General features: G+C 72.3%; 59 protein-coding genes. 27 read left to right on the forward strand and 32 right to left on the reverse strand.

From position 1 onward, the window contains the following. Positions 1 to 85: 85 nt before the first annotated feature. On the reverse strand, positions 86 to 391 hold the full coding sequence (locus ACIA3K_RS05750; protein WP_396799393.1) for a hypothetical protein: 306 nt from the start codon (positions 389 to 391) through the stop codon (positions 86 to 88). Positions 392 to 548: 157 nt separating this feature from the next. Between ACIA3K_RS05750 and ACIA3K_RS05755 the strand changes: the two genes are divergently transcribed. Next, positions 549 to 1,322: a DUF72 domain-containing protein gene (locus ACIA3K_RS05755; protein ID WP_396799394.1), complete on the forward strand. Its 774-nt coding sequence runs from the start codon at positions 549 to 551 to the stop codon at positions 1,320 to 1,322. 7 nt (positions 1,323 to 1,329) lie between these two features. On the opposite strand, the gene ACIA3K_RS05760 is transcribed toward ACIA3K_RS05755, so the two are convergent. The 3 genes from ACIA3K_RS05760 to ACIA3K_RS05770 form a co-directional block, all read right to left on the reverse strand. Further along, the gene (locus ACIA3K_RS05760; RefSeq protein WP_396799395.1) at positions 1,330 to 1,758 is read right to left on the reverse strand and encodes a DUF2267 domain-containing protein; all 429 of its coding nucleotides are present in this window, start codon (positions 1,756 to 1,758) and stop codon (positions 1,330 to 1,332) included. Then, complete coding sequence (locus tag ACIA3K_RS05765; protein ID WP_396799396.1) at positions 1,751 to 1,936, reverse strand: hypothetical protein; 186 nt, start codon at positions 1,934 to 1,936, stop codon at positions 1,751 to 1,753. The genes ACIA3K_RS05760 and ACIA3K_RS05765 overlap by 8 nt, the downstream gene beginning before the upstream one ends. 138 nt (positions 1,937 to 2,074) lie before the next feature. Further along, positions 2,075 to 2,281: a hypothetical protein gene (locus ACIA3K_RS05770; RefSeq protein ID WP_396799397.1), complete on the reverse strand. Its 207-nt coding sequence runs from the start codon at positions 2,279 to 2,281 to the stop codon at positions 2,075 to 2,077. A 304-nt stretch (positions 2,282 to 2,585) separates the two neighbouring features. Here ACIA3K_RS05770 and ACIA3K_RS05775 point away from each other — a divergent pair, with 304 nt between their 5' ends. After that, the gene (locus ACIA3K_RS05775) at positions 2,586 to 2,786 is read left to right on the forward strand and encodes a helix-turn-helix transcriptional regulator (protein ID WP_396799398.1); all 201 of its coding nucleotides are present in this window, start codon (positions 2,586 to 2,588) and stop codon (positions 2,784 to 2,786) included. A gap of 91 nt (positions 2,787 to 2,877) precedes the next feature. On the opposite strand, the gene ACIA3K_RS05780 is transcribed toward ACIA3K_RS05775, so the two are convergent. The 7 genes from ACIA3K_RS05780 to ACIA3K_RS05810 all read right to left on the reverse strand — a co-directional run bounded on the left by ACIA3K_RS05780 (position 2,878) and on the right by ACIA3K_RS05810 (position 7,499). Then, positions 2,878 to 3,747: a DUF72 domain-containing protein gene (locus ACIA3K_RS05780; RefSeq protein WP_396799399.1), complete on the reverse strand. Its 870-nt coding sequence runs from the start codon at positions 3,745 to 3,747 to the stop codon at positions 2,878 to 2,880. Between the two features lie 48 nt (positions 3,748 to 3,795). Then, positions 3,796 to 4,194 (reverse strand): TraR/DksA C4-type zinc finger protein, encoded by a 399-nt coding sequence (locus ACIA3K_RS05785; protein ID WP_355052436.1) that lies wholly within the window; start codon positions 4,192 to 4,194, stop codon positions 3,796 to 3,798. Positions 4,195 to 4,345: 151 nt separating this feature from the next. Then, positions 4,346 to 4,993, reverse strand: a complete 648-nt coding sequence (locus ACIA3K_RS05790) for a uridine kinase (RefSeq protein ID WP_396799400.1) — start codon at positions 4,991 to 4,993, stop codon at positions 4,346 to 4,348. A gap of 44 nt (positions 4,994 to 5,037) precedes the next feature. Further along, positions 5,038 to 5,643 (reverse strand): winged helix-turn-helix domain-containing protein, encoded by a 606-nt coding sequence (locus ACIA3K_RS05795; protein WP_396799401.1) that lies wholly within the window; start codon positions 5,641 to 5,643, stop codon positions 5,038 to 5,040. 258 nt (positions 5,644 to 5,901) lie between these two features. Then, the gene (locus ACIA3K_RS05800) at positions 5,902 to 6,468 is read right to left on the reverse strand and encodes a winged helix-turn-helix domain-containing protein (protein ID WP_396799402.1); all 567 of its coding nucleotides are present in this window, start codon (positions 6,466 to 6,468) and stop codon (positions 5,902 to 5,904) included. Positions 6,469 to 6,517: 49 nt separating this feature from the next. Continuing rightward, positions 6,518 to 7,006, reverse strand: coding sequence for a rhodanese-like domain-containing protein (locus ACIA3K_RS05805; RefSeq protein ID WP_396799403.1), 489 nt, complete (start codon positions 7,004 to 7,006; stop codon positions 6,518 to 6,520). Positions 7,007 to 7,043: 37 nt separating this feature from the next. After that, a complete protein-coding gene (locus ACIA3K_RS05810; RefSeq protein ID WP_396799404.1) occupies positions 7,044 to 7,499 on the reverse strand; it encodes a cysteine dioxygenase in 456 nt (151 codons plus the stop codon). 137 nt (positions 7,500 to 7,636) lie between these two features. Between ACIA3K_RS05810 and ACIA3K_RS05815 the strand changes: the two genes are divergently transcribed. Together ACIA3K_RS05815 and ACIA3K_RS05820 are read left to right on the forward strand one after the other, a co-directional pair. After that, on the forward strand, positions 7,637 to 8,029 hold the full coding sequence (locus ACIA3K_RS05815; RefSeq protein WP_355052430.1) for an ankyrin repeat domain-containing protein: 393 nt from the start codon (positions 7,637 to 7,639) through the stop codon (positions 8,027 to 8,029). Between the two features lie 15 nt (positions 8,030 to 8,044). Then, positions 8,045 to 8,995, forward strand: a complete 951-nt coding sequence (locus ACIA3K_RS05820) for a DUF3500 domain-containing protein (RefSeq protein ID WP_396799405.1) — start codon at positions 8,045 to 8,047, stop codon at positions 8,993 to 8,995. A gap of 173 nt (positions 8,996 to 9,168) precedes the next feature. Here the strand turns inward: ACIA3K_RS05820 and ACIA3K_RS05825 are convergent, their stop codons facing one another. From ACIA3K_RS05825 to ACIA3K_RS05855, 7 genes are all read right to left on the reverse strand, one after another. Beyond that, the gene (locus ACIA3K_RS05825; protein WP_396799406.1) at positions 9,169 to 9,927 is read right to left on the reverse strand and encodes a methyltransferase domain-containing protein; all 759 of its coding nucleotides are present in this window, start codon (positions 9,925 to 9,927) and stop codon (positions 9,169 to 9,171) included. Positions 9,928 to 10,075: 148 nt separating this feature from the next. Further along, positions 10,076 to 10,567 (reverse strand): DUF2231 domain-containing protein, encoded by a 492-nt coding sequence (locus ACIA3K_RS05830; RefSeq protein WP_396799407.1) that lies wholly within the window; start codon positions 10,565 to 10,567, stop codon positions 10,076 to 10,078. A 128-nt stretch (positions 10,568 to 10,695) separates the two neighbouring features. Then, positions 10,696 to 11,436, reverse strand: a complete 741-nt coding sequence (locus tag ACIA3K_RS05835; RefSeq protein WP_396799408.1) for a GAF and ANTAR domain-containing protein — start codon at positions 11,434 to 11,436, stop codon at positions 10,696 to 10,698. A gap of 178 nt (positions 11,437 to 11,614) precedes the next feature. After that, positions 11,615 to 13,906 (reverse strand): accessory Sec system translocase SecA2, encoded by a 2,292-nt coding sequence (gene secA2, locus ACIA3K_RS05840; protein WP_396799409.1) that lies wholly within the window; start codon positions 13,904 to 13,906, stop codon positions 11,615 to 11,617. Positions 13,907 to 13,972: 66 nt separating this feature from the next. Beyond that, positions 13,973 to 15,739, reverse strand: a complete 1,767-nt coding sequence (locus ACIA3K_RS05845) for an ABC transporter ATP-binding protein (protein WP_396799410.1) — start codon at positions 15,737 to 15,739, stop codon at positions 13,973 to 13,975. Positions 15,740 to 15,780: 41 nt separating this feature from the next. Continuing rightward, positions 15,781 to 16,869: a zinc-binding dehydrogenase gene (locus tag ACIA3K_RS05850; RefSeq protein WP_396799411.1), complete on the reverse strand. Its 1,089-nt coding sequence runs from the start codon at positions 16,867 to 16,869 to the stop codon at positions 15,781 to 15,783. After that, positions 16,862 to 17,872, reverse strand: a complete 1,011-nt coding sequence (locus ACIA3K_RS05855) for a Gfo/Idh/MocA family protein (RefSeq protein ID WP_396799412.1) — start codon at positions 17,870 to 17,872, stop codon at positions 16,862 to 16,864. Before ACIA3K_RS05855 ends, ACIA3K_RS05850 begins: the two co-directional genes overlap by 8 nt. Positions 17,873 to 18,092: 220 nt before the next feature. On the opposite strand from ACIA3K_RS05855, the gene ACIA3K_RS05860 reads away from it, so the two are divergent. The 5 genes from ACIA3K_RS05860 to ctaD all read left to right on the forward strand — a co-directional run bounded on the left by ACIA3K_RS05860 (position 18,093) and on the right by ctaD (position 23,771). Next, positions 18,093 to 19,076, forward strand: coding sequence for a glucosyl-3-phosphoglycerate synthase (locus ACIA3K_RS05860; RefSeq protein WP_396799767.1), 984 nt, complete (start codon positions 18,093 to 18,095; stop codon positions 19,074 to 19,076). Between the two features lie 49 nt (positions 19,077 to 19,125). After that, the gene (locus ACIA3K_RS05865; protein ID WP_396799413.1) at positions 19,126 to 20,283 is read left to right on the forward strand and encodes a glycosyltransferase; all 1,158 of its coding nucleotides are present in this window, start codon (positions 19,126 to 19,128) and stop codon (positions 20,281 to 20,283) included. 85 nt (positions 20,284 to 20,368) lie between these two features. Then, positions 20,369 to 20,830 (forward strand): DUF4383 domain-containing protein, encoded by a 462-nt coding sequence (locus tag ACIA3K_RS05870; RefSeq protein WP_396799414.1) that lies wholly within the window; start codon positions 20,369 to 20,371, stop codon positions 20,828 to 20,830. Between the two features lie 93 nt (positions 20,831 to 20,923). Beyond that, positions 20,924 to 21,652: an ATP-binding protein gene (locus tag ACIA3K_RS05875; RefSeq protein WP_396799415.1), complete on the forward strand. Its 729-nt coding sequence runs from the start codon at positions 20,924 to 20,926 to the stop codon at positions 21,650 to 21,652. Between the two features lie 124 nt (positions 21,653 to 21,776). Continuing rightward, positions 21,777 to 23,771 carry a cytochrome c oxidase subunit I gene (gene ctaD / locus ACIA3K_RS05880; protein ID WP_396799416.1) on the forward strand — a complete coding sequence of 665 codons (1,995 nt, stop codon included), beginning with the start codon at positions 21,777 to 21,779 and terminating at the stop codon, positions 23,769 to 23,771. Positions 23,772 to 23,837: 66 nt separating this feature from the next. Here ctaD and ACIA3K_RS05885 read toward each other — a convergent pair whose 3' ends face one another. Together ACIA3K_RS05885 and ACIA3K_RS05890 are read right to left on the reverse strand one after the other, a co-directional pair. Continuing rightward, the gene (locus ACIA3K_RS05885) at positions 23,838 to 24,980 is read right to left on the reverse strand and encodes a SigB/SigF/SigG family RNA polymerase sigma factor (protein ID WP_355052419.1); all 1,143 of its coding nucleotides are present in this window, start codon (positions 24,978 to 24,980) and stop codon (positions 23,838 to 23,840) included. A 222-nt stretch (positions 24,981 to 25,202) separates the two neighbouring features. Continuing rightward, positions 25,203 to 26,615: a hypothetical protein gene (locus tag ACIA3K_RS05890; protein WP_396799417.1), complete on the reverse strand. Its 1,413-nt coding sequence runs from the start codon at positions 26,613 to 26,615 to the stop codon at positions 25,203 to 25,205. A 176-nt stretch (positions 26,616 to 26,791) separates the two neighbouring features. On the opposite strand from ACIA3K_RS05890, the gene ACIA3K_RS05895 reads away from it, so the two are divergent. Then, entirely contained in the window at positions 26,792 to 27,022 is a 231-nt protein-coding gene (locus tag ACIA3K_RS05895; protein WP_396799418.1) for a CDGSH iron-sulfur domain-containing protein, read from the forward strand. A 30-nt stretch (positions 27,023 to 27,052) separates the two neighbouring features. On the opposite strand, the gene ACIA3K_RS05900 is transcribed toward ACIA3K_RS05895, so the two are convergent. From ACIA3K_RS05900 to ACIA3K_RS05910, 3 genes are read right to left on the reverse strand one after another with little or no spacing between them, the layout of a single operon-like run. Then, positions 27,053 to 28,168 (reverse strand): iron-containing redox enzyme family protein, encoded by a 1,116-nt coding sequence (locus tag ACIA3K_RS05900; RefSeq protein ID WP_396799419.1) that lies wholly within the window; start codon positions 28,166 to 28,168, stop codon positions 27,053 to 27,055. 49 nt (positions 28,169 to 28,217) lie between these two features. Further along, the gene (locus ACIA3K_RS05905; RefSeq protein ID WP_396799420.1) at positions 28,218 to 29,972 is read right to left on the reverse strand and encodes a thiamine pyrophosphate-binding protein; all 1,755 of its coding nucleotides are present in this window, start codon (positions 29,970 to 29,972) and stop codon (positions 28,218 to 28,220) included. Then, a complete protein-coding gene (locus ACIA3K_RS05910; RefSeq protein ID WP_357122008.1) occupies positions 29,965 to 31,089 on the reverse strand; it encodes a Vms1/Ankzf1 family peptidyl-tRNA hydrolase in 1,125 nt (374 codons plus the stop codon). The genes ACIA3K_RS05905 and ACIA3K_RS05910 overlap by 8 nt, the downstream gene beginning before the upstream one ends. A 142-nt stretch (positions 31,090 to 31,231) precedes the next feature. Between ACIA3K_RS05910 and ACIA3K_RS05915 the strand changes: the two genes are divergently transcribed. Then, complete coding sequence (locus ACIA3K_RS05915) at positions 31,232 to 31,780, forward strand: hypothetical protein (RefSeq protein WP_396799768.1); 549 nt, start codon at positions 31,232 to 31,234, stop codon at positions 31,778 to 31,780. 18 nt (positions 31,781 to 31,798) lie between these two features. On the opposite strand, the gene ACIA3K_RS05920 is transcribed toward ACIA3K_RS05915, so the two are convergent. After that, positions 31,799 to 32,137: a DUF3817 domain-containing protein gene (locus ACIA3K_RS05920; RefSeq protein ID WP_396799421.1), complete on the reverse strand. Its 339-nt coding sequence runs from the start codon at positions 32,135 to 32,137 to the stop codon at positions 31,799 to 31,801. A gap of 184 nt (positions 32,138 to 32,321) precedes the next feature. Here ACIA3K_RS05920 and ACIA3K_RS05925 point away from each other — a divergent pair, with 184 nt between their 5' ends. Beyond that, the gene (locus ACIA3K_RS05925; protein ID WP_396799422.1) at positions 32,322 to 33,800 is read left to right on the forward strand and encodes a glutamate--cysteine ligase; all 1,479 of its coding nucleotides are present in this window, start codon (positions 32,322 to 32,324) and stop codon (positions 33,798 to 33,800) included. A gap of 174 nt (positions 33,801 to 33,974) precedes the next feature. After that, the gene (locus ACIA3K_RS05930) at positions 33,975 to 34,988 is read left to right on the forward strand and encodes an LD-carboxypeptidase (RefSeq protein ID WP_396799423.1); all 1,014 of its coding nucleotides are present in this window, start codon (positions 33,975 to 33,977) and stop codon (positions 34,986 to 34,988) included. A 14-nt stretch (positions 34,989 to 35,002) separates the two neighbouring features. On the opposite strand, the gene ACIA3K_RS05935 is transcribed toward ACIA3K_RS05930, so the two are convergent. The 3 genes from ACIA3K_RS05935 to ACIA3K_RS05945 form a co-directional block, all read right to left on the reverse strand. Beyond that, a complete protein-coding gene (locus tag ACIA3K_RS05935) occupies positions 35,003 to 35,389 on the reverse strand; it encodes a DUF2267 domain-containing protein (protein WP_396799424.1) in 387 nt (128 codons plus the stop codon). A 167-nt stretch (positions 35,390 to 35,556) separates the two neighbouring features. Then, positions 35,557 to 36,729 carry a zinc-dependent alcohol dehydrogenase gene (locus tag ACIA3K_RS05940; RefSeq protein WP_396799425.1) on the reverse strand — a complete coding sequence of 391 codons (1,173 nt, stop codon included), beginning with the start codon at positions 36,727 to 36,729 and terminating at the stop codon, positions 35,557 to 35,559. Between the two features lie 25 nt (positions 36,730 to 36,754). Continuing rightward, positions 36,755 to 37,705, reverse strand: coding sequence for an SRPBCC family protein (locus ACIA3K_RS05945; RefSeq protein WP_396799426.1), 951 nt, complete (start codon positions 37,703 to 37,705; stop codon positions 36,755 to 36,757). Positions 37,706 to 37,863: 158 nt separating this feature from the next. Here ACIA3K_RS05945 and ACIA3K_RS05950 point away from each other — a divergent pair, with 158 nt between their 5' ends. Next, positions 37,864 to 38,457, forward strand: a complete 594-nt coding sequence (locus ACIA3K_RS05950; protein ID WP_396799427.1) for a hypothetical protein — start codon at positions 37,864 to 37,866, stop codon at positions 38,455 to 38,457. A 113-nt stretch (positions 38,458 to 38,570) separates the two neighbouring features. Next, on the forward strand, positions 38,571 to 39,587 hold the full coding sequence (locus ACIA3K_RS05955) for a collagen binding domain-containing protein (RefSeq protein WP_396799428.1): 1,017 nt from the start codon (positions 38,571 to 38,573) through the stop codon (positions 39,585 to 39,587). Here ACIA3K_RS05955 and ACIA3K_RS05960 read toward each other — a convergent pair. Further along, a complete protein-coding gene (locus tag ACIA3K_RS05960) occupies positions 39,584 to 40,084 on the reverse strand; it encodes a DUF6584 family protein (protein ID WP_396799429.1) in 501 nt (166 codons plus the stop codon). The genes ACIA3K_RS05955 and ACIA3K_RS05960 overlap by 4 nt on opposite strands. 118 nt (positions 40,085 to 40,202) lie before the next feature. On the opposite strand from ACIA3K_RS05960, the gene ACIA3K_RS05965 reads away from it, so the two are divergent. Beyond that, on the forward strand, positions 40,203 to 40,577 hold the full coding sequence (locus ACIA3K_RS05965) for an SCP2 sterol-binding domain-containing protein (RefSeq protein ID WP_396799430.1): 375 nt from the start codon (positions 40,203 to 40,205) through the stop codon (positions 40,575 to 40,577). Between the two features lie 5 nt (positions 40,578 to 40,582). After that, on the forward strand, positions 40,583 to 42,625 hold the full coding sequence (locus tag ACIA3K_RS05970; protein ID WP_396799769.1) for a glycogen debranching N-terminal domain-containing protein: 2,043 nt from the start codon (positions 40,583 to 40,585) through the stop codon (positions 42,623 to 42,625). Here the strand turns inward: ACIA3K_RS05970 and ACIA3K_RS05975 are convergent. After that, complete coding sequence (locus ACIA3K_RS05975) at positions 42,622 to 43,338, reverse strand: helix-turn-helix domain-containing protein (RefSeq protein WP_396799770.1); 717 nt, start codon at positions 43,336 to 43,338, stop codon at positions 42,622 to 42,624. The genes ACIA3K_RS05970 and ACIA3K_RS05975 overlap by 4 nt on opposite strands. A 232-nt stretch (positions 43,339 to 43,570) precedes the next feature. On the opposite strand from ACIA3K_RS05975, the gene ACIA3K_RS05980 reads away from it, so the two are divergent. The 3 genes from ACIA3K_RS05980 (at position 43,571) to ACIA3K_RS05990 (ending at position 45,933) form a co-directional block, all read left to right on the forward strand. Continuing rightward, positions 43,571 to 44,236 carry a DUF4097 family beta strand repeat-containing protein gene (locus ACIA3K_RS05980; RefSeq protein WP_396799431.1) on the forward strand — a complete coding sequence of 222 codons (666 nt, stop codon included), beginning with the start codon at positions 43,571 to 43,573 and terminating at the stop codon, positions 44,234 to 44,236. Positions 44,237 to 44,264: 28 nt separating this feature from the next. After that, the gene (locus tag ACIA3K_RS05985) at positions 44,265 to 45,083 is read left to right on the forward strand and encodes an alpha/beta fold hydrolase (RefSeq protein WP_396799432.1); all 819 of its coding nucleotides are present in this window, start codon (positions 44,265 to 44,267) and stop codon (positions 45,081 to 45,083) included. Between the two features lie 130 nt (positions 45,084 to 45,213). Continuing rightward, positions 45,214 to 45,933: a carbonic anhydrase gene (locus ACIA3K_RS05990; protein WP_396799433.1), complete on the forward strand. Its 720-nt coding sequence runs from the start codon at positions 45,214 to 45,216 to the stop codon at positions 45,931 to 45,933. A gap of 44 nt (positions 45,934 to 45,977) precedes the next feature. Here ACIA3K_RS05990 and ACIA3K_RS05995 read toward each other — a convergent pair whose 3' ends face one another. Next, positions 45,978 to 46,421: a DUF5990 family protein gene (locus ACIA3K_RS05995; protein WP_396799434.1), complete on the reverse strand. Its 444-nt coding sequence runs from the start codon at positions 46,419 to 46,421 to the stop codon at positions 45,978 to 45,980. A gap of 76 nt (positions 46,422 to 46,497) precedes the next feature. Here ACIA3K_RS05995 and ACIA3K_RS06000 point away from each other — a divergent pair, with 76 nt between their 5' ends. Next, positions 46,498 to 47,589: a winged helix DNA-binding domain-containing protein gene (locus ACIA3K_RS06000; RefSeq protein ID WP_396799435.1), complete on the forward strand. Its 1,092-nt coding sequence runs from the start codon at positions 46,498 to 46,500 to the stop codon at positions 47,587 to 47,589. Positions 47,590 to 47,949: 360 nt separating this feature from the next. After that, positions 47,950 to 48,621, forward strand: a complete 672-nt coding sequence (locus ACIA3K_RS06005) for a DUF4396 domain-containing protein (RefSeq protein WP_396799436.1) — start codon at positions 47,950 to 47,952, stop codon at positions 48,619 to 48,621. A 117-nt stretch (positions 48,622 to 48,738) separates the two neighbouring features. On the opposite strand, the gene ACIA3K_RS06010 is transcribed toward ACIA3K_RS06005, so the two are convergent. After that, the gene (locus ACIA3K_RS06010; protein WP_396799437.1) at positions 48,739 to 49,653 is read right to left on the reverse strand and encodes an SDR family NAD(P)-dependent oxidoreductase; all 915 of its coding nucleotides are present in this window, start codon (positions 49,651 to 49,653) and stop codon (positions 48,739 to 48,741) included. A 100-nt stretch (positions 49,654 to 49,753) separates the two neighbouring features. On the opposite strand from ACIA3K_RS06010, the gene ACIA3K_RS06015 reads away from it, so the two are divergent. Continuing rightward, the gene (locus ACIA3K_RS06015) at positions 49,754 to 50,419 is read left to right on the forward strand and encodes a TetR family transcriptional regulator (RefSeq protein WP_396799438.1); all 666 of its coding nucleotides are present in this window, start codon (positions 49,754 to 49,756) and stop codon (positions 50,417 to 50,419) included. A 71-nt stretch (positions 50,420 to 50,490) separates the two neighbouring features. Beyond that, complete coding sequence (locus tag ACIA3K_RS06020; protein WP_396799439.1) at positions 50,491 to 51,375, forward strand: S41 family peptidase; 885 nt, start codon at positions 50,491 to 50,493, stop codon at positions 51,373 to 51,375. A gap of 60 nt (positions 51,376 to 51,435) precedes the next feature. Here ACIA3K_RS06020 and ACIA3K_RS06025 read toward each other — a convergent pair whose 3' ends face one another. Continuing rightward, positions 51,436 to 52,437, reverse strand: coding sequence for a hypothetical protein (locus tag ACIA3K_RS06025; RefSeq protein WP_396799440.1), 1,002 nt, complete (start codon positions 52,435 to 52,437; stop codon positions 51,436 to 51,438). Positions 52,438 to 52,731: 294 nt separating this feature from the next. On the opposite strand from ACIA3K_RS06025, the gene ACIA3K_RS06030 reads away from it, so the two are divergent. Genes ACIA3K_RS06030 through ACIA3K_RS06040 form a run of 3 tightly spaced genes read left to right on the forward strand, consistent with a single transcriptional unit; the run spans position 52,732 to position 53,800 of the window. Next, complete coding sequence (locus ACIA3K_RS06030; RefSeq protein ID WP_396799441.1) at positions 52,732 to 53,109, forward strand: DUF2089 domain-containing protein; 378 nt, start codon at positions 52,732 to 52,734, stop codon at positions 53,107 to 53,109. 11 nt (positions 53,110 to 53,120) lie between these two features. Next, positions 53,121 to 53,366: a hypothetical protein gene (locus tag ACIA3K_RS06035; protein ID WP_396799442.1), complete on the forward strand. Its 246-nt coding sequence runs from the start codon at positions 53,121 to 53,123 to the stop codon at positions 53,364 to 53,366. Between the two features lie 11 nt (positions 53,367 to 53,377). Further along, positions 53,378 to 53,800 carry an SHOCT-like domain-containing protein gene (locus tag ACIA3K_RS06040; RefSeq protein WP_396799443.1) on the forward strand — a complete coding sequence of 141 codons (423 nt, stop codon included), beginning with the start codon at positions 53,378 to 53,380 and terminating at the stop codon, positions 53,798 to 53,800. Positions 53,801 to 53,887 lie beyond the last annotated feature (87 nt).

The following is a 53,887-nucleotide window of genomic DNA, read 5'->3' on the forward strand; positions in this document are numbered from 1 at the left end:
CGACGGCCGCGCCGTGGGGGGCCAGGGAGGTACCCGCCGGGCGGCCGCGGCCGCCCGGCGGGTCGAGGTACGTCATGACGTGCCGCTACCGGGCGCTGCCGTCAGCGCCACCGTCCTGGTGACCCGGGGTCGCGCCACCATCGGCCGGACCCTCCGCGCCACCATCGGCGCCACCGTCCTGGTGACCCGGGGTCGCGCCACCGTCGGCCGGACCCTCCGCGCCACCATCGGCGCCACCGTCCTGGTGACCCGGGGTCGCGCCACCATCGGCCGGACCCTCCGCGCCACCGTCAGCGCCACCGTCCTGGTGACCCGGGGTCGCGCCACCGTCGGCCGGACCCTCCAGGCCGCTGCCGCCCGTGGTCTGCATGTCATCGTCGTTGAGTGCCATCGGTACTCCCTCGGGTGTGCCGCCCCGCCGTACGCCGGGGTCCGTCGTGCTGCGGGTGGTACCCCACGCGCGATCTTCTCTAACCCACACCGTAGACGTCGAACCGGGACGACACGGTCGGTTCGCGGGCGGCGGCGGAGAGTGCCAGGATGGGGCGGTGATCCTGGTGGGCACGTCGGGCTGGCAGTACCGGGACTGGCGGGGCCGCTACTACCCGCAGGGGATGCCGCAGCGTCTCTGGTTGGAGCACTTCGCGTCGGGCTTCGCCACCGTCGAGGTCAACAACGCGTTCTACCGGCTGCCCGAACGCGAGACGTTCGCGGCGTGGCGGGAACGCACCCCGCCCGACTTCTGCGTGGCGGTCAAGATGAGCCGCTACCTCACCCACATCAAACGTCTGCGGGAGCCGGCCGAGCCGGTGGCGCGGTTCCTCGGCCGGGCCACCGCCCTCGGCGACCGACTCGGCCCGGTGCTGCTGCAACTGCCACCGAACCTGCGGGCGGACGTCGACGCGCTCGACGCGACGCTGCGGCTGTTCCCGCAGGACGTGCGGGTGGCGGTGGAGCCCCGGCACCCGTCGTGGTGGACCGACGCCACCCGGGTGGTCCTGGAACGGCGGCGGGCGGCGCTGGTCTGGGCGGATCGCCTCGGTCGACCGGTGGCCCCGCGTTGGCGGACCACCGACTTCGGCTACCTACGGCTGCACGAGGGGCGGGCCCGGCCGTGGCCGCACTACGGGCGTACGGCGCTCGGCTCGTGGGTCCGCCGGCTCACCGACGCGTTCGACGCGGACGAGCCGGCGTACGTCTATTTCAACAACGACCCCGGCGGGGCGGCGGTCACCGACGCCGTCACGTTCGCGGCGCTGGCCCGCGGGGCCGGCCACCCGGTGTCCCGGGTGCCTTCCCCGCCGGACAGCGCCGCTCGATAGGCCCGTCTCAGGGCAGCATCATGGCGATGTCCTTGGGCATGGTGTCCTTCACGTCCTGCCACTCGCCCTGGGTGACGTGCCGGCGCAGGGTGTCGAGCACCACCTGCGTCACCCGCTCGGCACCGCCCTCGGCGTCGTACGGGAAGCCCTGGCGGACCTCGTAGAGGAAGTCGTCGCGGTTGAGCTTGATCGGCACGTCGGACGGGTTCCAGCCGTCGAAGTAGATCCCCCGGACCAGCACGGGCAACTGCTGGGCGAACTCGACGCTCTCGTTGACCGCCAACCGGTCCCGCAGCAGGTGCAGCACCGTGCGCAGGGCGGCGTACGACTGGTTGCGCCGCTCCTTCGGCCACCCGTAGGCGTTCTCGATGTCCTTGAGGATCAGGTTGGTCTTGTCCAGCGAACTCTCGAACGCGGAGATCATCGAGTCAGGCATCGGTCGACCCCCGTTCCGTGGCCTCCCAGCGTCGCTCGTCGGTACGTCGCGGCGGTCCCACGGGACCGCGCCGGGCGCGTACCGGGCTGCCCTGCGGGGCACGTCGGGCGTTGTCCGCCGTGCCGACCACGTGCAGGACGGCACCGCGCCGTCGATCCGTCACCAGTCGAACCGTCATCCCCGTCACCTCCGTGTCGTCTCCGGCCGTCGGGCGGCCGTCACCACCGTGCCCACCATGCCGGGCGAGCGGGTGAGCCAGCCCCACCCGGATCGGGTGAGACGGACGCGGGGTCGTCGCGGGCCGCAGGCGCAGGGGCTACACCAGGCTGTCAGGTACGCGATCGGGGGCCTTCGGGTAGTGCTCCTCCTCGGGCGCACCCAGCTTGATCAGTAGGTCGCGGATCACCTGCGCGCGGGCATCCGCCCAGCGGCCGACCTCCCGCTCAGTGGGTGACGCCGACGCCGCACCGTGATCGCCCGTCTCGGCGTACGCGTCGAGGGCGCCCAACAGCGCGTCGATCATCGCCCATCGTTCCTCTGCCGTCAGCACGCCTACACCGGCAGACGGGGTGCCAGCCTCCTCACCTGCGGGCATCGCCGGACCTCCCGCCCCAGTTGGGCGGCCGGATGCGCCCGATCTCGGACCGCTTCACTTCCTTCACTGGGTCGCCTCCTCGCGGCGATCGAGGCCCGGGGCGGCGGTGCAACAACGCCCCGGGCCAACTTCGTACGCCCATCGTTTGTCGGCATCCCCGCCTTGTCAAGATGCAGGGTGCAGTTTGGCAGGGCTGCGGTTTGACAGCCTGCGGTGTGGCTAGCCTGCGCCCATGCCACGGCACCTGTACGGACGCGGAGAGATCTCTCGCCGCCTCGGGGTGTCCCGCCAGCGGGCGGCGGAGATCATCGACCGTCCAGACTTTCCAGCCCCGTTCGACGTACTCGGGATGGGCGCGGTGTGGCGGATCGACGATGTGGAGCGCTGGATCGCAGAGCACCGCCCGCACCTGGGGGCACCGGAGGGCGACTAGCCGTCACCCTCCCAGGGCGGGCCGCTGCCGCACCAGAAGCTCTCGGCACTATCTGCGCCCGCACGAACCCGACCCTGGCCGGCTCGCCGCGTTACCCGGCCAGCAGGGCCTGCAACTGCTGGCCGTTCTGTTGCGCGTAGTCGCGGTAACAGTTGTTCATGAGCACGTGGGTCTGGCTGGCGGAGTCGGCCAGCTCGCGCAGCTTGGGCGCCCAGTCCTTGAGCTCCCGCTTGGAGTAGTGGTAGCCGAACTTCTCGTGGATGTCCTTACTGGTCCACTTGTCACTGTGGCCGTGAAAGCGCACCACGGCCAGGTCACCCGTGGCGGCCAGCACCGGGGGCACCGACGAGCGGTGACCCTGCGGCATGTCCACGCAGACGTACGACAGGTCGTGCTCGCGCAGGAACGTCAGCGTCTCGTCGGCGTTGTCGCCGTCGAACCAGGACGCGTGCCGGAACTCGTAGACCGGTAGCAGGGGGGCGCAGCGCTTCGCCACCTCCAGCAGGTACTGCTTGTTGGCCCGCTTGATCGTGAACCAGGGCGGGAACTGGAACAGCAGCGCGCCCAGCTTGCCCGCCTCCACGAGGGGGTCCAGCGCGGACAGGAAGCGCGTCCACACCTCCTCGTACGCCTGCGCGGGCAGGTCGTCGGGGTAGACGTTCTTCTTGTCGGTCTCCGGTCGCAGGTCCTTGTAGAGCGCGTTGACCCGGGTGGGATGGCCGGTCAGCAGGCTGAACGCCTTGATGTTGAACGTGAAGCCGGCGGGCGTGCGGTCGACCCAGAGCCGTGCGGTCGACTCGGCCGGCGGCGAGTAGTAGGTGGCGTCCACCTCGACCAGCGGGAACTGCCGGGCGTAGTACGCGAGGCGTTTCTCGGGGTTGTCCGCCGTCTGGGGATACCAGCCCGAGTCGAGCAGCGTGCGGTCGGTCCAGGACGCGGTGCCCACCAGAATGTCACCCATGGGTGGAGTCCATCGTGTCGCGGACCGACCGGCAACCGCTGCCGTCGCTCAGGCCGCCCGCCTTTCGCGGGTCTGCTTGCAGGTGACACAAGTGGTGGCGGCCGGGAAGATCTCCAGCCGCTCGACCGGGATCGCCGCCTTGCAGCCCTCGCACCAGCCGTACGTGCCCTCGGCGAGGCGGCCCAGGGCGTGCTCGTACTGGGCGCGTCGGTCGAGGATCGTGCGCAGGAGGGACTGGGCGGTGTCCCGCTCGGCCGTCTTGGTGCCGCTGTCGGCCTGGTCGTCGCCGGCGGTGTCGCCGACCTCCACCAGACGCAGCACCTGACTCTGCAGGACAGCCTGGTCGTACTCCGCCGTCAGGTCGTCGTAGCGCGCCTGCAGGGACTGCCGGATCTGGTCGATCTCCGTCTGGGAGCGGCCGGTGTCGACCGTGTCGTGGACGAGCATCGCTGCCTGCCTTTCCTGGCCTAAGGTTCCCGTGAACCGGGTCCGGCGGCGTGGCGCCCCGGGTAGCGGTCGCATGCGGTACGCGGGCGATCACCCACGCTCTGTGAGCCGGGCGAGTACCCGCCGGACCCGGCCCGCAAACGAGCCAATTTCAGCCCTCGTCGGGCGCCTCGACGAGCGCGGGATGGCGGGGGTCGTCGGCGCGTACGACCACGTCGGCGAAGCTGGCGGGAACCACCTCGTCGGCGTAACGGTCGAAGGCCGGCAGGGTCCACCCCCGGCCCGGATCGGTGCGGCGGCGCAGGGCCGCCGTGGACACCTGAAGGTGGACGGTCACGTCGAACGGCAGCGCGCCGCCGAGCAGGAGCGCGCCGCTGACCAGGACCACGCCGCCCGGCGGCAGGTCGAGGTACGCGGCGCGGCTGGCCCGGTCGGCGACCGGGTCCCACAGCGACGGCAGCACCCGCCCGTCGCCGCCGGGGCCGGCCGGGTCGAGCACCTCACGGCGCAGGCCGGCCTCGTCGAGCCAGCCCTCGTAGTAGGCGTCCGGGTTGGTGCGGCCGAGTTCGAAGCGTAGCGACGCGGGCCGGAGGAAGTCGTCGGCGCGTACGTGCAGGACCGGACGGCCCCGCGCGCGCAGCGGGTCGATCAGCGCGGCGGCCAGCTCGTCCGGGCCGGCGGCGGGAGCGCCGTCGACGGCGACGCGCAGCCGGGCGGGCTCGACGGTAGCCGAGGCGTCGGCGAGGCGGCCGGTCAGTTCGGCGACGAGCAGGTCGGGCGAGATGGGACGGATGCGCACCGGTCCATCCTGCCCCGCCTGGGAGCGGCGAGCGGTGGTGGCGGTCAGCCGGTCCGGTCGACGGTGACGAGCGCGTCGTCGGCCAACCGATAGCCCACGCCGTAGACCGTGGTGACCAGGGGCACGTCGACGCCGACCTTGCCGCGCAGCCGGCGTACGTGCACGTCGACGGTGCGAACCCCGGCGTGCTCGTAGCCCCACACGGCGTTGAGCAGTTGCAGCCGGGTGAAGACACGGCGGGGGTGTGCGACGAGGTGCAGCAGCAGGTCGAACTCCAACCGGGTCAGGGGCAGCGGCTCGTCGTCGCGCAGCACCGACCGGGACGACGCCAGGATGTGCAGGGCGGGGATCGTCGGGGTGAGGGCCCGCACGGGTGACCGGTTGGCCGGCACACCGTCGGCGCGGCGCTCGGCCGGAACGGAGCTGGTGACCACGCCTTCGCCCCGTTCGAGCAGCTCACGCGCGGCTTCGAGCAGCCGCTGGGCCGGCGGCGTCAGCGACTCCTCGCAGGTCAGCGGGATGGACAACGTCACGGTGAGCACGGGCGCGGCGGTGTTCGCCGGGCGGCGTTGACCGCCGGGAGGTCGACCGGGCACCGCGGGTTGGGACGTATGCCATCCGGCGCGCGACGAGGCGGGGCTGACCGACATGGTCCTCCTTGGGCTGGTCCGGGTATCTCCCCACGGCCCGGGACGCCGCTTCATCGATGCTTCCCGGCGTCCGGGCGAGGGTCAAGAGGCGGCTGCGTTGCATGAATGTGACAATTGGCGAACGCATCGGAGCCAGACGCTCGCTCTGCGTACGAAGCCAGATGATTACAGCAGAGCCACCCGGATGCCCCGTTACGGGGGTCCCCGTCCTGTTCACCATGCGGATGCCGCCGCGCCCCGGCCGGCCGCCCGGCCCGCTCAGCGGGTGTGGTCCACGCTGATCCGCGCCTCGTCGCCGAGGCGGTAACCCACCCCGTAGACGGTGGTGACCACCTCCGCGCCGTCGAGCTTGGCGCGTAGCCGCCGGACGTGCACGTCCACGGTCCGGGCCACCGCGTGCTCGTAGCCCCAGACGTTCGACAGCAGCTGCAGGCGGGTGAAGACGCGGTGCGGGCGCTCGGCGAGAAAGAGCAGCAGGTCGTACTCGATGCGGGTGAGGGCGACCACCCGGTCGCCGTGCCGGACGGTCCGCGAGCCGGCCAGGATGCGGACATCGGCGGCGTCGGCCACCGCGGACGCCTCGACGACGGTGGGGCGCGCGAGCGGTCGCGGCGTCTGCGGTACGTCGTCGGCGGGACCCAGCCGACCCTCGCCGGCCTCGGCCAGCTCGCCGAGCAGCTGCACCAGCCGGGCCAGCCGGGGGCTCATCGGCCCGGGGGCCAGGTCGAGGGTGATGGTCAGGGTGGGGCCGGTGCGCGGGCGGCCGACGGCCCGTCCCGGGTGACCCGGCGAGTAGGGACGGGTGGGGATCGCGACGACGGACATCGTGCCTCCTGATGGCGGTACGCCCGCCACGCCCGGTGCGGCGTGGGGGTCAGCGGCGCGCCCAACCGGCGGTGACCGGGGGCGCGAGGGGGGTTGCGCGGTGCAGGGGGGTCGGACCGAGCGCCGGCAGGCCGGCGATGCGCCAGGCGGCGAACCCGCCGTCGACGTCGGTGGCCCGGTGCAGGCCGATGTCCTGCAACGCGGCGGCGGCCAGTGACGAGGTGTAACCCTCCTGGCAGAGGATCACCACCGGCACGTCGTAGTCGACGGCTTCGGGCAGCCGGGCCGGACAGCGCGGGTCGAAGCGCCACTCCAGCACGTTGCGCTCGATCGTGAGCGAGCCGGGCACGACGCCGTGCGCGGCGCGCTGGGCCGCCGGCCGGATGTCGACCAGCAGGGCCCCCGCCCGGTACGCCAGGTGCGCCCGCTCCGGGTCCAGCCGGTCGAGCCGGGCACGCGCGGCCGCCAGGATCTCGTCGATGCCGCGGGAGCCCGGCGGTGGTACGGGCGCCGGACAGTGCTCGGCGGTGAGCTGCATTATCGATTCCTTCCGGGAAAGAGAGGGTCGGGGCGGTTCACCAGGATCGGCCGGCCTCGGCGACCTCGGCGGCGCGCAGTCGGCCGTCCAGAAGGTCGTAGCGGGTCATCCGGCGCAGCGCCGGCCGGTAGACGTGCACGCTGACCGCCGGGTCCGCGCCGCGATTGGTGACCTGGTGGACGTGGTGAGCGCCGAAACGACGGCCGGCGCCGGCGGGCAGCACGCGGGGCAGCAGCCGCCCCCGGCTGACCGTCTCCTCGGTGAGGGCGCCGGCCACCACCCGGAACGCTCCGGCGGAGCCGCCGTGATCGTGCAGGTCGGTGCCCTGGCCGGGTAGCCAGCTCAGCGCCCACACCTCGTGGTCGTCGGCGGTGGCGAGCCGGGCGTACCAGCGCTCGCTGGGATCGAAGCGCAGCGTCACCGGCCAGCCGGCCGGGTCGGCCCAGCGGGCGGCGACAGCGAGCAGGTCGGTGGCCGGGCGATCGTGGGTCATCGGTGGTTCCTCGCGGGTCGGTGCGTGGGGTGCCCTCGTACTCTAGACGGCAAAGCCTATAGGTTTAGTAGGTAATTCCACATGCCGAGATGTCCCGCGCGGGTGCGGAGTCCTCCGTCGCGCCCTAGCCTGGACCGGTGACCGACGACCTCGACGCCGAGACCCTGGCGTTCGCACACCGGATGTTCGACCTGGCCCGCGCGGGCGCCGCCGACGAACTGGCCGCCCAGGTCGACGCCGGCCTGCCGGTCAACCTGACCAACGACAAGGGCGACACCCTGCTGATCCTGGCCGCCTACCACTCCCACCCCGACACGGTGGCCGCGTTGCTGGCCCGGGGCGCGGACCACACGCGTACCAACGACCGAGGTCAGAGCGCCCTGGCCGCCGCGGTCTTTCGCAGCAGCGCCGACGCCGTCCGCGCGCTCCTGGCCGCCGGCGCCGATCCGGCGTACGGCAACCCCTCGGCGTTGGAGACCGCGCAGTTCTTCGACCTGCCGGACATGGTGCGGCTGCTGCGGGCCGACTGACGGTATACAGGGGCGGTGGAAGATCCCCTGCCCGAACAGATGCGTGCCGCCGGCAGCGCCCTGCTGACCGCGCTCGCCCCCGCGACCCGCGACGACGCCGTGTACCCCTTCGACGACGAGCCGGCCCGGCGCTGGCTGGAGTACCGGCCGCGCCCGCGCCCCGGCGTCTGCCTCGCCGCGCTGGACATCGCCGGGCGCAAGGCCGCGCACCGGCTACTGGCCACCGCCCTCAGCCCATCGGCGTACGCCCAGGCCATGGCGATCATCGCGCTGGAGGAGGTCCTGGACCGGGCCGAGGGGTGGCGTCGCGGGCGGCACAGCGGCGACTACTGGATCGCCGTGTTCGGAGACCCGGCGCGCGACGACCGCTGGGCGTGGCGGCTCGAAGGGCACCACCTGTCGGTGACCATGACCGTCGTGGACGACCAGGTCTCCCCCGCGCCGGTCTTCTTCGGCGCCAATCCGGCCGCGGTGCGGTACGCCGGGCGGCCCGTCTCCCGACCGCTCGGCGTGGAGGAGGATCTGGGCCGCGCCCTGCTGGACGCCCTGGGCCCCGCCGGGCGGGCCGCCGCGATCATCGCCGACGAGGCCCCGACGGACATCATCAGCGCCACCCGCCCCCGCGTCGACGGGCCACTCGAACCCCTCGGCGTACCGGCCGACCGACTCGGCCCCACCGGCCGGGCGCTGCTCGACCAGATCGTCGCGCTCTACCTGGACCGGCTACCGCCCGAGCTGGCCGTCCGCGAGGCCGCCCGGCTCGCCGGCGGGCCGCTGCACTTCGCCTGGGCCGGTCCGACCAACCCGGGGCAGCGCCACTACTACCGGGTGCAGGGCGACGACCTGCTGATCGAGTACGACAACACCAGCGACGACGGCAACCACGCACACACCGTGCTCCGCCGCCCGGCCAGCGACTTCGGCGCCGACGTCCTGGCCGCCCACCACAACTCCCACCCCCACTAACCCGCCCCCGCCCCGCCCCGCCCTCGCCCTCGCCCTCGCCCTCGCCCTCGCCCTCGCCCTCGCCCGTCGATCTTGCGGTTTCTGTGGCGACTAAAGGTATATATGGGGCAAAACGCCAACAGTAAGTGCAAGATCGGCGCGGGGTCGGCGGGAGGGCGGGGTCGGGGGCGGGGTTAGGGGTGGGTTGCTTCGATCAGGAAGCGTTGGGCGTGGGCTACGAAGGGGCCCTGCTCGGTGATGCGGCGGTGTAGGGCGAGTAGCGGCGCGCGGTGGCGGTCCACACTGAAGCCCGGCACGGTCCAGACGACCTTGCGCAGGAACCAGACCACCGCGCCGATGTCGTGGAACGTCGCGCGCAGCGTGGCCCGGCGCAGGTCGACCACGCGCAGGCCCGCCGACTCGGCGGAAGCGACCGCCTCCTCGGGGTGCCGGCCGTCCGGGGGTGGCAGCGGGCCGAGGATCGCCTCGCTCAGCTCCCGCATGGTGCCCGGCCCGATCTGCTGCGACAGGTACGTCCCCCCGGGGCGCAGCACCCGGGCCGTGTCCGCCCAGTCGGTGCGCACCGGGTGCCGGCTCACCACCAGGTCGAAGGAGCCGTTCCGGAACGGCAGCGCCGAGTCCGGCGCGACGGCCACCACCGTCGCGTCGAGCGGGCGCAGGTTCCGTCGTGCCACCAGGACGTTCGGCGGCCACGCCTCGGTGGCGACGAGCACCTTCGGCGGGCGCGGCACCTCCGCCAGCACCTCGCCCCCGCCGGTGTCCACGTCCAGCGCGGCGGCGGCGCGACCCATCCGGTCGGCGACGAGGCGGGCGTACCCCCAGGGTGGACGCTCCTCGGTGGCCCGGCCGGACAGCCAGTCGAAACCCCAGCCGTCGACGGGCGCGGCGGCGGCCTCCGCGATCAGGTCCTCGGCGGTACGCGCATCAGTCACGGCGATCAGCCTCGCCGGCACGCCACCCGAGCGGCAATCCAATTACCCGGCGCTTGATCGACTCGCGTTCCTGGAAGCCGTTCTGTCACCGAGTCGCCGACGCCCCGTCTTTCCGGAAACCGAGTCGATCATGCAAAGACCGAGTCGGTCACGGGCGGGGGCGGACGACCTCGACCGTGCCACCGGCGAGGGTGTCCAGGCTGCCGGTCTCGACGCGACCCCCGTCGAACTGGCGCATGAGCCGCGCGCCCAGGTACACGCCAACCCCGCCGGCCGTCAGCGCCACCAGTTCGGTGAACAGGATCGCGGCCGTCGCGCCACGATCGGGCGAGTGGGCGCGGACCAGGCTGGTGATCAGGAACAGCCCCGCCATGGCGGCGTTCACGAGGTTGAAGGCGATGGCGGTACGGCGGGTGCCGTCGACCGGCACGTCCCACAGGTCGACCATGCCCGCGACGGCCGTCATGGCGGCGGCGAAGAGGGCGGCGACGCCGGTCCAGTAGCCGACCTCACCGAGGAAGACCGGCCCGCCGGCGACGTCGGTGAGGTCGAAGACCGTGGCGCTGACGAAGAGCCCGAGCGGGAACGTCACCAACATCGGTTGGATGGGGTGCCCCTGCACCCGCAGCCGGCTCTGCATCGGTCCTCCCCAGGGTCAGGCGCAGTCCACCAGTACCAGAGTGCTACCCGAGCGCCCGAGAGGTGAAACGACGCCGCCCGACTCGCCGCCGACCGGGAGAACGGGCATCCACCCGCACCGGTCGACGGTCAGCTCTCGCGAGGGCGGGAGACCGTCCGTACGAGGCGTTCGGCGACCTCGCGCAGCGGTATGTCCAGCGACGAGGCGGCGGTACGCAGCACGTCCAGGGCCTCGGCGGCCGGGCACCCCCGCTGCGTCATGATCACCCCGATCGCCTGGCCGACGACACCCTCGTGCAGGAGCGCGGCGTCCCGCTCCCCGGCGAGCGCCTGCTGGCGGCCCCGGTCCCGCACGGCGGCCAGCAGCAGACCGGCGTGTTCGGCGAGCAGCATCGCGGTGAGTTGGTGCTGCGGGGTGAGCACGTCGGGCGCGGCGGCGTAGAGGTTGATCGCCCCGATCACCTGGTCGTCGATGTCCACCGGCGCGGAGATCACCCCTCGGACGCCGAGGTCACGGGCGCGCGGCGTCCAGGTCGGCCACCGCGGCTCGCCGGCCAGGTCGACCGCGAGGATCATCTCGCGGCGCGCGATCGCGCTCATCGCCGGTGTGTCGGGCCCGTGGCGCAGGTCGTCGAGGCCGGCCATCCGGTCGTCGGAGGCGGCCAGGCTGGCCGGCTCGCCGGCACGCAGTGCGGTGAACCCACACCAGCGCACCCCGGCCACCGCGTCCCGGGTGACCCGGACCAACGCCAGCAGCGCCTCATCGAAATCGGTCAGGCCGATCAGGCCGGCGGTCAGCTCCCGCAACAGCGCGGCTGTCTCCAGCACGCCGAGTCGTTCGACCACCGGTTCCCGCGTGTCCAGGTTCACCGTCGCACTGCCCTCGTACGCCCTCGCACCCATCCCGCCGACGTCGTCACGTGTGCCATCGTCTGCTCTCTTCCGCCTTGACCGACCCGCCCTACTACCCTCGCAACCGGGATCGAAACGGCGCAAGGAGGGGTCTCCGCCCTACCCGGAGGTACGGCAGAGACCCCTACGAGCCAGGTCAGCGCGACGCGCTGCTGAGTCGCCGCCCGATCGAGGCGATCAGCCGGTCGAGCTCGGAGCCGAACGGGTTGTCGTGCACCAGGTACGTCCAGGTGGCGGTCGGCCGGACCAGGGTGCCGTCCTCGGGCTCCCAGTCCTCATCGAATTCGGTCTCGTTGAACGTGGCGATGGTGCGCGCCTCGATCTCCGGGACGAGGTTGTTGAACGCCGGCACCGCCGCCCGGTGGAACTCGTCCAGCGGGTCGAGCCGCCCCAGGGCACGCAGGTGTACGCCCTCACGGACCTCGGACAGCTCGGCGAGGTGCTCGGCCCAGAGGCGGTCCAGGTGGAAGAGCGCGATCGACCGGGCCGCCCGGGCGAGCAGGTCCTCGTCCATCTCGCCGGCCTTCTCGGGCTCCTTGTCCAGCAGCATGAGGGCGGCCACGTCGCTGGTCAGCAGGCGCTCGCGGCGGGCGGCCAGGGCGATGCGCTGCTGCTCGATGACCACGCTGTAGCGCCAGGTGTTGCGGTGGATCTCGTGGTTGACGCCCTCGGCGACCCGCTGGGCGTGCTCGACCGCGTAGTCGACCTGCTCGTCGGTGACCAGGCCGTCCGCGTTCATCCGCGGCGACGGGGGCACCGCGTCGGCGGCGTGCCGGACGACCAGGTCGTCCTCCAGGCTGACGAAGAAGACCGAGCCGCCCGGGTCGCCCTGCCGGCCGGCGCGGCCCCGCAGCTGGTCGTCGACGCGGCGGCTGTCGTGCCGGCCGCTGCCGATCACGTAGAGGCCGCCGAGCTCGGCCACCCGATCCCGGTCGGCCTGGTCGCTGCCGCCGAGGCGGATGTCGACGCCCCGGCCGGCCATCTGGGTGGAGACCGTCACCGCGCCGTACGCGCCGGCCTCGGCGATGATCGCCGCTTCCTCGTCGTCGTTCTTGGCGTTCAGCACCACGCAGGACACGCCGGCCGCGTTGAGCCCGGCGGCCAGCGCCTCGGACTCCTTGACGTCCAGCGTGCCGACGAGCACCGGCCGCCCGGCGTCGTGGCAGCGGCGGATCTCGTCGATCAGCGCCTCGTCCTTCTCGGCGCGGGTGGCGTAGATCCGGTCCGGCTCGTCCTCGCGGACGCACGGGGTGTTCGGCGGGATCACCGCGACCTCGAGGTTGAAGAACTCCCGCAACTGGTCGCCGACCAGCACCGCGGTGGCGGTCATGCCGCACACCTTCGGGTAGAGCGCGATGAACGCCTGCACGGCGATGGTGCCGAGCACCTCGCCCTCGGCGGTGGCGTCCAGCCCCTCCTTGGCCTCGACCGCCGCCTGGAGCCCGTCGGGCCAGCGGCGGCGCTGGGCCACCCGGCCGCGCATCTCGTCGATCAGCTCGACCGAGCCGTCCCGGACGATGTAGTCCACGTCGCGGTGCAGCAGGGTCTGGGCGTGCAGCGCCACGTGGACGGCGGAGAGCTGCTCGACGTGCTCCTCGTCGTACAGGTCGATGCCGAGCTTGGCCTCGACGGCGGCCAGGCCGGCGGAGGTGAACGCCACGCTGCGCCCGTCCTCGGCGATCGTGTAGTGCCGGCCCTTGCGCAGGCCGCGCACCAGCGCGGCGGCGGCGTGCACCGGATCCTGCTCGCCCGGCACCGCGCCGGCGAGCACCATCGGCACCCGGGCCTCGTCGATCATGATCGAGTCGGCCTCGTCGATGATCGCCGTGGTCAGCACCGGCTGCACGCGGTCTTCGACGTCGGTGACGAGCTGGTCGCGCAGGTAGTCGAAGCCCGCCTCGCTGACCGAGATGTAGGTGACGTCGCAGGAGTACGCGTCGCGCCGCTCCTGGGGCGTGGACGCCTCGTTGACCCAGCCGACGGTCAGGCCGAGCAGCGTGTAGACGGGCTCCATCCACTGGGCGTCCCGGCGGGCCAGGTAGTCGTTGACGGTGAGCACGTGCACCGGACCGTTGCCCAGCCGGACGTGCCCGTACGCGGCGATGGTGGCGGTCAGCGTCTTGCCCTCACCGGTGGCCATCTCGGCGACCTTGCCGGAGAGCAGCGCCATCGCACCGAGTAGCTGCACGTCGTACGGCCGCTGGTCGAGGCCCCGGCGGGCGGCCTCGCGGCCGACCGCGCAGATCTCCTCGTAGCCGGTGGCGGCGCCGGCGGCCTCGGTCAACTCGGCGTCGTCAAGCGCGGCGAGGTCGTCCTCGCGCGCCGCGATCGCCGGCAGCAGCTTCTCCAGCGGAGCAAGATCCACGGTTGATCCCGGGCGCTGGAGGAAACGCCGGAACTTGCTCTTGAACCGTTGCGACACACCCATGAGCGGCAACGGTACGCGATTCTCGACCGACGCGGGCGGCCCGGCCGCCCGGCAAGTTGGTCCCCCTCAGGCGACCAGCAGTTGGTGGGTGGCCAACTCCCGGTAGAGCGGGTCGGTGGCGGTCAGTTCGGCATGGGTGCCCACGGCCACCACCCGGCCGCCGTCGAGGACGACGATCTGGTCGGCGTCCACCACGGTCGCGAGTCGGTGCGCCACGATCAGCAGCGTACGGCGCACGGCCACCGCGTCGATGGCGCGGCGCAGCGCGGCCTCGTTGCGCGCGTCGAGGTTGCTGGTCGGCTCGTCGAGCAGCAGCACCGGCGGGCCGGCCAGCAGGGCGCGTCCGATGGCCAGCCGCTGCCGCTCACCCCCGGAGAGCAGCACCCCGCCCTCCCCCACCTGCACGTCGAGACCCTGCGGAGTCCGCTGGGCCAGGTGGGCGAGGTTGACCTCGTCCAGGACCTCGCGCAACCGGTCGTCCGTCGCGTCGGGGGCGGTGATCAGCAGGTTCTCGCGCAGCGTGCCGGCGAGCACGGGCGCCTCCTGCTCCACGTAGCCGAGCCGGGCCCGCAGCGCGTCGCGGGGCAGCTCCCGCACGTCCACGCCGTCGACCCGGACCGCGCCGGCGCTGACCTCGTAGAAGCGCTCGACCAGGGCCAGCAGCGTCGACTTGCCGGCGCCCGACGGGCCGACCAGGGCGGTACGGGTGCCGGCCGGCACCGCGAAGCTGACCTCGTGCAGCACCGACGCGCCGCCCGGGTAGCCGAATCCGACCCGGTCGAACTCGATCATCGGTGCGGGCCGGCGCGGGGTCGTCGTCGCGGGCCCGGCCGTCGGTCGGTCCGCCGCACCCTCCGCCGGCACGTCCAGGATTTCCTCGATGCGCTGCAGGGCGCCCAGACCGGACTGCAACTGGGTGTACGCGCGCAGCACCTGGCCCAGCGGCAACGCCAGGAGGAAGAGGTACATGACGAAGGCGACCAGATCGCCGACGGAGATCGCCCCGTCGGCGACCCGCGCCCCGCCGATGCCGAGCACGAGCAGGAACGCCCCCTGCACGGTGACCGAGCCGATCGGGCCGATCAGCGCCTGCACCCGGGCCACCCGCAACCCCGCCCCGTACGCCTCGCGGGCGCTCACGGCGACGGTGTCCGCCTCCCGCGCCTCGGCCCGGCTGGCCCGGATGGTCCGGGCCGCCGAGATCGCCCGCTCCACCGCCGAGGTCATCTCGCCGACCCGCTCCTGGGCGGCGCGGGCCAACGCCCGGACCCGCCGGGCGAAGGTCGCCGCGAAGCCCAGCCCGAGGCCCACCCCGAGCAGGGTGACGCCGAACAGCAGCGGGTCGAGCAGCACCATCGCCGTGCCCGCCCCGACCACCATCACCGCTCCGGTGACCACCTCGAACAGGCCGGAGGTGACCACCGCCCGCAGCAGCGTGGTGTCCGAGCCCACCCGGGAGAGCAGGTCGCCGGTACGCCGCTGGTCGTACTCGGCGATGGGGAGCCGCAGCAGGTGGGCCGCCAGCCGTCGCCGGGTGCCCAGCACCAGTCCTTCGGCGGTGCGTTGCAGCAGGTAGTCGCGCAGGCCGCCGATCGCCGCGCCGAGCACCACGAGCCCCACCAGCACCGCCACCAGCCACCAGACCGCGTGCTCGCGGCCGATCCGGTCGAGGACCGACCGGGTGAGCAGCGGTTGGGCCAGTGACGCCGCCGAACCGGCCAGCGACAGCACGCCCACCACGACGAGGGTGCCCCGATGCTCGCGCAGGTACGGCAGCAGGGCGCGGAGACCGATCGGTCGGCTGTCGCCCGGCGTGTCCGTCGAGGTGCTCATGGGGCGAACGGTAGCCGGCCCCCTCACCCCGCGACGGCTCCTCAGCCGGCCAGGACCACCTGTAGCTCCTGACGGCGGCGCTCGGCCAGGTCGGTGAGCAGGGTGGGCGCCTCGTCGAACGGAACCACCGCCGAGACCAGGTGCTTGCGGATGACGTCGCCGTACGTCCGCAGCAGGTCGACGGTCTCGGCGGAGAGCCGCTCCCGGTCCCAGGTGGGCGCGAGCCCGCGCGGCACCCGTCCGATCTGCGCGCAGCGCAGCGCCAGGCCGTTGTGGTGGAACTCCTCGCCGAGTCGGACCGCGTCCGCGCCGCCCTGGTAGAAGGCCAGGTCGATCACGGTGCCCTGCGGTCGCAGGAGCCGCAGCGCGAGGTGCAACGCCCACGCCCGACCCCGGCACTGGAACACCACGTCGGCGCCCCGGTCGCCGGCGACGTGCGCCCACCGGGTCTTCAGCACCACGGCGGGGTCGTCGGCCTCCGGGTCGAGCGATTCCAGGCCGAGCGCGTCGGCGACCCGACGACGCTGCGGGGTCGGGTCGAGCACCACCACCGACGCGGCGCCGTGCCGGCGGGCCAGCAGGGCGGTCAGCAGGCCCACCACTCCGGCGCCGACCACCGCGACCCGCCGGCCGCGTACCCCGTCGCCGAGCGCGCGGACGTCCGCGCCGTGCAGGTCGGCGGCGGCGTGCAGCAGACCGTTCGCGCAGATCGGGCCCATGTGCGCGACGTAGACGCCGAGCAGCGGGTCCAGATCGTCCGGCAGCGGCACGAACCGTTCGGCGACCGGGTCGGCCAGCCAGCCCGTGCGGTGCCCGTACGTCATCGCGCCGACCGTGCCCACCGCCACCGCCGGGGTCGCGCTCTCCACCACCCGGCCCACCTGCATGTAACCCAGCCGGTTCACCGGGTACGGGGTGCTGGCCGCGCCGGTTTGGAAGAGCCCGAGGTCGGCGTTCCAGGTGACGTTCAGGTAGGGGTTCGTGCCCTTGACGTAGCTCAGCTCGGTGCCGGCGGAGACGCCGCTGAACAGCGTCTCGACGCGGAACGTGCCGGGCCGCAGCGGCGCGGCCTCCTGCTCGACGATCTCCACCCGACCGGGGGCGGTGACCGCGACGACCCGGTCACGCATCGACGGTCACCCCGGCGCTCAGGGCGTTTGAGTCGGCGGGCGTGGTGAGTCGGATCGTCCGGCCACCGCGGGCCGAGTCGGCCACCGCGAGGGCGAGCCGCTGGGTCTGCAACGCCTCGGCGTACGGGACCCGCACGTCGTCGCCGACACCGCGGACGGCGTCGACGAAGGCGCGGTCGACCGCCACCCGGGCGGCCTCCGGATCGGCCGGGACGTGCCGTTCGCCGTCGGCGTCACGGATCAACAGGCCGTCCTCGCCCAGCGACAGGGCCAGCCCGTCGGCGAGGATCTCCAGGCCGGCGCGGTGCTTCCAGCCGAGCACGCAGGCGGCGCTGAGCGTGCCGACCGCGCCGCTGTCGAAGCGCAGCGTGGCGGTGGTCACCGAGTCGATGTCGGCGCCGTCGACGGGCGGTGGCGTGCCGTCGCCGTACGCGGTGACCTCGGTCACCTCGCCGGCCAGCACCCGGATCAGGTCCAGCACGTGGGCGGCCTGCTCGACGACCGGGCCGCCGGACCGGTCGCGCCGCGACCACCAGGCCACCGGCGGCACCTTGTCCAGCCAGGCCCCGCTGACCATCCGCACCGGACGGTCGGCGAGCAGCTCACGGGCCGTGTCGAGCACGCTCAGGTAACGCCAGTGGTGCCCGACGGCGGTACGCAGTCCGCGCCGGGCGACGAGGTCGGCGATGCGTTCGGCGGTGCCCAGGTCGACGGCGACGGGCTTCTCCACGAACATCGGCACCCCGGCGTCGATCACCGCCTCCTCGGCGGGGCCGTGCGCGAAGGGCGGCACGCAGACGTACACCGCGTCGGGGCCGGCGGCCAGCAGCTCGGCCACGTCGGTGAAGGTCCGCGCGTCGTGCCGCGCGGCCAGCGCGGCCGCCGCCTCCGGAACCACGTCGGTCACCCCGACGATCTCGACGTCGTCGAATCCGGACAGCACTCGCGCATGACGCTGCGCCACTCCCCCGGCACCGACCAGGCCCACCCGACAGCTGACCATTCGACAACCTCTTCCGAGAACGTTTCGGCTCCGTCGGGAGCAGTCCCCTGGCATGCGCGCAATCAAACGTTCATCCCCCGGGAACGCGCCGATGCCACGTCGTGATCAAGCTGTTGCCCTGGGAACGGTTAGCGCGAGGCGGCAAGTGGGAACTAGAGCCCTGCTTGTTCCACGCACGAAAGAGGGGGTGCCCGTGCGGGATACGACCGTGTCACCGGTAGTGGAGGCGTGGGCCACGTACCGGACCACGTCGGCGTCGGACTGGCCGGCACGCCGGTTGCTGCGTGCCAAGGGCGCGAGCCGGGTCAGCGTGGTGCTGCCGGCACGCAACGAGGAGGCGACGGTCGGCGCGATCGTGTCGACCATCCGGGAACACCTGATGGATCGGGTCGCGCTCGTCGACGAGCTGATCGTGGTGGATTCACGGTCGACCGACCGCACCGCCCAGGTGGCCCGGGCCGCCGGCGCGGAGGTGGTCAGCCAGGACGCGATGACCCGGGGCCTGCCCCGGCTCACCGGCAAGGGCGACGCGCTCTGGGCGGGGCTGGCCGCCGCCGGGGGTGACGTGGTGGCGTTCATCGACGCCGACCTGCGGGAGTTCCGCCCGCACTTCGTCACCGGCCTGCTCGGGCCGCTGCTCACCGACCCGTCGGTGGACTTCGTGAAGGGCTTCTACCACCGCCCGCTCGTCGGATCCGCCACCGTGGAACAGGACGGCGGCGGGCGGGTGACCGAACTGATGGCCCGACCGCTGCTCAATCTCTTCTGGCCCGAACTGGCCGGTTTCGTGCAGCCGCTCGCCGGTGAGTACGCCGGCCGCCGCGACGTGCTGGCCCGGGTGCCGTTCGTCTCCGGGTACGGCGTGGAGACCGCCATGATGATCGACCTGCTGGACCTGGTCGGTCTGGACGCGCTGGCGCAGGTCGACCTGGGCGAACGCAAGCACCGTCACCAGGACACGGCGGCGCTGGGCCGGATGTCCGCGCAGATCATGCTGACCGCGTGGTCCCGGCTCCAACGACGCGGTTGGGCGACCCCCGGCCTGATGCCGGAGGCGCTGCTGACCCAGTTCCGCCGGGGCGGGTCCGACACCCTGCCCAACCTCGACCGGGAGGTCGTGGTCAGCGACGTGTCCATCGAGGAGCGTCCGCCGCTGGCCGAGCTGCGCCACCGGCTCCCCCGCCGACGGGTGGCGGCCGCGTGAGCGCCCCGGTTCGTCGACCGGCCACCGCCCGGGTACGAAAGGACCCCCGATGAGCCTCACCGTGCTGATGAACGCCGGCCCGTGGCTGTCGGTGCCCCCACCCGGCTACGGGGGCATCGAGAACGTGATCGCGACCCTGGTGCCGGAGCTGCGCCGGCTCGGCGTACGCGTGGTGCTCGCCTCGGTAGAGTCCAGCGCCCTGCCGGTGGACGAGAAGGTGTCGGTCTTCGCCGACGGGCAGTTCGGCGCGCTGCAACGGCCCTACAACCAGGTCTGTGGCATCGCGCAGGCGCACCTCGCCGGGGTGGTCCGCGAGCTGCACTCCCGCGACGACATCGACCTGGTGCACGACCACGTGGAGGCGGTCGGGCTGGCCACGCTCACCGCGATGGGACCGTCCGGGCCGCCGGTGCTGCACACCCTGCACTGGGACCTGGCCAAGCACCCCGCGCTCTACGGCACTCTCGACGGCGGCGACCGGGTCCGGGTCAACGGCGTCTCGGCGTCGCAGTTGGCTCGGGCGCCGCTGGCGCTGCGGGAGCACTCGGTGGGTCACGTGCACCTGTCCACCCCGCTGGCCGTGGACGCCGACCGTCGACCCGGTCCGCCCAAGGGCGACCACCTGCTCATCCTCGGTCGGATCAACCCGGGCAAGGGGCAGGACGTCGGCGCGCGGCTCGCGCGGCGGATCGGCGTACCGCTGGTGCTGGCCGGTCCCGTGGGGCCGTACCACCGCCCGGCCGATCTGGCCGCGGCGGGCGACGAGGCCCGGCAGAACCCGGACGTACGGTTCTTCCTCGACGAGGTGGCGCCGCACGTCGACGGCGACCTGGTCCGCTGGGTCGGCACCGTGGCCGGGCAGGAGCGCGACGACCTGCTGGCCAGCGCTCGCGCCTCGCTGTTCCCGCTGCGCTGGGAGGAGCCGGGGGGCACGGCCGTGGTCGAGTCGCTGGCCCTGGGTACGCCGGTGGTGGCCACCTCCCGGGGCTGCCTGCCCGAGTTGATCGAGCACGGACGTACCGGCCTGCTCACCGACGAGGAGGACGAGCTGGCCGACCTGGTGCTGGCCGCGGACCTACTCGAGCCGCACGAGTGCCGCCGGGTCGCGGCACAGCGGTTCACGCCCGCGGTGATGGCCCAGCGCTACGTCGAGCTGTACCAGCGGGTCCGCGAGCTGGCGAGCGCGCCCCGCCTGCAACCGGTCTGAGCCGCACGGTCGCCGCCGGCGCGTTTGCCCCCGGCGGCGACGGGTAGGCGCACTCGTACGCCTGCCGCGCAGCGAGGAGCCGGTGATGGTCGGACCGATGGCGCACTCCCGGGCCCGGGCCAACCCGGCCGACGGCAAGCCGCCGGTACGCCGCGCGGCCAGCACCGCGTCCGTCGTGTTCCTGCTGATCGGTGTGCTCGGCTTCGTCCCCGGGATCACCAGCGGTACGCAGAACCTGCGCTTCGCGGGGCACACCTCGGGCGCGTTCCTGTTCGGCGCCTTCCAGGTGTCGGTGCTGCACAACCTCGTACACCTGCTGTTCGGGGTCGTCGGCCTGGCGCTGGCGCGGACGGTCGGCGGCGCGCGGACCTTCCTGGTCGGCGGCGGCGCGGTCTACCTGGTGCTCTGGCTCTACGGACTGGCGGTGGACCACGACACCGGCGCGAACGTCCTGCCGGTCAACGCCGCCGACGGTTGGCTGCACCTCGGCCTGGGTCTCGGTCTGATCGCGCTGGGTCTGCTGACCGCGCGGCTCCGGCGACCGTGAGCCCCGTCGCCCTGGCCGATCGGTCCGGTTTGCTGGGGCGGAACCTCGGGTAGTGGGCAGATCCCGACCCACAAGCGAATCGAGGGCGCCCCGATGGCCAGCCGGATCACCTGCGAGGTGCGCGACACGGCACCGGTGGCGGTCGTCCGGCTCACCGGCGCCCTGGACCTGGGCACCATGCGGTCGGTGCACCAGGCGCTGGATGGCGCGTTGGCGGCCCAGCCGGAGGCGCTGGTGGTCGACCTCGCCCACGTGATCGTGCGGGACCGGTTGGCGCTGTCGGTCTTCGCGGCGACGGCCCGGCGTGCCGAGGAGTGGCCGGCCGTGCCGGTGGTGCTCTGCGCCCCGCCGCCGGCCGCCGCCCGGTGGCTGGCCGAGTCGACGACGTGCCGGGTGGTTCCGGTCTCGCAGGACTGCGCGGAGGCGACGAGGGTGGCCGGCGCGCAGGGAGCACTGCGGATCCGCGCCCGGTTGGAGCCGGTGGCGGAGGCATGCCGGCGAGCCCGGGAGCTGGTCGGCGAAGCGTGCGCCCGGTGGAACCTGCCCGACGCGGCCGGCCCGGCGGCTCTCGTGCTCACCGAACTGGTCGGCAACGTCGTCCGGCACGTGGGCACCCCCATGCAGGTGACCGTGACGCTGCGGCGGCCGTACCTGCACCTGGCCGTGGTGGACGGCAGCCCGGCGGCGGCCCAACCCGCCAGCCTGGACCTGCGGGCCGAGGGTGGCCGGGGGCTGCTGCTGGTCCGCGAGCTGGCGCAGCGGTGGGGCAGCGTGCCGGCGGGTCAGGGCAAGGCCGTCTGGGCGATGCTGCCGGCGACCTGAGGCTGCGGGGCACTTCGACCGGTACCAGCGATCTGACCGAATTCACCGCTTAAGCCTGGTTACATGGTGCAAGGGTCGGGTAGGCACGCCCGTCCTTTCTGCCGTCACGACGGGGTGAGCAGCCATGCCCAAGCGGGTAACCACGGAACCCGTTCGCGATCGGGGCCCGGCGATCCTGGCACCGGCCCGCTTCGGGGGCTTTCCCGGGGCACTGCGGACGCCGGTCCCCGGCAACTCCCTGATCAAGTTCCTCGCCACCACCGACCACAAGCAGATCGGTGTGCTGTACCTGCTGACCTCCTTCGGGTTCTTCCTGGTGGCGGGCCTACAGGCGATGCTCATGCGCGCCGAGCTGGCCCGGCCGGGCCTGCAGTTCCTCTCCTCCGAGCAGTACAACCAGCTCTTCACCTCACACGGCGCGGTGATGCTGCTGCTGTTCGCCACGCCCGCCGCCTTCGGATTCGCCAATTTCATCGTGCCGATCCAGATCGGCGCGCCGGACGTGTCGTTCCCCCGGCTCAACGCGCTGGCGTACTGGCTGTACCTGTTCGGCGGCCTCATGGTGATCGGCGGTTTCATCACGCCGGGCGGCTCGGCGGACTTCGGCTGGACCGCGTACAGCCCGCTGAGCGACGTCGACCACAGCCCCGGCGTGGGCGCGAACATGTGGGTGCTCGGCCTGGTCGTCTCCGGCCTGGGCACCATCCTCGGCGCGGTCAACCTGATCACCACGATCCTGACCCTGCGCGCGCCCGGCATGACCATGTTCCGGATGCCGATCTTCACCTGGAACATGCTGTTCACCAGCGTGCTGGTGATCCTCGTGTTCCCGCTGCTGGCCGCCGCGCTGCTGGCGCTCTCGGCCGACCGGCTGCTCAACGCGCACGTGTACGACCCCGCCACCGGCGGGCCGATGCTCTGGCAGCACCTGTTCTGGTTCTTCGGGCACCCCGAGGTCTACATCATCGCGCTGCCGTTCTTCGGCATCATCACCGAGATCATCCCGGTGTTCTCCCGCAAGCCGCTGTTCGGCTACACCGGGATCGTGCTCGCCACCATCGCCATCACCGTGCTGTCCATGACGGTGTGGGCGCACCACATGTTCGCCACCGGGCAGGTGCTGCTGCCGTTCTTCAGCATCCTGAGCTACCTGATCGCGGTGCCCACCGGAGTGAAGTTCTTCAACTGGATCGGCACCATGTGGAAGGGGCAGCTCACCTTCGAGACGCCGATGCTGTTCGCCATCGGCTTCCTGGTGACGTTCCTTCTCGGCGGCCTGACCGGGGTGCTGCTGGCCAGCCCGCCCGCGGACTTCCACACCCACGACAGCTACTTCGTGGTGGCGCACTTCCACTACGTCGTGTTCGGCACGGTGGTCTTCGCGCTCTTCGGCGGCTACTACTTCTGGTGGCCGAAGATGACCGGGCGGCTGCTCGACGAGCGGCTCGGCAAGGCCCACTTCTGGACGATGTTCATCGGCTTCCACGGCACCTTCCTGGTGCACCACTGGCTGGGCGCCGAGGGCATGCCCCGCCGGTACGCCGACTACCTGCCCACCGACGGCTTCACCACGCTGAACACCATCTCCAGCATCTTCGCGTTCATCCTCGGCCTGTCCACGCTCTTCTTCATCTACAACGCCTGGAAGTCCTGGCGGTACGGGGCGATGGTCACGGTGGACGACCCCTGGGGCTTCGGCAACTCGCTGGAGTGGGCGACCACCTGCCCGCCGCCGCTGCGCAACTTCGACAAGATGCCCCGCATCCGCTCCGAGCGGCCGGCGTTCGACCTGAAGTACGGCCCACTCGTCGCCGACCTGGGCCGGGACCTGCCGCAGCGCACCACGAAGCCGCCCCAGCAGTTCGGCGACGAGATACACCTCGAACACCACGCGCCGGAGTCGCCCGCCCCCGAGGGCGCGCACGGCGCCCCGGAGGCGGCGCGCTACCACCCGGCGCCCGAGTCCGGCGCCCGCCCGGTGGACGTGCCGGTGCCCGAGGGCGTACGGCGGCCCAGCTTCGAGCAGAGCGACGCGCCGCAGGACGCGCAGGACGCGCCGAAGCCGCACGAACGCTGGCGGCACCCGCACAGCGACGGCGGTGAGACCGAGGACCGCTGAGAGTCGGTACGCGCCAAGGGGCCCGACACCTCCTCCGGTGTCGGGCCCCTTGCGGTCGTCGGCGGATCAGTCCCGGGCGGGCGGGAGCCCGGCGGCGGTGAGCGAGCGGCGCACCGCCGGCTGCACCCGGGTCAGCCGCAACGGCACGCCGGTACGCTCGGCTGCCTCCCGCCCCGCCACCAGCGCGGCGATCCCGCCGGCGTCGAACCCGCCCGCCCCGACCAGGTCGACGACGACCTCGCTCGGCTGGCCGGTGACGGCCTCCAACATCGCGCGGCGTAGCTGGTCCGCGCCGTCGCGGTCGACCTCGCCGCCGACCTCGACGACCACCCGGTCACCGTTCTGCCGTACGGAGATGCGGGTCTTGCCCGGATCCGGTTCGGCGGCGCCGTTCTGCCAGGGCGGTGGGGCGTCGGCGAGCATGGCCTGCCGCAGCCAGGTCAGCGCCCGCGACAGCAGGCGGGACACGTGCATCTGCGAGATGCCGAACCGGGCGGCGATCTCCGCCTGGGTCTGGTTGCCGTAGAAGCGCATGGCGAGGATGCGGCGCTCACGCCAGGGCAGCCGGTGCAGCAGACCGCTCACCGTCACCCGGTCGTCGACCGATTCGAGGGCGTTGTCCGACTCGCCGACCAGGTCGCCGAACTCCGCGGAGCTCTCTCCGCCGACCGGCGCGTTCAGCGACGCCGGACTGTAGCCGGCCGCCGACTCCAACGCCGCGAGGATCTCCTCCTCCGGCGTCTCCAGCCGGGCCGACAGCTCGGCCACCGACGGCGCGCGGGACAACTCGCTGGTCAGCGCGGCGGTGGCCTGCCCCACCTCGAGGATCAGATCACGCAGCCGCCGGGGCACGTGCACGCCCCAGGTACGGTCCCGGAAGTGGCGCTTGATCTCGCCCACGATGGTGATCGCCGCGTACGCCGTGAACGAACCCCGCTCCGGGTCGTACCGGTCGACGGCGTTGACCAGCCCCAGGCGGGCCACCTGCTCCAGATCCTCCAGCGGTTCGCCCCGCCCCCGGTAACGACGGGCCAGCCGGCCGGCGAACGGCAGCGCGAAGCGGACCAGGTCGTCCCGCGCCTCCTGTCGCCGCTCCGGCGGCAGCCCTTCGATCCGGGCCGCGTACGCCAGCGCCGCCGCGTCGAGGTCCTCCAGACCACGCTCGGTGGGTGGTGGTGTGGTCGTGGTCGTGCTCGTCTGTCCGAACATCCGCGCCTCCCTCAGGAAGGTCCCCCGCCCGGATCGGGAAACCGGTCGTGCGCGTGGTCGAGCCACGCACCGGGCCGGAAAGTGGGTCAGTGACTGGGATGCCAGCGGGCGACAACATCTCTACGCAGCGCGATCAGGTCGTCGCAGCCAGCGATGTTCCCGCTCCGTAGGTACTCAATCACGGGACCCCGGGTTCGCGAGGAAGTTTCGGCGTCCTCCCCTTCAGGAGACGAGCAACCCCTGGTGGCCGCCGGTGTCACGGAGCACCGAGAGGGCCTCTGCGACCCCCAGCGGGGGCGGGACGGGCAGGTCGTACGGCTGGGCGCGCATGACCTCGGTGGCCCGGCGCGTCGGCACGGACGTCACCGGATAGCCCCGCGCGGAGGTCCGGTCCAGCGCCCGGCGTCGTCGGCCGAAGCCCGCCACCGCCAACCACTGCGGGAGCCCGGCCAGGGCGGGCGAGCGCATGCCGGGCGGCTCGGGCAGGACGTCCACCGAGCTGAACTCCTCGCTGCCAGCCAGCCACCACTCGGCCTCGTCCACGCTGCGGCGGGTGGCGTTCTCGCACCAGTACGGCACCAGCCCCGCCCGCACCACCTGCCACGGATCGAGCAGCCGACCGCATTCCACCACCAACCGGTCACCGGTCTTGCCGGCGGCCCGCAACCAGCGCCGGTAGAGGTCGGCCACTGCGGCGCTCAACGCTCCCGGCCGGGGCACCAGCACCCGGTGCAGCGGGCGCCCGTGACGGCCCGCGAAGTCCCGGGCGGCGAGCTCGAATCCGGGGTCCATGCCGTACTCGGCGTCGCCCGACGGCACCGACACCTCCGGCGGTGCCCACCGGGCGGCGTCGCCGCCCACCGCCCGCAGGACCTGCCGCAGGGCGTGGCTGTCGGGGTGGAAGTCCACCGGGTCCAGTCCGCTCGCCGGGCAGCCGACCTGGAAGCTGTGCCCGGGCCCGCGTTCCAGCACCGGCCACGTGCGCGCGTCCCGCACCAGCAGCACCGGGGCGTCGGCGCTCAGCCGGTCGGTCAGGAACTGCGCGTACGCGGCCGGCAGCGACCTCCAGCGGGCGGCCAGCGACACGGTGACGCCGGTGAGGGTTCCCCGGCTGGCCGGGCAGTGCACCTGGCGCAGGTGCACGTCGGGGTTGCCGCCGACCAGCCGCTCGGCGAGCGCGCCCCCGTGCGCCAGCGCCTCCCGGGGACGGTCCACGGCCCCGTCGCTCCAGTGCACGGTCATCTCGAAGCCGGCGGGTAGCCACGGCACGCCGAGGGCGACCGCCAGGTGGGCGACCGCGCCGTGCGGCGACCCGATGAGCACCCCCGGGTAGCTGCCGCGCGGGTACTGGTCGACGAACCAGCGTGCCACCCGGGCCGCGTCCACCTCAGCGATCTGGTCGACGGTGAGGGCGACCCGCCCGGCGGCCCGGGTCGCCGCGGCCCGCCGTACCGGCTCGGGCGCCGTCGGGAACCGCGAGATCGGCCCGGTGTGCCCGAGGTCGGCGCAGTCCGCGCCCCGCAGCGCCCGGGCGGTGGCGGCGACCAGCACCCGGGCGGCGCTGCCCTGGGCCACGACCCGGTCGCCGGCCAGACCGGCACCCTCGGCCGTGAGCCCCTTGTGCACCTTGTGCACCGGCCCCACCTTGCCTCGTTCGCTCACCACGCGGCCCGGCTTCCCGTCCCGATGGGGTTCAAACGGGGCATCACCCACCCGGCGGTCACAATCCGCTGGTCAGCGGGGTGCGCCGGTCATCACCGGCGATCGGCCGCGCAGGTTTCACCGGGGCTGGGGCGGGCACATCGGGGCCCATGCGCACCGACGACACCAGCGAGCCCGCCGCCGCCACGATCACCCCGTACGAGGACGGTCCACTGCTCGTCCGCGGCGACTTCGCCCTGGTGACCCCCGATGGCGAGCGGATCGACGCCCGCCGGGGCACGGTGGCGCTGTGCCGCTGCGGCAAGTCGGCGCTCAAGCCGTTCTGCGACGGCACCCACAAGATGGTCAACTTCCGGGCGGGCACCACCCGCGAGGGCTGAACCGGACCCGGCGGACCCGGTGAGGTCGGATCAGACGAGCGCGATAGGTGCCAGCGGAGCCACGGGGGTCACCGCAGCCCCTGGGGTCGACCCGACGAGCGGGACGGTCGGCGGCGGGATGGGTGGGGCGGGTGCTCGCAGCGAGCTGCGGCCGGCCGCCCAACTGTCCAACAGGTGCGCCGCGAAGAGCCGGTCCACCGCGAGCGCCGCCGCCGCGCCGAAGAGCACGTCCGGGGCGAGCGCCGGCTCGGTCCGGACCAGGCCGCCGCACAGGTCGTGCGCGGCGATCTGCTCGTGCACCGCGTCCGCCTCCACGTGCTCGTCGTAGAAGCGGGTCGCCACCTCGTCGAAGCCGAGGCGGCGCAGCCCGTTGCCGTAGCGGCGGTTCGGCAGGGACGAGGTCATCTCGAAGGCCGCCAGGTGCCCGAGCAGCGCCCCGCGCAGCCGTCGGTGCAGCCCGAACAGGGACATCAGGTTGTTGGTCGCCAGCGTCACGGCGGGCACCACGTCCAGGTGAGCGCCGTAGCCGGTGTCCAGGCCCAGCCGGTCGAGGGTGCGCCGGAACAGCTCGGCGTGCATCCGGTCCAGCCGCCCGTTGCCGTACTCGTCGGTCTGGATCTCCACGAGAGCGGCCTTGGCGGGACCGCCCAGGCGCGGCAACGCCCAGCTGTGCGGGTCCGCCTCGCGCAGGTGGTAGACCGAGCGGTGGGCGACGAACTCGCGGAACTGGGTGAGGTCGGCACGACGTTGGAGCGCGGCGGCCAGCGACGGCCCGTCGTCGGCCGCGACCAGCTCGGCCAGCCCGGCCGCGACGCCGTCCGCCGGCACCGCCGGTACGTCGGCCAGCCGGCGCAGCGCCACCTCGAAGGGGCGTTCGGCTCGGGCCCGCAGGGCCAGCAGGGTGGGCTGCCACTCCCAGCCCTCGTCGACGCCCTGCCAGCCCCGGTAGTGCAGCTCGTAGCAGAGGAACAGGGTCAGTTGCAGGTCCTCGTCGGTCAGCGGGTCCGCCGGGTCGAGGTCGACGCCGAGGTACGCCGGCAGGTCGTACGGCGCGCGGCGCAGCGCTTCGGTCACCGCCGCCGACAGCGGGCCGCGCGGCTGCGGCAGGGGCGCGGGACCATAGCGGCGGTCGGCGGGCTCCGGCATGGGACCTCCAGGGTCGTCGGGCCGCTACTGATGCCCTGGTCGGATGTGCCTAAACGAGATCCTCGACGGCCACGGCCTGCTCCACCTGCTCGCGGACTCGCCGAGCCGGCTCCCCCTCGTCGTACAGGCCACGCAGGTCGGCGAAGGCCGGTTCCGGGGGCGCCAACGAGACCGTCGCGTCTACCACGGCCTCCAGGACGCAGGGCCGGTCCGCGGCGAGCGCCTCGTCCCAGGCCGCGCCGACCAACTCCGGACGGTCCACCCGGACGCCGTGCAGCCCGAGCAGCCGGGCCCAGCCCGCGTACGGGACGTCGGGGCGGCGGACCATCGGGTCCCCGGACGACTCCCGTCCACCGCCCATGCCGTTGTGGTCGCGGTTGTTGAGCACGAGCACCACCAACCGTGGGTCGGCCCAGTCCTGCCAGTGGTGCGACACCGTGATCATCTCGGCGAGGCCGTTGAGTTGCATGGCACCGTCGCCGAGCAGCGCGACCACCGGCGCGTCGGGGGCCGCGAGCTTGGCGGCCACCGCGTACGGCAGGGCGCAGCCCATCGAACCGAGGGTGCCGCAGAGTTGCGCGTTCACCCCGGGCGGCAGGACGAGATGCCGGGCGTACCAGTAGAGGACCGAGCCGACGTCGACCGCCACCGACCCGGCGTGCGGCACCCGCGTGGACAGTTCCTGGAGGACGAGCTGCGGGTTGATCGGTTCGGCCGGCGCGGCGGCCCGGTCGGCGGCGGTCGCTCGCCAGCGGTCGACGGTGCTCTCCACCGTCGCGCGCCACTGTTGGTGCGGCCGGGCGGGCACCCGCTCCAGCAGTGCCCGCAGCGTCTCGGTGGCGTCACCGACCAGCGGGACGTCGGCCGGGTAGCGGCTGCCGATGCGGGTGCCGTCGATGTCGATCTGCACGGTGCGGGCCTGGTCGGGCATCGGGAAGTAGTCGGTCCACGGGTCGTTCGTGCCGACCAGCAGCAGCGTGTCACAGCCGCCCATCAGCTCGGCGGCGGCCGGTGTGCCGACCTCCCCGAGCACTCCGGCGTGAAAGGGCAGGCGCTCGTCCAGGATCGGCTTGCCCAGCAGGGACGTCGCCACCCCGGCGCCGAGGCGGTCGGCCAGCTCGACGATCTCGGCGGCGGCGCCCCGACCACCCTGGCCGACCAGGATCGCGGTGCGCTGGCCGTTGCCGAGCACCTGCGCGGCGGCGTCGAGGTCCACCTCGTGCGGCAGCACCCGGGCCAGCGGCTCACCGGGGGTCGCCGTGATCACGCCCGCCGCGTGCGTCCCCAGGTCCGGCACCAGGGCCTCCTGGAGGTACCGCGGCAGCACCACGCACGTCGGGCTCCGCGTCGCCGCCGCGGTGCGGAACGCCTGGTCCAGGAGCACGGGTACGGACGCGGGGCTGCGGCCGTACCGGACGAACTGGTTGCACACGTCGCCGAAGAGCCGGCTCAACCCGATCTGCTGGTGCGCGCCGCCCAGCGGCCCGGTGACGTCCTCGCCGACGATCGCCACGACCGGCTTGCTGTCGAGCTTGGCGTCGTACAGGCCGTTGAGCAGTTGGACCGCGCTCGGTCCCTGGGTGGCGAGGCAGACCCCGATGCCGCCGGTGAACTTGGCGTGCCCGGTGGCCATGAACGAGGCGGTCTCCTCGTGCCGGGCCGGGATGAACGCCGGGTCGCCCCCGGCGTCCTCCAGCGCCTCGACCAGCGGGGCGATCGCCGCTCCGGGGTAGCCGAAGGCGCGCGGCACCCGCCAGGCCCGCATCCGCTCGACCACCAGGTCCGCGACCCGGCGCTCAGCCATTGCCGCGTCCAGGGGTGCCTTCGTCGACGTAGCGCAGGACCGCGCCGACGCCGTCGGTGAGCTGCGGCGCCTCGTCCGCGCCGAGCACCGTCAACGCCGCGTCGGTGCCCACCAGGGCCCGGACCAGCGCCGCGTCGGCGCGGACCCGCTGCGGGTCGCCGACCGACATCGCGCTCAACTGGGACGGGTCGACGGCGATCTCGGTGGGCTCGGGGCCGATCCACAGCTCGCCGTTGGCCGACGGGTCGTCGACGATGAGCATCGTGTCGACCTGGTTGCGTTGCAGGGCCGACACGACCGCGTCGAGTCCCGCGCCGACGTCCTCCTGCACGCCGAACTTGTCCAGCGCGGCGGTGATCCGCTGGTCGGCGACCTCGGCGATGGTCTGCACCGTGAGGTCGTCCAGCATGCTCTGGTCGGCGCCGCCGGCCCGCGAGCCCGCGTCGGTACGGACGACCAGGTCCTGCCAGCGCGGCGGCATCTGCGCGGCGATCATCCCGGTGGCCCGGACGTCACCGGCCACCACCACGACGTCCGCGCCGACGCGGTCGGCCAGCTCCACGGTCGCGGCGGTGACGTCGCCGGCGTTCTGGTGCCACGCCTCCATGGCGGCCCGCTGGTAGCGCGACTGCGACCACCCGCCGGGCTGGACCCGACGCAGCGGGAAGCTCTCCCGGCCGGCGACGTGCGCTCGCCGGGGTACGCCGCCCGCGCTGACCGCGACGGCGTCGCCTCCGGTACGGTCGGCGACCACCCGGACCCACGCCACCTGTTCGCCGCGTTGGGCGAGCAGCGGCATGACGTGCGGCAACGGCCCGAAACTCGCCAGGTCGCGCAGCGGCGGCGCGGACAGGTACTCGGAGAGCACCACCCGACCGTGGCTGGCGAAGACCGCCAGGCCGTAGTCCCCGACCATCGGGTCGTGACCTCGGATCACCCGGTCCAGCGCGGCGACGCTCGCCTCGTCCGCCCCCTGTTCGGCCAGGCGGCGTTCCAGGGCGCGCCAGCGCAGGTCCAGCGCGGGGTGGGCGTCCTCGGTGTCCGCTGAGGCGTCCAGGTACACCGAGCACCACGGCCCGGGTCGGTCGTAGAGCGGGCGCAGGAAGGACAGCTGCATGCTCGACCCCTTTCCAGCTCGACCGCCCGCTTACCCCCGTCGCCCGGGATGTCACCTCGCGGGCGTGAGCCCGTGACCAGGTTTCATTCACGTCGTTCAACCGAGGACATCGATACGATCAGTGAACACAAGCGGACTCTCGGTGGTGGACATGGACAGCGGACTCGATACCCGGCGGATCGTGCACCCGACGGAGCGGATCGTCACGGGACGGCTGATCCGCCTGCTGGACGGCTACACCCGTGAGGTCCGCGTCGGCCAACCGGTGCTGGTCGCGGTGCTCGCCGCTGCCGCGTTCGCCCGGCTGCCGGCCCTGCTGCTGCGCGCGCTGTTCTCCTTCGGCGGCGGTGGCGCCCGCCGGCGCTGGAAGGAGCTGAAGCAGGGCCCGGAGTACCTGGTCACCCCGGTGCGCCTGCGGAACACCGCCGGTCAGCTCTGCGAGGTCGAGCTGCACGGGCATCTGCCGCAGAGCGCCCTGCACCCGGCCGACCAGGTGCAGCTCACCCTGCGCCCGCAGCGCGACCCGGAGCTGCCGCCGCGGATCGAGCGCATCGTCAACCTGACCACCGGGCAGTTGCTCACCCCGCGTACCGCGACCCTCTGGTCACACCTGGGACCGCCGCTGCTGTTGCAGGCGATGATCGGCGCTCTGCTGTTGGCCGGCGTCGTGGCCTGTTCCGCGCTGACCTGAGCGCTCGGCCGGGGCCGGTCAGCCGACTGGGGCGGGCTCGCGGGTCGGCTGCCGGTCGCCGCCGAGCATGCCCCGGCGGTGTGCCCAGCGTTCGAAGATCACGGTGGCGAACGGCGGCACGGCGCACGCCAACGCCACCAGGGTCACCGGCAGGCTCCAGCGGCGCAGCCGCGCCACCGCGAGCACCAGCAACCCGTACGCGATGAACAGGCCGCCGTGGATCGGACCGAAGATCTTGACGCCCAGCTCGTTGCCGGGCGGACCGTACTTGACGGCCATCCCGACCAGCAGGGCCAGCCAGGAGCAGGCCTCGGCGATCGCCGCCGCGACGAACAGCCGGGTCACCTTCTCGCGCATCCGGACGCCACCACCTCTCGGGCGGTAATGCTAGCGGTGCCGGCCGTTCGCGCCCTCGCCGACCACACAGCGTGCGACAGGGGTCACTGGGCTCACCACTGGGTAGGAAAGAACCCTCGGGTCTTCCCCGCCCGCACGGCCGCGTGCGAGGTTAGGGGGGACCAGCGGTGACAGGGCGGTGACCATGGGCGAGGATGTCGGCGTACGGACCTTCAGTCGGGAGGATCGGGCCCGCTACCGGGAAAAGGTGCGGAGCTGCCTCGATGTCTTCGCCGAGATGCTGCGGGAGTCGCGGTTCGACATCGACCGGCCGATGACAGGGCTGGAGATCGAGCTGAACCTCGTGGACGAGGCGTCGAATCCGGCCATGCGCAACGCCGACGTGTTGGCGGCCATCGAGGATCCGAGCTTCCAGACGGAGCTGGGCCAGTTCAACATCGAGATCAACGTGCCACCGCGCCGGCTGACCGGCACGGGAACCCTGGACTTCGAGGAGGACGTGCGGGCCAGCCTCAACGCCGCCGAGGAGAAGGCCCGTACGGTCGGCGCGCACATGGTCATGATCGGCATCCTGCCGACGCTGCGTCCCGAGCACCTCACCGCCGAGACGCTGTCGGCCAACCCGCGCTACAAGCTGCTCAACGAGCAGATCTTCGCGGCGCGCGGCGAGGACCTGCCGATCGCCATCTCCGGGGTGGAGCGTCTGGCGGTCACCGCCGACACGATCACCCCGGAGGCGGCCTGCACCAGCACCCAGTTCCACCTCCAGGTCAGCCCGGCGCAGTTCGCCGACTACTGGAACGCCGCCCAGGTGGTCGCCGGCATCCAGGTGGCCCTCGGGGCGAACGCGCCGCTGCTGTTCGGTCGGGAGCTGTGGCGCGAGACCCGCATCCCGCTCTTCCAGCAGGCCACCGACACCCGGCCGGAAGAGATAAAAGCCCAGGGGGTACGCCCCAGAGTCTGGTTCGGCGAACGCTGGATCACCAGTGTCTTCGACCTGTTCGAGGAGAACGTCCGCTACTTCCCGGCGCTGCTGCCGGTGTGCGACCCGCAGGACCCGGCGCAGACCCTGGCGGCCGGCGAGGTGCCGAACCTCGCCGAGCTGCGGCTGCACAACGGCACGATCTACCGCTGGAACCGTCCGGTGTACGACGTGTCGCGCGGCCGGCCGCACCTGCGCGTGGAGAACCGGGTGCTGCCGGCTGGGCCGACCGTGCTGGACACCATCGCCAACGGCGCGTTCTACTTCGGACTGGTCCGCGCCCTGGCCGAGTCGGACCGGCCCCTGTGGTCACAGATGTCGTTCAGCGCCGCCGAGGAGAACTTCACCAGTTGTGCCCGGCACGGCATCGACGCGCAGGTCTTCTGGCCCGGCCTCGGCTACCTGCCGGTCACCGAGCTGGTACTGCGCCGGCTGCTGCCGATGGCGCACCACGGCCTGGACCGGTGGGGCCTCGACCCGACCGAGCGGGACCGCCTGCTGGGCGTGATCGAGCAGCGCTGCCTGACCAACCGCAACGGCGCGACCTGGCAGGTGGCGACGCTGCACCGGCTGGAGTCCACCGATCACCTGGACCGGCCGGAGGCGCTGCGCGAGGTGGTGCGGCACTACGTGGAGCTGATGCACAGCAACCGTCCGGTGCACGAGTGGCCGATTCCCTGACGACCCTGGCGTCCTTTGTGGACCCCCCATGACATCGACCATCGTCATAGGCTGTAGCGGCTCGGACGTCGCACGTCGATGACGATGGAGGCAACTGTGGCCGATCCCGGCGCGGATCCCGTCCCGACCCGCACATCCGCTCGGCCGCCCCTGTCGCGTCGTCGCGTGCTGGGCATGGGAACGGCAGCCGCCGGCGCGGTGACGCTCGCCGGCCATGCGGACGCCGCATCCGCGCACACCGCGCCCGAGCCGAAGACGCGACGGGCGCTGCGGGCGCCGGCGCTGGCGCCCGGGGACCGGGTCCGGGTCGTGTCTCCCGGAGGCACTCCCAACCCGACGAACATGGCGCGCGGCATCGAGATCCTGCGGAGCTGGGGTCTGGAGGTGGAGCTGGGCGAGCATGTCTACGCGAAGTACGGCTACATGGCCGGCACCGACGCGCAGCGACTGGCCGACCTGAACGCCGCGCTCAACGACCCTGGCGTACGCGCCGTCTTCGCCGCCCGTGGCGGTTACGGCACGCAGCGGATCGTCGATGAGATCGACGTGTCCGGCCTGCGCCGCGACCCCCGGGTGGTCGTGGGCTTCAGTGACATCACCAGCATCCACGGCCGACTCTGGCGCGAGACCGGGCTGATCACCTTCTACGGTCCGATGGTCAACTGGAGCGACAGCCGCACCGGCCCCGAGTCGGCAGAGGCGTTGCGGAGCGCGGTGATGACCACCGCGCCCGTCACGATCACCAGGGACCCAGCCGAGACGGCCGCCCCGGTGGTGGTGCCGGGGCTCGCGTCGGGCCCGCTGCTCGGCGGGACCCTGACGATGCTCTCCACGTCGCTCGGCGCGGCGGACTCGCCGCGGTTCGACGACGCGATCCTGTTCTTCGAGGACGTGGACGAGGCTCCGTACAGCATCGACCGGATGGTGACCGAGCTGCGCCGGGTGGGCGTGCTGTCCCGGGTTGCCGGGGTGGTCATCGGTCAGATCACCAACAGCGTCGGCGGCGCTGGCGACTGGGACGCGGCGGCGGTGCTCAAGGACCGCCTGTACGACCTGGGCGTGCCCGTCCTGGGCGGGCTCCGCCTGGGGCACGGCCCCGGGCAGCTCACCGTCCCGCTCGGTGCGCCCGCCACCATCGACGCCGAGGCGGGGACCCTGACCGTGGAGGCCGGGGTCCGCGCCCGTTGAGAGCGTGACCGCGCTCAGCCGCGTGGGGTGGGGACACCGAAGAGGTCGGTGATGCCGCCGGGCAACTGGGCCAGCAGGTCGTGCCGGTCGTCGTCGTCGAGCGCCTCGGCGACGGTGTTCAGCACCACCTGGGCGTGTTGACGCACCTGGTCCGCGTTCGACACCTGCTCACGGTCGCCGACCTTCTTCAGGAACTCCTCGACGTCCCACCGGCGTCCCTGCGGGTTGCGGGTGACGGACCCGTTCAGCCGATCGGGCAACTGTGCCGCCAGGTTGTCGGCCTCCTGTCCGGCGAGCCGCTCGCCGAGCACCGACAGGACGGCCTGCACCGAGCGAACGGCCTCGTTCTCCCCGAGCCCTCCGCGCTGTCGTACGGTCGCGATCATCTGCTCGTACTCCATGATCCGCTCCCTCCCGTCTCCGGAACGAACGAGCCGCGTTCCCGAGCCCACAGACCACAAACGCGCCACCCCCCTCGCGCCGATCTTGCGGTTTCGGTTGTCGACATGGGGTGGTATGCCCCTTGTGTCGCCGCAGAAAGTGCAAGATCGCGGGAGCTGGGCGGCGGTCAGACCTTGAGGAGCACCTTGGTGCAGTCGTCCTGCTTCTTCTGGAAGATCTTGTAGCCCTTGGGGGCGTCGCGCAGCGGCATGCGGTGGCTGACGATGAAGCTGGGGTCGATCTCGCCGCGCTGGATGCGCTCCAGCAGCGGGCGGGTGTAACGCTGCACATGGCACTGGCCGGTCCGCATGATCAGTGACCGGTTCATGAACGCGCCCATCGGGAACTTGTCGACGAAACCGCCGTACGCGCCGACGACCGACACGACTCCCCCGGATCGGCACGCCAGGATCGCCTCCCGCAACGCGAACGGCCGTTCCGTCTCGGTCCGGGTGGCCTGTTTGGCCCGGTCGTACGCGTACATGGCGGAGTTGCCGTGGTGGCCCTCCAGGCCGACCGCGTCGATGCACGCGTCCGGGCCCCGACCGGCGGTCATCTCGTTGAGGGTGTCCAGTACGTCGACGTCCTCGTAGTTGATCGTCTCGGCGTCGGCGTGCTCGGCGGCGAGCCGCAGCCGATACGGGAACCGGTCGATGACGATCACCCGCTCCGCGCCGAGCAGCCGGGCGCTGGCCGCGGCGAGCAGCCCTACCGGTCCCGCGCCCCAGATCGCGATGACCTGCCCGGGCTTGATGTCGCACATCTCGGCGCCCATGTAGCCGGTCGGGAAGACGTCGGCGAGCAGGACGGCCTGGTCGTCGGGGATCTCGTCGGGCACCTTGAGCGGGCCGACATCGGCGAACGGCACCCGCGCGTACTCGGCCTGGCCGCCCGCGTACCCGCCGAGCAGGTGGGAGTAGCCGAAGATGCCGGCCGGCGAGTGGCCCATGACCTTCTCGGCGATGCCGGCGTTGGGGTTGGAGTTCTCACACACCGAGTAGAGGCCGCGCTGACAGGAGGAGCAGTGCCCGCACGCGATCGGGAACGGCACCACCACCCGGTCGCCGGGCTTGAGGTTGCGGACCTGCGGCCCGACCTCCACCACCTCGCCCATGAACTCGTGGCCGAGGATGTCGCCCTTGCGCATAGCGGGGATGTAGCCGTGGTAGAGGTGCAGGTCGGAGCCGCAGATCGCGGTGGTGCTGACCCGCACGATGGCGTCCCGGGCATTCATGATCGTCGGATCGGGCACGTCGATCACCTTGACGGTGTCGGTGCCCATCCAGGCGGTGGCCTTCATTTCGCGTTCCCTTCGGATCCGGTGGTCAGCGACGGGACGCCGGCAGCGGCTGCGCGGGCCGCTGCATCGCCTGCTGGCGTACGGAGATGCCGTTCGGGCTGCCCTCGGAGCGGACCACCTCGCCGGCCTCCAGCACCTGCTTGAACCGGCGCAGGTCGTCGCGGACCTGCTGCTCGGGCTCCTCGCCGAAGAGCTTCGCCACGGCCCGGCCGAGCGCGCCCGCCGGTGGCGCGTAGCGCAGTTGCACCCGGACCTCGGTGCCGCGGTCGCCCGGAGCGGGTACGAACGCGACCCGACCGGCGTTCGCCACCCGGCTGCCGGGCAGCGACCGCCAGGTGATCGACCTGTTCGGCTGATCGTCGATGATCTCGGCGTCCCACTCGACGCGGCGACCGGCCGGCCCACGGGCGACCCAGTGCGAGAGGCGCAGGTCGTCGGCGCGTACCGACTCCAGGTGCGCCATGAACCGGGGCAGGTTCTCCATGTCACGCCAGAACCGGTACGCCTCGGCGGGCGAACGGTTGACCGTCACCGCGATCTCCATCCGGATCATCCGCGCCCGGGCCCGGCGGGCACGCCCGGCGGCGATCGCGGTGGCGACGTCCAGGGCGGTGACGCCGGCGATCGCGGCCGTGGTCAGGGCCAGGCGACGGCGTCGCTCACCCCGCCGGTCGGCCATCGCCCGGCCCAGCAGGGTCAGGTCGAGGGCGTCACCGGCGACCCGGGTCCACGCCCAGCCGGCCGGGCGGCGGCCGGCGAGCAGACCGACGGCGTGGATCACCTCCCGCGTTCCGACGGCGGGGATCACGGCCTGCGCGGCAGGTGAGTCGTCGACGCCGGTCAGGCGGGCCAGGGTCCGGGGCGCGGCCAGTGCGCCCACGCCCAGGGCCAGGCTCAGCAGACCCAGCGCCCGCGTCGCCGCGGTCGGCACCGGGCCGTCCAGCGCTGGCAGGAGCATGTTGTCGACCCGGTCCATGAGCCGGTCCCCTCCGGTCGGCGCGAGCGCCGGGGGCTACCGGCGCGGGCGGCCGTGAGCCGCCACCGTGACGCTATGCGCTGGATCCGCCTCATGCGCCCGAATTGAGGGAGAACACCGATCACGACCTTGTTGATGATCGCCACTATCTTGTAATCGTGAAGATGGATGGCGCATACGAGGTTCGACAGAGCCGCATCCTGACCGGGCTCACGCTGGCGCTGTACAGCGCTCTGCCGATGACGGCCGTGGTGATCGGCCTACAGGACCTGTCCGAGCGCTACATGTTCTTCATCATCGGGCTGGGGTTCGAGGCGACCATGCTCGCCCTGATGCGGGGCCGCGTCGGCCGCGCGGTCCGGCAGGAGTTGCTCTTCGCCGTTGACGAGCAGGGCGTCTACCTGGGCCCGGACGAGTACGGCCGGCCCGCGATGCGCGAACCGTGGTCCCAGATCGACTTCATCGTCCACTTCAAGGGCAGCATCTGGAAGACCAGCACCCGACCAAATCCGAACCGTAACGTCGGTATCGCCCGTGGTGGCAGAATCATCACCTCGCGAGCAACGGGCGGCTGGCGCTTCAGCGTCAGGCGAGCCGCCGCGGCCGCCGACCGCTTCGGCGGCGGAAAGCCGGTCCTCAGGGGACCGTATTTCGATCAGGTGCCGCGCGAGTGGTTCCACACCCTCACCTTGCCGCCGGCATGGCTTGCCACCCATGCCGCACCGGGCGGCGTGTCCGGAACGAAACGCTGATCAGCCGCTAGCCGGCGCGCCTTCAGTCGGCATCACGACATTGACCGATTTGGATCAGCAACGCTCCGTTACCGTCGGCGAACCCCCGTTCCGTCGCCGCGAGGAGCACGCCTGTGAGCCCTACCCTCCTGCGCAGACTGACCACCACCATCACCGTCGCGGTGCTCGTCGTGGAGGCCGCCGCGCCGGCTCTGGCGCGTACCCCCGAAACCGCGCCACCCGCGCCCGGCAGCGTCCGCGGCGTGGTCCGCGACGCCGCCACGGGCGCTCCGGTGACCCGGGCCTGCGCCACGCTCGTCCCGGTGGACGCCGCGGCGCTGGCGGCGGTCACGATCGGCGAGGACCAACTCGGTCGGTACGCCGGCTGCTCCGACGAGCAGGGCACGCTCGTCGCCGAGGGGGTGGCTCCCGGGGAGTACCGGCTGCTCGTGCGCCCCTACGACACAGCGGCGCACGGCTGGCAGTGGGTGGGCCGCCACGGCGGCACGGGTGAGCGCGAACGCGCCCGGGTGGTCCGGGTCTCCGCCGGCGCGGTGACCGACGTGCCGACCATCCGGCTCGACCCACCGGGCACCATCACCGGCGTGGTGACCGACGCGGCGACGGGCGCTCCGGTCTTTCGCGCGCTGGCCATGGTGGTGCCGTACGTGCCGCATCCGAAGTACGACGACCACGGCCCGACCACCGACGAGGAGGGCCGCTACACGATCACCGGCCTCGGGCCGTACCACTGGCCCGTGCAGTTCGCCGCGAACGGGCATGCGACCGTGTGGTCCGGTGGGGTCGGCACCCGGGCGCAGGCGCGCGGCGTGCGGGTGCGTGCGCACCAGACGGTGACCCTCGACCAGGCGCTACCCGCCGGCACGCTTGTCAGCGGGGCGGTGCGGGTCGACGAGCTGCTCACCTACGCCCAGGTGATCGCGTTCGACGCGACGACCGGGGACCTGGCCGGCGTGGCGGACGTGGGCGACGCGTACGCCCTGCGGCTGCTCCCCGGGCAGCGGGTGAAGCTGCGCTGCGACTGCGCGTACACCCAGCCGGTGTGGCACCGCGACGCGGCAAGCTTCGACGCCGCGACTCCCCTGCGGGTCCGGCGAACGCCGGTCGCGGTCGACTTCGACCTCGGCTAGAACACCCACCGGAGCACGGTGACCAGGCCGACGACGCACAGCGCCACCAGCACCACGCCGATCACCGCCGCCACCAGGCAGCCCAACCCGTCCTGCCACGAACTCGGCTCCTCGGGACGTGGCCCGTCATCGGTCCAGGTGACGGGCCCGTACCGGCCGGCCTGCTCCAGCAGTCGCGCGAAGCGCGCGCCCGCCACCGGCCCGAGTCTGGCGCTGGGGTCGGCGGTCACCCGCAACGCCCGCAGCCGCCGCCAGGCGTTCCCGTAGGCCCGCTCGAACGCGGCGACCTCCCGCGCGTCGGTGTCCTCGCCGAGGAAACCCCACCGCCCCGCCTCGATCACGTTGCCCACCTGCCGGTAGAGCGCGGCACGCCGCGCCCGCACCTGCAGGTCGTCGGGGTACGCGGCGGTCAGGCTCGCCAGGCGTTGCATCGCGGGGTGCACGTGCCCGCGCTCCAGATCCGCCGCCACCTTCGCCAGCACCTGTTCCTTCGCCACGGCGGACATTCTGAGCGGTACGCCTGCCACGGCGACAGTTCATTTCCGTCGGACGGGCGTTAGCAACGGGCCGCAGCGGGTAGCCGTCGTCCGCTCTTTTCCAGGCCGGGGAGGTGGGATGACGACGGCGACCAGCGGGTTCTTTCAGCGGCTGGCCGCCGCGTGCCAGGATCCGCGGTTCAGCAAGGTGTGCGGGAGCGTGCGCTTCGACATCGCCGACGGGGACGACCTGGAGCAGTGGCTCCTGGTCATCGACCACGGCAAGCTACAGGTGTCGCAGAGCGGAGACCCGGCCGACACCGTCATCAGGGTGCCGGCACAGGTGGCCGAGTCGATGGCGCGCGGCGAGGTGAACGGACTGGCGGCGATCGAGCGCGGCGAGATCCTGGTCGACGGCGACCTCGCCCTGGCGTTGCGCATCGGGCGACTGTTTCCCCGCGGGGCCGATGGTGGCGCGGAAGCCGACCAGCCGACGACGACCAGTGCGCCGTGAGGGACATCCCGGGCACGGTGTCGTGCATCGACGGCAACACCTTCATCGTGTCGGACGCCAGTGGCGACGTGGAGTCGTCGCCCGCCACGCCGGTGGGGCTGTTCGCCAACGACACGCGCTATCTGTCCCGCTGGGTGCTCACCGTCAATGGCGAGCGGTTGGCCGCCCTGTCGGTGGACGACAGCCAGTATTACGAGGTCACGTTCTTCGTGGTGCCGGGCGGGGCCGTCGACTACGTGGAGGCGGACGTGTCCGCGATCCGGCGGCGACGCATCGGCCCGGACCTGACCGAGACGCTGACGATCTTCAACTACGGCCAGGGAGTGGTGGACCTCGACGTACGGCTGGAGGTCGAGGCCGACTTCGCCGACATCTTCGAGATCAAGTTCGACATCCAGGACAAGGCGGGCAGCTACTACACCGACGTCGAGCCGAACGAGCTGCGGGTGGGCTACCGGCGTGGGACGTACCGGCGCGAGGTCGTCGTGTCGACGAGCGAGTCGGCCACCATCGACGCGCGCGGCCTGCGGTACGCCGTGCGACTGCGACCCGGAGAGCAGTGGGACACCCGGTTGCAGGTGGTCATGCGGGCGCTGCGACCGGACGGCGTCGACCTGCGCGCCGCCCTGCGCGCTCTACGCCCGGACGAGTCGACGCTGCCGGACAGCGTGCGCGAGTGGGTGGCGCAGGCGCCGACGCTGGACACCGAGAGCGCCACGCTCCAACAGGTCTACCACCGCAGCCTGGTGGACCTCGCGGCGCTGCGCTTCGCGCCGCTGTCGCTCAGCGGAGCTGCCGTACCCGCGGCCGGACTTCCCTGGTTCATGACCCTGTTCGGCCGCGACAGCCTGCTGACCTGCCTACAGACGCTGGCCGTCACGCCGTCGCTGGCCCCGCCGACACTGCGGATCCTCGCCTCGCTCCAGGGTGCCCGGACCGACGACGTGCTGGAGGAGGATCCCGGCCGGATCCTGCACGAGCTGCGCTACGGGGAGTCGGCCGCGTTCGAGGAGCAGCCGCACTCCCCCTACTACGGCACCGTCGACGCGTCGCCCCTGTTCGTGGTGCTGCTCGACGAGTACGAACGGTGGAGCGGCGACACCGGCTTGGTGATGGAGTTGGAGCAGGAGGCTCGCGCGGCCCTGGACTGGATCGACCGGTACGCGGACCTGACGTCCACCGGCTACATCTGGTACCAGCGGCGCAACCGGGCCACCGGCCTGGACAACCAGTGCTGGAAGGACTCCTGGGACAGCATCTCCTACGCCGACGGCCGGTTGCCGGGGTTCCCGAGGGCGACGTGTGAGGTCCAGGGGTACGCCTACGACGCCAAGCTTCGCGGGGCTCGACTCGCGCGTACGTTCTGGGGCGACCGCGACTACGCCGAGCGGCTGGAACGCGAGGCGGCGGCGCTGTACGAGCGCTTCAACCGGGACTTCTGGCTCGAGGACCGCGGCTACTACGCCCTCGCGCTCGACCACGACGGCACTCCCGTGGACAGCCTCTCCTCGAACATCGGCCACCTGCTTTGGAGTGGCATCGTGGCGCCCGACCGGGCCGCGCGGGTCGTCGAGCACCTGATGGGTCCGGCGCTCTTCTCCGGCTGGGGCGTACGGACCTTCGCCTCCGGGCAGAGCCGCTACAACCCGCTCGGCTACCACAACGGCACCGTCTGGCCGTTCGACAACTCGTTCATCGCGTGGGGTCTGCGCCGTTACGGGTTCCTCAGCGAGGCGGGCCGCATCGCCGAGGGGATCCTGTCCGCCGCGACCTACTTCCAGGGGCGGCTGCCCGAGGCGTTCGGAGGCTTCGACCGCAGCACCACCCGGTACCCGGTCCGGTATCCCACCGCCGGCAGCCCGCAGGCGTGGTCCAGCGGTGCGCCGATGCTGCTGCTGCGCACCCTGCTCGGCCTCGACCCGCACGAGGACCACCTGGCCGTGAATCCCGCGCTGCCGTCCGCCTTCGACCGGATCGCGCTGCTGGACATTCCAGGACGCTGGGGGCGCGTCGACGCGTACGCCCGGCACCGCCCGGACCGGAACTAATCTCCGGCCCGGGAGTGCAGGACGGCGCGGGCCTGTTCGGCGGCGCGGGTGGTGCTCTCGCTCATGAAGTCGAGGAAGCGGGCGACGTTCTCCAGGCGGGCAGCGGCGGGGGTGTGCGGGCCGAGGACGGCGACGCCCTGGCGTGCCGTCGCGACGAGTTGGTCGTTCGCGCGGGCGCTGGCGATCGTCGCCTGGTAGAAGAGTTCGGTGTCGACGACGTAGCGGTCGCGGCGGCGCTCGTCGCGCTCCCGCCGCACGAGACTCTGACTCTCCAGGAAGCTGATGGCCTTGGAGATGGAGGCCGGGCTGACGTGCAGGCGCTGGGCCAGCTCCGCCGCGGTGAGGCTGCCCGTGTCGGTGGTGAACAGGCAGGTCAGCACCCGGGCCCCCATCTTGTTCAGGCCGGATGCCATGAGGACGGTGGTGAACGTTTCCTCGTACTCGGCGACGGCCTCGGCGTCGCGACCGTGCGGCTGCGGGATCGACTCGCCGGTCCGGGTGGCGGTGGGCACGCGGCGGCGGGCGCGGCGTTCGGTGGCGCGGTGGGCGAGGTCGGCCCGGTAGGCGTTCGGACCGCCGTTGCGCAGCACCTCACGGGTGACGGTCGAGGTCGGACGGTCGAGGCGTCGGGCGATCTCGGCGTACGGGAGGCTGTCGGCCAGCCCGGACGCGATCTGCTGGCGGTCCTGCTGGGTGAGCCTGCCTCCCGGCACGGTGATCTCCTCGGTGGTCGTCCACAACGGCACTGCCACCATAGCGTTCACCGACAGTCTATTGCAATGACGGCAATGGCGAGCGTTGCTTTATCGGCAAAGCGATTGCAACGTTTACAACGCTTCTAGCTGCTGTTATCGGCTAAATACGCAACAGCTCTGTTGCCACCAGCTGGAAAGCAACGTAGCGTTTCCGATGTAAGAAACACCGGAACAAGCATCGGAGAACGCCGTGCAGACCTTCGCCACTCCCGCCCCCATCGCCGCCGTCCTGGACATCCCCGCCGGACGCGTCCAGCTCATCGCCGCCGACCGTGCGGACACCACCGTCGAGGTCCGGCCCGCCGACGCCGGCCGCAGCCGCGACACCCGGGCCGCCGAGCAGACCACCATCGCGTACGCCGACGGTGTCCTGCGGGTCACGACCGCGTCCCCCGACAACCAGCTACTGGGCCCCACCGGCTCGGTGGAGGTCACCGTCCAACTGCCCGCCGACTCCCGCGTCGAGGTCCGGGCCGCCAGCGCCGAGCTGCGCGGCGTCGGACGCCTCGGTGACGTCACCGTGGACGGCGCGTACCGCCACATCAAGGTCGACGAGGCGGCGAGCATGCGCCTCACCGCCGTCGACGGCACCGTCGAAGTCGGCCGGCTCAACGGGCCCGCCGAGATCAGCACCACGCGGGGCGACATTCGCGTCGCGCAGGCGACGCGGGGCCGGCTCGTGCTGCGTACCCAGTCCGGCGACATCTCGGTCGCCGCCGCCACCGGCGTCTCGGCCGCCCTGGACGCCGGCACCGGCCACGGGCGCATCAGCAACGCCCTGGTCAACCACGGCAGCGCCGACCTCGACATCCATGCCACCACCTCGCTCGGCGACATCAGCGCCCGCAGCCTCTGAACCCCAACCCCTTTCAAGGAGTACGACAATGACGACCAACAACCCCTCTCCGACCCGTTCGCCGTGGACCGGCATGGTGCCGGTCGACGACACCGCCCTTGCCGTCACCGACACCGGCGGCGCGGGCGTCCCGGTGGTCTTCCTCAACGGCCAGTTCGCCACCCAGGGGTACTGGCGGCGCGTCACCACCGACCTGGGCACCCGATGGCGGCACATCACCTACGACGAGCGGGCCCGCGGCAGAAGGTCGGGACGCTCGGCGGACTACTCCTTCGCGGCGGCCGTTCGGGACGTCGACGCCGTTCTCGCCGCCCGAGGCGTCCAGCGGGCGGTGCTCGTCGGCTGGTCGTACGGGGCCGTCGTCGGCGCCCACTGGGCCCACCGCAACCCGGACCGCACGATCGGCGCGGTGCTGGTCGACGGCGCGTTCCCGCACGACTGGCTCGACGACGCCATGGAGCAGCGGATCCGCACGCTGTTCCGGCGCCTGGGCTGGTTCACGCCGCTGCTGCGGCCGACCGGCCTGACCCCGCGCATGAGCGCCGCCCAGCAGGCGGAGAGCAACATCGAGCTGGGCCGGCTCTCCCGGGAACGCGAACTGGGTCCGGTGCTGGACGGCATCACCGTTCCGGTGCGGTACGTGGTCGCCTCGGGAACGTCCCTCGGCAGCAAGGGTGACGAGCAGGAACGCATCCGCGCCAGCCTCGACGCGGTGACCGCCCGCAACCCGAACATCCGAGTCCACGCGAAGGTCGCCAGCAACCACGGCGCGATCCTGAAGAAGGACTTCGCGGCCGTCGCCCAGGCCGTACGCGAGGTCGCCGCCCTCGACAGCGAGCACCGCTGACACACCGACCTCGGTCCCCCGGCCACCGCGCGCGATCGGGGGACCGGGGGCGTCGGCGGGGTATCGGCGCACCACTGTGGATGATCGCCTGGTAGGAAGAAGGCAACCGCCTCACCCTCGGGAGATCACTGTGCCTCGTACCCCTCTGTCCCGCCGCTCCCTGCTGGCCGCCGGCGGCGCGACGGCCGTCGCGCTCGGCGCGGCCGTCACCGGTCCGTCCGGGGCGAGCGCCGCAGCCGCGTCGCCGGCCGACGACACCGTTGCCACGCCGGCCGAGGCGCTGCGTCGGCTGCTCGCCGGCAACCACCGCTTCACCAGCGGTCACGGCCGGCACCCGCACCAGGGCATCGACGACCTGCACCGCCTCGCCGCCGGCCAGCACCCGTTCGCCATCACGGTCGGCTGCGCCGACTCCCGGGTCGCGCCCGAGGTGCTGTTCGACCAGGGGCTCGGTGACCTGTTCGACAACCGGGTGGCCGGCAACATCGTCGACGACCTGCTGCTGGGCAGCGTCGAGTTCGCCGTGGAGGAGTTCGGCAGCCTGCTGATCGTCGTCCTCGGGCACGAACGCTGCGGCGCCATCACGGCCACCATCGACGCCATCCACACCGGCGGCACCGCTCCCGGACACATCGGCACCATCGTCGACAGCCTCCGCCCGGTGGTCGAGCCGGTGCTGAGCCAGCCCGGCGACCCGGTGGAGAACGCCGTCCGCGCCAACATCGCCGCCCAGGTTCGGGCACTGTCGGCGCGCAGCCCGATCATCGCCGAGAAGGTGCGGCAGGGCGCGCTGCGGGTCGTCGGCGCCCGCTACGACCTGGACAACGGACGGGTCTCACTGGTGGCCTGACGGCCGCGTCTTCCCGGCCGCCCGTCCGGTACGGGCGGCCGGGGCTATTCCAACGTCCAGGTGACGGCGGGTGGGCGGACCCGAGCGCATACCGGCCCGCCGGCCGCGTCCGTCAGCCCCAGCCTGCTCACCAGCAACCCACCGCTCTCGTGCGCGGCGCGCAGCAGGGCGGTCGGGACGTCGGTGAACATCAGCTTCGCTCGCCGGAACATCGCGAACCCGTCATCGGTCAGCGCTCCCCAGCTCAGGTAGAGAAAACGCCCTCCGGGTCGTCCGTGCACGAACGGCCCGCCGACGTCGAGCACCCCGTCGACCTCCCGGCTGGACACCTCCACGTTCCAGACCGCCCCTGCCGCGTCGACCCGTACGCGATCGAGCACCTCGCTCTTGCGCTGGATGCCGACGTGTACGTTGCCGAGGCGCAGCGCGTCGGCCTCCGCGCCCGCGCGCCGGCCCGGCAGGTCACCGCCCTCGATCCGGATCCGCACACCACCAACTCTAGTTTCTCGGCGTCGACCGCCCGATGGTCACCGCTGGCTGACCGCTCGCGGCTAGGGTGCGTTCATGGTTGACCGGCGTCAGGTGGTGGCCTACCGCGTGCGGGCGCAGCAGCTGGACCGGGACGAGGGTTCGCTGGCCGACACCGCCGTCCTGGACATCGGCGTGCAGAACACCGGGCCGGACGGCGCCCGCTGGGCCCTGGCCGTCCGCGGCGTCGACGTGACCGCGCTGTCCGACGCCGACGTGGTCCTGCTGTGGACCGTACGGGGTGCTCCGCACCTCTATCGCCGCGCCGACGTCGGGCAGGTGGTGGCCGCGGTCGAGCCGTTCTCCGACGCCGACGCGGGCAAGCGCATCTACGACGCCTCGAAGCCGTTGAAGGCGGCCGGCATCGGCAACCTCGCCGCGCTCGACGAGGTGGCCGCCGGCATGCGGGCGATCGTCACCGCGCCAACGGTCAAGGGCGACGTCTCCGGCCGCCTGGCCACCATGCTGCCGGAGCCGTACCTGCGGTTCTGCCGGCCGTGCGACGCCACCCACCTGTACGAGATGCCCTTCCGGCTGGCGGCCGCGCGGGCCGGTCTGGAGTTGCAGCTCGACACCTCACCTCCGGTCCTGCGGCGCATCACCGGCTTCCGCCGGGCGGCCGCCCCGGGTGACCGGTTCGACCTCGTCCGCGCGTACCTTCGGCTACTCGGCCCCGCTACTCCGAAGCAGGTCGCCGACTATCTCGACGCGCCGGTCAAGGACGTGAAGGCACGCTGGCCCGACGACGTGGTCGACGTGACGGTCGACGGCGAGACGCGCTCGCTGCTGGCCGCCGACGAGGAGGCGTTGACGGCGGCCGAGGTGAGCGCGACCCGCCTGCTCGGCCCGTTCGACCTGTTCCTGCAGGCGAAGGACCGGGCGACACTCGCGCCCGACGCCGCCCACGCGAAGGAGTTGTGGCCGGTGCTGGGCCGCCCGGGCGCGGTGCTGGTCGACGGCGAGATCGTCGGCACCTGGCGTCCCCGCAAGTCCGGCAGGACGTTCACCGTCGCCGTCCAGCCCTGGCGCAAACTGTCCGCCGGCACGCGCGACGCCATTACCGGGCAGGCCGAACGCCTCGCCACGCACCGCTCCGCCACGCTCGCCGCCGTCGACTTCGCCGACTAACGACCCGAGCCGGACGGCACGCGGCGGCACCGTCAATGCGGTGCCCGCGTACGTGACCGGCTCGGCGTGCCCACGGCGGCGGCTTCGATGCTTCGGCGCTCTGGTTCACGGTCGTCACTCCGTATCGATGCGGTGGTTTCCTCCGGTCCCACGCTGCGCTGCCGGCGTGCCCGGCGGATCCCCGCGCGGAGGGAACTGGGTCCCCGTGTCCGGGGGCGCAGCCCGCACGACGAACGCCCCGATCCACCGATGCGGGCGGGTGCGAGCTGGGAGACTGTGGGCTGCCGTCGGCAATCGGTTGACTCCCCTCCACGTTCGGCCGCGCCAAGCGCCGAGGCGCCGGGTGGAAAGGGAGCGAGAATGCAGCCGACCTGGCTCTGGACGCTCTCCTGGATCTCACTCGCGGTCGGTGGCGTCAGCTTCGTGATCGTCCTCGTCGACACGTACCTCTACGGACACCGTCAGCCGGCCAGAGTCATGGAGATCGTCTGGCTGGTGACCGTCCTCTACGTCGGTCCGGCAGCCGTCCGCCTCTACTGGAACTGGGGCCGGCCCGAGGCGCTCACGCCGTCGCCGCGGACGGATCGACCCCACCGGGGCATCATCGTGACGCAGGTGTCCCGTTGTGGCGCGCACTGCGCTCTCGGCTTCGTCGTCGCCGAGGTCGCCCTGTACGGATTCGATCTTCCCCGGAGCGCGCTGTGGATCGGCTACTCGGGCGACTATCTGATGGCGGTGACGATCGCCGTCCTCTTCCGGCTCGTCGAGGGCCCTCGTCGCAGCCTCGCGGAGGTCTGGCGTGCGCTGGCGACCGTCGTGAAGGTGGAACTGGTGACCATCACCGCGTTCGAGGCGGCGCTGTTCGTGTGGCTGACGCTGGCGCACCACATGGTTTTCCCGGAACCACCCTTGCGGCCCGACAGCCCCACGTTCTGGTTCGCCGGGCAGATCGGGCTGGTCGCCGGCTTCATCACGGCCTGGCCCGCCGCTTCCTGGCAGGTCGCCCGTCGGCTGAGCGGCGGGACCCGTTGACCTGGTGGGCAGCACGTGGCGGGGCCGGCGCGCTCGACCTCGCGCTACCAGGCCCGGTAGGCGACGGTGTCCGGTAGCGGCGCCGCCGCTACCGGATCACCTGCCCTGTTCCCACGGTCACGCCGCGGCGGCCACCTGGCCAACCGGAAACCGCACGCCGGTGAGGTCTTCCGAAACGGCCCAGAGGCGCTGCTGCACGGCCAGTTCGTAGGACTCGGGGCTGGACGTGACCAGCTTCGGGTGGCCGCGCGTCTCGCCCAGGCCGTCGGGGCCGTAGTACTGCCCGCCGAGGACGGACGGGTCGGTCGCGGCGCGCAGGGTGGGCAGCGCGCCTGCCGCAGCGGGCTGGGTGACCACCGGGGCGAGCAGGGTGATCGGCGCGCGGACGAGCGCCGGGGAGTTGCGGACCAGTTCGGTGTCGGAGACGCCGGGGTGTGCGGCCACCGCGACGGTGGTGCCGTGTGGGGCGAGCCGGCGCTGCAGTTCGTAGGTGAACATCAGGTTGGCGAGCTTCGACTGGCCGTAGGCGGCGACCCGGCCGTACGACCGCTCCCACTGCAGGTCGTCGAAGTGGATCGCGGCACGGATCCGGTGGCCGACGCTGCTGACCGTGACCACCCGGGAGCCGGGCACCGGCAGCAGCAGGTCGAGCAGCAGGCCGGTGAACGCGAAGTGGCCCAGGTGGTTGGTGCCGAACTGCATCTCGAAGCCGTCGCGGGTGGTCTGCTTCGGCGTGTACATGACGCCGGCGTTGTTGATGAGCAGGTCGATCCGCGGGTGGGTGGCGCGTAGCCCGGCCGCGGCGGCGCGCACCGACTCCAGCGAGGTCAGATCCAGTTCCTGTACGGAGACGTCGCCGTTCATCCGGGCGGCGGCGCGCTTGCCCTTCGCGGTGTCGCGTACGGCCAGCACGACCGAGGCCCCGCGCTCGGCGAGGAGCCGGGCGGTCTCGAAGCCCAGGCCGGTGTTGGCGCCGGTGACCACGGCCACCCGGCCGTCCTGGCGCGGAATCTGCTGCTCGGTCCAGTTCATCTCAGGCTCCTAAGGTACCGCCGGTAAGTTATGCTCGAAACGCTAATGTACCGCCGGTACACTGTCAAGAGACCGGCGGTACCTAAGTTAGGGTTGACGCATGACCTTCCAGCGGGCGCGCAGCGAGGAGCAGCGTGCGGCCCGTCGCCAGGCGATCCTGGAGACGACCTCGGCGATGCTCGACGAGATGCCCGTGGCCGACGTGACCCTCAACGAGCTGAGCCGGCGGGTCGGCCTGGCCAAGACGGCGGTGCTGCGCTATTTCGAGTCCCGCGAGGCGGTGCTCCTCGACCTCCTCGACGACCGGACGACCACCTGGCTGGCCAAGCTGGACCGGGAGTTGGCCCGGGGCGTCGAGCCGAACCCATCCGCGTCGGAGCGGGCCGAGCAGATGGCCGACGTGCTCAGCCGGTCGCTGGCCACCGAGACGGTGCTCTGCGATCTCTTCGGCGCGCAGGGCGGGGTGCTCGAACACAACATCTCGGTCGAGGCGGCCCGCCGGCACAAGCGGGCCTCGCTGGCCAACCTCGCGACGATGGCCGACCTCATCCGCCGGCACCTGCCCGAGGTCGGCGACCGCGCCGACCTGTTCTGTCTTCAGGTCCTCATCGTGGCCGGCGCGTTCTCCGCCTACAGCACGCCGCCGCCGAGCCTGCTCGCCGTCTACGAGTCCGAGCCGACGCTCGCGGTCTACCACATCGACCCGCAGACAGCCCTGCGCATCGCGATCATCACGCAGCTCGTGGGCGTCCTGCCGCGCGCCTGAGCCCCGGTGCCGCCCATGTGGGCGCGAAAATCGATGGTCCTGGGGCTTCGTCCGGTCTATCGTGGCCCGCCGTGCTGTCAAACGAAGAGATCATCGGACGGGCCCTGGATCGGATCGAGGCAGGGTACGTCTTTCCGGCGAAGGTCCCGGACATCGACGCCACGATCCGACGTCGTCTCGCGGCGGGTGAGTACGACGACCTGGACGGGCCGGCGCTCTGCGAGACGGTGACCGCTCACCTTCAGCAGGTGTGCCCGGACAAGCATCTGCGGCTGCTGTGGTCGGACCAGCCGCAGTCGCTGGATCCAGCGGACGAGGACGGGGGCAAGGCGGCGTTCCTCGCGCTGCTCCGGACCGAGAACCAGGGCATCCGCCGGGTCGAGCAGGTGGACGGCGAGGTCGGGCTCATCGACCTGCGGCGCATCGCGTACGCCGACGCGGGGGCCAGCGTGATCGGCGCGGCCATGCAGCTGGTCGCCCTCAGCTCGGCGCTCATCCTGGACCTGCGCGCGTGCTCCGGCGGAGCGCCGGAGGGAGCCGCGATGTGGTGCAGCTACTTCTTCCGCGACGACCAGGTGCACCTCAACGACTTCTACGAGCGTTCCACCGGCGCCACCCGCCAGTTCTGGACCGCCGCGCACCTTCCCGCGCCGCGCTACCTGGACCGCCCGGTCTTCGTGCTCACCAGCGCGACGACGTTCTCCGGGGGCGAGGATGTCGCGTACACCCTCCAGGCGCACGGTCGAGCCGTCGTCGTCGGTGAGACGACACGGGGCGGCGCCCATCCGACGGCCCGCCACGCGGTCACCGAACACATCCTGGTGACCGTTCCGACCGCTCGGACCATCAACAGCGTCACCGGAACCAACTGGGAGGGCGTCGGAGTGGTCCCCGACGTGCCCGTGCCGGCCGAGCAGGCACTCGACACGGCGCTCACGGCCATCGCTGGGGCATAGGCGCGCGGCGGGACCGTTCCGGTCCCGCCGCGCGTGGTCCCCGCCGGCCGGGAGGCGGCGTCAGGTGGTGGTCAGCCCTCGCGTCGCCAGCTCGCTGAGCGACGCGGCGGCGTCACCGCCGAGCGCCGCCCGCGCCACCGCCGGCTTGCGCAGCTCGAACACCTCGACGAGGATCGTCGGCGTCTCGGACCGGCGGCGGATCCCGTCGACCTCCTGCCGGTCCGGGTTGAACGGCAATGTCCGCCACTGGTCCGCGGTCGCCTGCCAGTCGCCGGAGATAGCCACGGCCAGGCCGTCGAGAAGGCTCTCGTAGTTCTCCCGGCTGATCGGGCGACCCAGCCCGTACCGCTCGCGCAGTGCGAGGATCTCTGCCGACGGCTCCCCGGAGTAGCTCTTGTTGATGCCGAGCCACCAGTGGGCGAAGTAGGTGCCCTGGTAACCCTGGGCCAGGTAGCGCGGTCCGTCGTGGTGCACCTCGATGACGAAGTTGTGCACCTGCGGGAACTGGCAGTCGAGCAGTAGGACGGTGTCGGCGCTGGCCGGCTTGACGAGCAGCGCCTTCTTGAGCGCGTCGCCCTCGCCCGTCCCGTAGGTCTCGCCCGACAGGCGAACGGGCTCGCCGCCCTTGTTGCGCAACTGCTCGCGGATCTGGAACGCGGCCATTCCGCAGTTCGCCCACCTACGGCTCTCGTCGCGCAGAATGATCTGTTCGTCGTCGGTCCGCCCCGTGCTCGCCAGCGCCTTGCTGAGCTCCAGCTTCTCGTCGCTGCCGACAGCCTCGTCGCGCTGGCGCTGGCTGTGGTCGGTGAGAAGGGCCATGTCGTTGCCCACGAAGCGGTTCGCGGCCTTGATGGCCTCGTCCCAGGTCGCGAAGGTCCGGTGCGGCAACAGCTTGCTCGCCGACCAGTTCACCAACGCTCCGATGACCTCGAGCGTGAGGTTGTCCGGCAGGAGGTCCTTGATCCGGTTCAGGATCTCGTCGTTCGCCTTCTCGTCGGTCTCCAGGTTGGGGATCTGGCCGTTCGGTGGGTAGGTGTCCCGCTCCTCCGCGATGATCAGCATCCGAACCCTCCACAGTCCATCGTGTACGGCCGCCCCCACGGCGGGCCGCACTCCAGGTTGGACTGTCCGTGATCGGGCCAACACGAAACGTCGGACTTCCGTCCCCGGCAATGTCGGACACCAGCCGCACGCCGGTGATCCGTCGTTGTCGTTCAGCCTCAAGTTCTTCGAGCGACCCACGCCCCGCCGCCGAGCGCGCGTTGGTCGTAGCCAGACGGGCCGGAGTCCCCCGTACTTAAGAAAGTTAAGGTTTGCCTCTTGGAAGATTAGGATTCTTAAGCTACAAATTGAGGTATGACAGAGCAGGCGATGGACTGGCAGGAACTGACCAGCCTGACGCGAGGTCAGCCGTTCGTCGTCGAGCGCGTGCGCCTGGTGAGCAACGGCATCGCGATCGAGGGCGCGTTCGAGCTACCGCAACTGGCCCAGCTCAACGTCGAGGACCAGGTCTTCGTCACGGCGTTCGTGCGCTGCCACGGTTCGATCAAGGAGATGGAACGCATCTTCGGCGTGAGCTATCCGACGATCAAGTCTCGGCTCAACCGGATCACGCAGATGCTCGACTTCGTCGAGACCGATCCCGCGCCGTCCCGGGCCGACATCATCGACCGGTTGCGCCGCGGTGAGATCACCGCACAGCAGGCGTTGGCCGAGCTGGACGGCCGCTCATGATGCCCCAGCTGGTGACCGTCAGGGTCAATCGCCCCGCCCGCCGGCCCGTCCGTCTCTGGGTTCCGGTGCTCCCCCTGGCGCTCGTACTCCTTCCGGTTCTGGTCCTGGTCGTCCTCGCGGCGATCGTGGCCTGCCTCGTGTTCCGCATCCGGGTGATGCGGGCGCTCGGCGCCGGCTGGCGCGTCGTGTCCGCGCTGCCCGGCGCCCGCTTCGACATCGAGCAGGGCCGCTCGGCCGTGCTCGTGGCCATCCGATAGGAGAGGTTCGCATGACCGAACAACGCAAGGACATCCTCGACATGCTTGCCGCCGGCAAGATCACTGCGGAGGAGGCGGAGCAGCTCATCGCCGCCCTCGAACGGGACCAGGGCCCGGCGGTGGCAGGTCCCGACGCCCGGCCGAAGGGGAAGGTGAAGTACCTGCGGGTGGTGGTGGACGCCACCGACAACGGCGAGCCGTCGCGGGTCAATGTGCGGGTGCCGCTGCAACTGCTGCGGGCCGGCGTGCGGCTGGCGGCGCTGGTGCCGCCGCAGGCCCTGGTCAAGGCCAACGCCTCGCTCAGCGACTCGGGTGTGCCGATCGACCTGACGCAGCTCAAGCCCGAGCAGTTGGAGGCGCTCGTGGAGCACCTCGACGACATGACCGTGGAGGTGGACTCCCCCGATGCCACCGTGCGGGTCTTCTGCGAATAGCCGCCGTCCCGACGGGACGGCCCCCTCGAGAGGGTGCTGCAACACCCTCCCGAGGCTGCGCCCGCCGCAGCAGAGCACAGGTGATTT

Source organism: Micromonospora sp. NPDC051543 (assembly GCF_044454415.1).
In the GTDB taxonomy this organism is placed as follows: domain Bacteria; phylum Actinomycetota; class Actinomycetes; order Mycobacteriales; family Micromonosporaceae; genus Micromonospora.

What these genes read in the sequence shown, in the direction of transcription:
- ACIA3K_RS05750 (WP_396799393.1), bottom strand. Translation starts at nt 391, where the DNA reads ATGGCACTCAACGACGATGACATGCAGACCACGGGCGGCAGCGGCCTG.
- ACIA3K_RS05760 (WP_396799395.1), bottom strand. Translation starts at nt 1,758, where the DNA reads ATGCCTGACTCGATGATCTCCGCGTTCGAGAGTTCGCTGGACAAGACC.
- ACIA3K_RS05765 (WP_396799396.1), bottom strand. Translation starts at nt 1,936, where the DNA reads ATGACGGTTCGACTGGTGACGGATCGACGGCGCGGTGCCGTCCTGCAC.
- ACIA3K_RS05770 (WP_396799397.1), bottom strand. Translation starts at nt 2,281, where the DNA reads ATGATCGACGCGCTGTTGGGCGCCCTCGACGCGTACGCCGAGACGGGC.
- ACIA3K_RS05775 (WP_396799398.1), top strand. Translation starts at nt 2,586, where the DNA reads ATGCCACGGCACCTGTACGGACGCGGAGAGATCTCTCGCCGCCTCGGG.
- ACIA3K_RS05780 (WP_396799399.1), bottom strand. Translation starts at nt 3,747, where the DNA reads ATGGGTGACATTCTGGTGGGCACCGCGTCCTGGACCGACCGCACGCTG.
- ACIA3K_RS05785 (WP_355052436.1), bottom strand. Translation starts at nt 4,194, where the DNA reads ATGCTCGTCCACGACACGGTCGACACCGGCCGCTCCCAGACGGAGATC.
- ACIA3K_RS05795 (WP_396799401.1), bottom strand. Translation starts at nt 5,643, where the DNA reads ATGTCGGTCAGCCCCGCCTCGTCGCGCGCCGGATGGCATACGTCCCAA.
- ACIA3K_RS05800 (WP_396799402.1), bottom strand. Translation starts at nt 6,468, where the DNA reads ATGTCCGTCGTCGCGATCCCCACCCGTCCCTACTCGCCGGGTCACCCG.
- ACIA3K_RS05805 (WP_396799403.1), bottom strand. Translation starts at nt 7,006, where the DNA reads ATGCAGCTCACCGCCGAGCACTGTCCGGCGCCCGTACCACCGCCGGGC.
- ACIA3K_RS05810 (WP_396799404.1), bottom strand. Translation starts at nt 7,499, where the DNA reads ATGACCCACGATCGCCCGGCCACCGACCTGCTCGCTGTCGCCGCCCGC.
- ACIA3K_RS05830 (WP_396799407.1), bottom strand. Translation starts at nt 10,567, where the DNA reads ATGCAGAGCCGGCTGCGGGTGCAGGGGCACCCCATCCAACCGATGTTG.
- secA2 (WP_396799409.1), bottom strand. Translation starts at nt 13,906, where the DNA reads ATGGGTGTGTCGCAACGGTTCAAGAGCAAGTTCCGGCGTTTCCTCCAG.
- ACIA3K_RS05845 (WP_396799410.1), bottom strand. Translation starts at nt 15,739, where the DNA reads ATGAGCACCTCGACGGACACGCCGGGCGACAGCCGACCGATCGGTCTC.
- ACIA3K_RS05850 (WP_396799411.1), bottom strand. Translation starts at nt 16,869, where the DNA reads ATGCGTGACCGGGTCGTCGCGGTCACCGCCCCCGGTCGGGTGGAGATC.
- ACIA3K_RS05855 (WP_396799412.1), bottom strand. Translation starts at nt 17,872, where the DNA reads ATGGTCAGCTGTCGGGTGGGCCTGGTCGGTGCCGGGGGAGTGGCGCAG.
- ACIA3K_RS05865 (WP_396799413.1), top strand. Translation starts at nt 19,126, where the DNA reads ATGAGCCTCACCGTGCTGATGAACGCCGGCCCGTGGCTGTCGGTGCCC.
- ACIA3K_RS05870 (WP_396799414.1), top strand. Translation starts at nt 20,369, where the DNA reads ATGGTCGGACCGATGGCGCACTCCCGGGCCCGGGCCAACCCGGCCGAC.
- ACIA3K_RS05875 (WP_396799415.1), top strand. Translation starts at nt 20,924, where the DNA reads ATGGCCAGCCGGATCACCTGCGAGGTGCGCGACACGGCACCGGTGGCG.
- ctaD (WP_396799416.1), top strand. Translation starts at nt 21,777, where the DNA reads ATGCCCAAGCGGGTAACCACGGAACCCGTTCGCGATCGGGGCCCGGCG.
- ACIA3K_RS05885 (WP_355052419.1), bottom strand. Translation starts at nt 24,980, where the DNA reads ATGTTCGGACAGACGAGCACGACCACGACCACACCACCACCCACCGAG.
- ACIA3K_RS05895 (WP_396799418.1), top strand. Translation starts at nt 26,792, where the DNA reads ATGCGCACCGACGACACCAGCGAGCCCGCCGCCGCCACGATCACCCCG.
- ACIA3K_RS05900 (WP_396799419.1), bottom strand. Translation starts at nt 28,168, where the DNA reads ATGCCGGAGCCCGCCGACCGCCGCTATGGTCCCGCGCCCCTGCCGCAG.
- ACIA3K_RS05905 (WP_396799420.1), bottom strand. Translation starts at nt 29,972, where the DNA reads ATGGCTGAGCGCCGGGTCGCGGACCTGGTGGTCGAGCGGATGCGGGCC.
- ACIA3K_RS05910 (WP_357122008.1), bottom strand. Translation starts at nt 31,089, where the DNA reads ATGCAGCTGTCCTTCCTGCGCCCGCTCTACGACCGACCCGGGCCGTGG.
- ACIA3K_RS05920 (WP_396799421.1), bottom strand. Translation starts at nt 32,137, where the DNA reads ATGCGCGAGAAGGTGACCCGGCTGTTCGTCGCGGCGGCGATCGCCGAG.
- ACIA3K_RS05925 (WP_396799422.1), top strand. Translation starts at nt 32,322, where the DNA reads ATGGGCGAGGATGTCGGCGTACGGACCTTCAGTCGGGAGGATCGGGCC.
- ACIA3K_RS05930 (WP_396799423.1), top strand. Translation starts at nt 33,975, where the DNA reads ATGGGAACGGCAGCCGCCGGCGCGGTGACGCTCGCCGGCCATGCGGAC.
- ACIA3K_RS05935 (WP_396799424.1), bottom strand. Translation starts at nt 35,389, where the DNA reads ATGGAGTACGAGCAGATGATCGCGACCGTACGACAGCGCGGAGGGCTC.
- ACIA3K_RS05940 (WP_396799425.1), bottom strand. Translation starts at nt 36,729, where the DNA reads ATGAAGGCCACCGCCTGGATGGGCACCGACACCGTCAAGGTGATCGAC.
- ACIA3K_RS05945 (WP_396799426.1), bottom strand. Translation starts at nt 37,705, where the DNA reads ATGGACCGGGTCGACAACATGCTCCTGCCAGCGCTGGACGGCCCGGTG.
- ACIA3K_RS05965 (WP_396799430.1), top strand. Translation starts at nt 40,203, where the DNA reads ATGACGACGGCGACCAGCGGGTTCTTTCAGCGGCTGGCCGCCGCGTGC.
- ACIA3K_RS05985 (WP_396799432.1), top strand. Translation starts at nt 44,265, where the DNA reads ATGACGACCAACAACCCCTCTCCGACCCGTTCGCCGTGGACCGGCATG.
- ACIA3K_RS06000 (WP_396799435.1), top strand. Translation starts at nt 46,498, where the DNA reads ATGGTTGACCGGCGTCAGGTGGTGGCCTACCGCGTGCGGGCGCAGCAG.
- ACIA3K_RS06005 (WP_396799436.1), top strand. Translation starts at nt 47,950, where the DNA reads ATGCAGCCGACCTGGCTCTGGACGCTCTCCTGGATCTCACTCGCGGTC.
- ACIA3K_RS06010 (WP_396799437.1), bottom strand. Translation starts at nt 49,653, where the DNA reads ATGAACTGGACCGAGCAGCAGATTCCGCGCCAGGACGGCCGGGTGGCC.
- ACIA3K_RS06015 (WP_396799438.1), top strand. Translation starts at nt 49,754, where the DNA reads ATGACCTTCCAGCGGGCGCGCAGCGAGGAGCAGCGTGCGGCCCGTCGC.
- ACIA3K_RS06025 (WP_396799440.1), bottom strand. Translation starts at nt 52,437, where the DNA reads ATGCTGATCATCGCGGAGGAGCGGGACACCTACCCACCGAACGGCCAG.
- ACIA3K_RS06030 (WP_396799441.1), top strand. Translation starts at nt 52,732, where the DNA reads ATGACAGAGCAGGCGATGGACTGGCAGGAACTGACCAGCCTGACGCGA.
- ACIA3K_RS06040 (WP_396799443.1), top strand. Translation starts at nt 53,378, where the DNA reads ATGACCGAACAACGCAAGGACATCCTCGACATGCTTGCCGCCGGCAAG.